This is a genomic window from Amycolatopsis jejuensis (assembly GCF_000717335.1).
GTDB lineage: Bacteria > Actinomycetota > Actinomycetes > Mycobacteriales > Pseudonocardiaceae > Amycolatopsis > Amycolatopsis jejuensis.
This window is the reverse complement of record NZ_JNYZ01000002.1, coordinates 285,858-331,393: the sequence shown is the minus strand read 5'-3', so window position 1 is coordinate 331,393 and position 45,536 is coordinate 285,858. Positions and strand designations below refer to the sequence as shown.

At 70.9% G+C, this 45,536-nt stretch carries 28 protein-coding genes; 17 read left to right on the top strand and 11 right to left on the bottom strand.

Features of this window, described 5'->3' with window-relative positions; translation table 11 throughout:
* Positions 1-163: 163 nt before the first annotated feature.
* From OO71_RS02930 to OO71_RS02885, 10 genes are all read left to right on the top strand, one after another.
* The gene (locus tag OO71_RS02930; protein ID WP_033288004.1) at positions 164-1,120 is read left to right on the top strand and encodes an aldo/keto reductase; all 957 of its coding nucleotides are present in this window, start codon (positions 164-166) and stop codon (positions 1,118-1,120) included.
* Between the two features lie 64 nt (positions 1,121-1,184).
* Positions 1,185-2,162: a methyltransferase family protein gene (locus OO71_RS02925; protein ID WP_033288003.1), complete on the top strand. Its 978-nt coding sequence runs from the start codon at positions 1,185-1,187 to the stop codon at positions 2,160-2,162.
* 111 nt (positions 2,163-2,273) lie between these two features.
* Positions 2,274-3,800: an ABC transporter substrate-binding protein gene (locus tag OO71_RS02920; protein WP_033288002.1), complete on the top strand. Its 1,527-nt coding sequence runs from the start codon at positions 2,274-2,276 to the stop codon at positions 3,798-3,800.
* A 4-nt stretch (positions 3,801-3,804) separates the two neighbouring features.
* Entirely contained in the window at positions 3,805-4,746 is a 942-nt protein-coding gene (locus OO71_RS02915) for an ABC transporter permease (RefSeq protein WP_033288001.1), read from the top strand.
* A complete protein-coding gene (locus OO71_RS02910; RefSeq protein WP_033288000.1) occupies positions 4,743-6,554 on the top strand; it encodes a dipeptide/oligopeptide/nickel ABC transporter permease/ATP-binding protein in 1,812 nt (603 codons plus the stop codon). The genes OO71_RS02915 and OO71_RS02910 overlap by 4 nt, the downstream gene beginning before the upstream one ends.
* A complete protein-coding gene (locus OO71_RS02905) occupies positions 6,551-7,375 on the top strand; it encodes an ABC transporter ATP-binding protein (RefSeq protein WP_033287999.1) in 825 nt (274 codons plus the stop codon). Before OO71_RS02910 ends, OO71_RS02905 begins: the two co-directional genes overlap by 4 nt.
* 25 nt (positions 7,376-7,400) lie before the next feature.
* Positions 7,401-7,991: a TetR/AcrR family transcriptional regulator gene (locus tag OO71_RS02900; protein WP_033287998.1), complete on the top strand. Its 591-nt coding sequence runs from the start codon at positions 7,401-7,403 to the stop codon at positions 7,989-7,991.
* Between the two features lie 42 nt (positions 7,992-8,033).
* On the top strand, positions 8,034-8,756 hold the full coding sequence (locus tag OO71_RS02895; RefSeq protein ID WP_033287997.1) for an alpha/beta fold hydrolase: 723 nt from the start codon (positions 8,034-8,036) through the stop codon (positions 8,754-8,756).
* 141 nt (positions 8,757-8,897) lie between these two features.
* Entirely contained in the window at positions 8,898-13,781 is a 4,884-nt protein-coding gene (locus OO71_RS02890; RefSeq protein WP_033287996.1) for an RHS repeat-associated core domain-containing protein, read from the top strand.
* Positions 13,782-15,251 (top strand): serine hydrolase domain-containing protein, encoded by a 1,470-nt coding sequence (locus OO71_RS02885; RefSeq protein ID WP_033287995.1) that lies wholly within the window; start codon positions 13,782-13,784, stop codon positions 15,249-15,251. It abuts the gene before it with no gap.
* Here OO71_RS02885 and OO71_RS02880 read toward each other — a convergent pair.
* The 5 genes from OO71_RS02880 to OO71_RS02860 all read right to left on the bottom strand — a co-directional run bounded on the left by OO71_RS02880 (position 15,248) and on the right by OO71_RS02860 (position 30,357).
* A complete protein-coding gene (locus OO71_RS02880; RefSeq protein ID WP_033287994.1) occupies positions 15,248-16,468 on the bottom strand; it encodes a cytochrome P450 family protein in 1,221 nt (406 codons plus the stop codon). The two genes, OO71_RS02885 and OO71_RS02880, sit on opposite strands and share 4 nt — an antisense overlap.
* Positions 16,469-16,484: 16 nt before the next feature.
* The gene (locus OO71_RS02875) at positions 16,485-17,357 is read right to left on the bottom strand and encodes a TauD/TfdA dioxygenase family protein (protein WP_033287993.1); all 873 of its coding nucleotides are present in this window, start codon (positions 17,355-17,357) and stop codon (positions 16,485-16,487) included.
* Positions 17,358-17,381: 24 nt separating this feature from the next.
* The gene (locus OO71_RS02870) at positions 17,382-25,748 is read right to left on the bottom strand and encodes a non-ribosomal peptide synthetase (RefSeq protein WP_033287992.1); all 8,367 of its coding nucleotides are present in this window, start codon (positions 25,746-25,748) and stop codon (positions 17,382-17,384) included.
* Positions 25,745-29,527, bottom strand: a complete 3,783-nt coding sequence (locus tag OO71_RS02865; protein ID WP_245633548.1) for a non-ribosomal peptide synthetase — start codon at positions 29,525-29,527, stop codon at positions 25,745-25,747. The genes OO71_RS02870 and OO71_RS02865 overlap by 4 nt, the downstream gene beginning before the upstream one ends.
* 164 nt (positions 29,528-29,691) lie before the next feature.
* On the bottom strand, positions 29,692-30,357 hold the full coding sequence (locus OO71_RS02860) for a glycosyltransferase family protein (RefSeq protein WP_033287991.1): 666 nt from the start codon (positions 30,355-30,357) through the stop codon (positions 29,692-29,694).
* Between the two features lie 61 nt (positions 30,358-30,418).
* On the opposite strand from OO71_RS02860, the gene OO71_RS02855 reads away from it, so the two are divergent.
* The gene (locus tag OO71_RS02855) at positions 30,419-31,624 is read left to right on the top strand and encodes a glycosyltransferase (protein ID WP_033287990.1); all 1,206 of its coding nucleotides are present in this window, start codon (positions 30,419-30,421) and stop codon (positions 31,622-31,624) included.
* A 7-nt stretch (positions 31,625-31,631) separates the two neighbouring features.
* Here the strand turns inward: OO71_RS02855 and OO71_RS02850 are convergent, their stop codons facing one another.
* Positions 31,632-33,017, bottom strand: a complete 1,386-nt coding sequence (locus OO71_RS02850; RefSeq protein WP_033287989.1) for a KamA family radical SAM protein — start codon at positions 33,015-33,017, stop codon at positions 31,632-31,634.
* A gap of 119 nt (positions 33,018-33,136) precedes the next feature.
* Between OO71_RS02850 and OO71_RS02845 the strand changes: the two genes are divergently transcribed.
* The 4 genes from OO71_RS02845 (at position 33,137) to OO71_RS02830 (ending at position 37,993) form a co-directional block, all read left to right on the top strand.
* Complete coding sequence (locus OO71_RS02845; protein WP_033287988.1) at positions 33,137-34,738, top strand: amidohydrolase; 1,602 nt, start codon at positions 33,137-33,139, stop codon at positions 34,736-34,738.
* Positions 34,739-34,747: 9 nt separating this feature from the next.
* Complete coding sequence (lnt, locus tag OO71_RS02840; RefSeq protein WP_033287987.1) at positions 34,748-36,322, top strand: apolipoprotein N-acyltransferase; 1,575 nt, start codon at positions 34,748-34,750, stop codon at positions 36,320-36,322.
* A 23-nt stretch (positions 36,323-36,345) separates the two neighbouring features.
* On the top strand, positions 36,346-37,110 hold the full coding sequence (locus OO71_RS02835) for a polyprenol monophosphomannose synthase (protein ID WP_033287986.1): 765 nt from the start codon (positions 36,346-36,348) through the stop codon (positions 37,108-37,110).
* A 199-nt stretch (positions 37,111-37,309) separates the two neighbouring features.
* Positions 37,310-37,993, top strand: a complete 684-nt coding sequence (locus OO71_RS02830; RefSeq protein WP_033287985.1) for an SDR family NAD(P)-dependent oxidoreductase — start codon at positions 37,310-37,312, stop codon at positions 37,991-37,993.
* A gap of 239 nt (positions 37,994-38,232) precedes the next feature.
* Here OO71_RS02830 and OO71_RS02825 read toward each other — a convergent pair whose 3' ends face one another.
* The 3 genes from OO71_RS02825 to OO71_RS02815 form a co-directional block, all read right to left on the bottom strand.
* Complete coding sequence (locus OO71_RS02825) at positions 38,233-38,580, bottom strand: RNA polymerase-binding protein RbpA (protein WP_033287984.1); 348 nt, start codon at positions 38,578-38,580, stop codon at positions 38,233-38,235.
* Between the two features lie 224 nt (positions 38,581-38,804).
* Positions 38,805-39,557: a thymidine kinase gene (locus tag OO71_RS02820; RefSeq protein ID WP_033287983.1), complete on the bottom strand. Its 753-nt coding sequence runs from the start codon at positions 39,555-39,557 to the stop codon at positions 38,805-38,807.
* A 22-nt stretch (positions 39,558-39,579) separates the two neighbouring features.
* Positions 39,580-40,980: an MFS transporter gene (locus tag OO71_RS02815; RefSeq protein ID WP_033288063.1), complete on the bottom strand. Its 1,401-nt coding sequence runs from the start codon at positions 40,978-40,980 to the stop codon at positions 39,580-39,582.
* A gap of 248 nt (positions 40,981-41,228) precedes the next feature.
* Here OO71_RS02815 and OO71_RS02810 point away from each other — a divergent pair, with 248 nt between their 5' ends.
* Complete coding sequence (locus tag OO71_RS02810; RefSeq protein ID WP_033287982.1) at positions 41,229-41,927, top strand: transglycosylase family protein; 699 nt, start codon at positions 41,229-41,231, stop codon at positions 41,925-41,927.
* 454 nt (positions 41,928-42,381) lie between these two features.
* On the opposite strand, the gene OO71_RS02805 is transcribed toward OO71_RS02810, so the two are convergent.
* Positions 42,382-43,347, bottom strand: coding sequence for a helix-turn-helix transcriptional regulator (locus OO71_RS02805; protein WP_033287981.1), 966 nt, complete (start codon positions 43,345-43,347; stop codon positions 42,382-42,384).
* 282 nt (positions 43,348-43,629) lie between these two features.
* Entirely contained in the window at positions 43,630-44,418 is a 789-nt protein-coding gene (locus OO71_RS02800; protein ID WP_033287980.1) for a glycerophosphodiester phosphodiesterase family protein, read from the bottom strand.
* Between the two features lie 66 nt (positions 44,419-44,484).
* Here OO71_RS02800 and OO71_RS02795 point away from each other — a divergent pair, with 66 nt between their 5' ends.
* On the top strand, positions 44,485-44,865 hold the full coding sequence (locus OO71_RS02795) for a hypothetical protein (RefSeq protein ID WP_051790945.1): 381 nt from the start codon (positions 44,485-44,487) through the stop codon (positions 44,863-44,865).
* The last annotated feature ends 671 nt before the right edge of the window (positions 44,866-45,536 follow it).

Below are 45,536 nucleotides of genomic sequence, written 5' to 3'. Positions count from 1 at the left end.
CGACGTCCTGTGGGCCCTCCTGCGCGACGGCCGGAAGTTCACACCGACCGCGCCGCAACCCACTACCGCTGCGGCTTGACACGATCATTCAGATTCCTTTCGCGAGCGGGAGTTTATAGTATACACGTGTAGACAATAAATCCGTTGACCTGCAGGAGGAATCGTGGCTTCGGATCGACGTGGGCTGGGACCCGCATTTCCGCGGGTACCGGCGTTGGCGCTCGGCTCGTGGAACACGTGGGACCGGATGGACTTCGGTGACGCGGTGGCACTCATCGCCCGCGCGGCCGAGGTGGGGTGTGCGTTCTTCGACGTGGCGCATTACGACATGGGGCCGCATGCCGAGGGGTCCGAGACTGATCGGATTTTCGGGCGCGCGGTGCGGGAGGCCGGGCTTGCCCGTGAGGAATGGCTGTATTGCGGGAAACTGTGGCTCTGGGACTATCCGGATACCGGGTTCGCCCGGCAGATGACGACGTCGTTGGAGCGGGTCGGGGTCGAGTCCGCCGATCTGGTCGTGGTGGGGGACTACTTCGGTGAGCTGGACCTTGAGCGCGTCGTTGCGGATGTTGCCAAGCAGATCGACGCTGGCCGGTTTCGTGCCTGGGGGGTGAACAACTGGCGGATTCGTGACCTGCGGGCGGTGCTGGACATCGCGCGGCGACGGGGGCTGCCACCGCCGAGTTTCGCGCAGCTCAAGTATGGGCTGGTGCGACGGTCGATGGCCGAGGGGGAGTATTACGCGCCGCTTTTCGCGTCCGGGGAGCTTGCGCTGCAGGCGTCTGACGTGTTCGAAGGGGGTCTGCTGGTGGGAAATCTGAAGCCGGGACGCAAGATCGGGGCCGACGTCGGCGGGATCCGGGAGCGGATCGCTGCTGCCTGGCCGGAGGTGGCGCGGATTGCGCGTGCACTCGACGCCTCTCCTGCGCAGCTCGGGATCGCCTTCTGCCTGGCCAATTCCGCGACGGCCAACGTGCTGGTCGGCGTTTCGAAGCGGGCGCAGCTGGAGGACAACGTCGGTGCGCTGGCTCTGCTGGAGCGGGTCGGCGCCGGGCGGATTCGGGAGCTGACCCGCGCGCTCTGGCTGGATCAGGACGTCGCTGCCGACGGAACGTGGTGAAGGGGCTGGTGTTTTTTGTCGACGTGCGTAGACTAAAGCTCCGACCGAACCCGAAGGAGCCGCCATGACCACACCTGCGCCGGACCGGATCGTCGACCTCGCCATCGGGTACATGGGTGCGAAGCAGCTGTTCGCCGCGTCGCGGATCGGGTTGTTCCGGGCGCTGGCCGAGGGTCCGCGCAGTGCGGCGGAGCTCGCTGCTGCCACCGGGGCGGGGGAGCAGCTGGTCCGGATTCTGGCCGACGCGATGAACTCCCGCGGGCTGCTCGACCGTGCCGATGGCCGGTACGCGCTCGCCGGCGACGCGCGGGAGTATCTCAGCGGGAACGGGGCTACTGATCTCGCACCGTTTCTGACGTTCCTCAACGAAATCAGCTACGGCCATTGGCTTCAGTTCGACACCACTGTGGACACCGGCAAACCGGGCGACCTCCGGATGGACGACACCCGGTGGGCGACGTTCATGGCGGGCGTGATGCGGTACAACGCCCTGCACGCCGCGATGCTGGCGCGCGAGTTCGACTTTTCGCCGTACCGGTCGATGCTCGATCTGGGCGGATTGTCGCCGGAGTTCGCGCTGCGCGCACTGCGGGCGAACCCGGGGCTGTCGGGGCGCTTCGTGTTCGCACCGGAAGCGACCCAAGGTATTACCGACGCGGTGAAAGCAGCCGGATGCGCCGACCGCGTCCGCATCGAGCCGGCGCCGACCGAAACCGCCGACCCCAGGGGTGAGCATGACCTGGTGATGGTCAACCACGTGGTGCACCGGTTCACGCCGGAGCAGAACCGGGTGATCCTGGCGAATGCCCGGGCGGCCGCGTCCGACGGCGCGACCTTGCTGCTGCTCGACTTCTTCCTCGACGGCACCGCGCGGCAGCGGCCGATCGACGCACTGCACGCGGGAGAGTACTTCGTGATCGACGGGACGGTGGTCTACCCCGAGGCCGACGTCCGCGAGTGGCTGGCCGGGGCCGGATGGCGGGTCTGCGACGTGCTCGCGCTGCCCGGCAGCCCGCGCGTCCTGGTCGCCGACGCCGTCTGAAAACGACCGCGGGCCACGAGGTAACGAACGCATCCGGCCCGTTGATTTATTTGCCGACAATCGTAGACTAACCCGCACGATGGCGGTCCAGCACCCCGAGAGAGGGACTCAATGACGAGGACACGGACAGCGGCGTGGCTCGCGATCGCCGCCGCGGCGGCCACCGCGCTCGCCGGATGCACCAGCTCGAGCGGCAGCTCCGGGGCCGCCGCGAGCACCGACGAGCTCAAGGCAGGCGTCTTCCTCGACGTGACGTCGTGGGACCCGGCCAATGCCGACATCGGGTTCGACGGCCCGTACCTGTCCGCGGTGTACGACCCGCTCGTGGCACTGGACAAGGACGCCAAGCCGGTACCCGCGCTCGCCACGTCGTGGGACTGGTCGCCGGACCGGCTCACCCTGACCCTGCATCTGCGCGACGGCGTCACGTTCGACGACGGGCAGAAGTTCGACGCGGCCGCCGCGGTGGAGAACCTCAACCACCTCAAGGCAGGCGTGCGATCCGGACAGGCTTACACCGACGTCAAGAGCGTGGAGGCGAAGGACCCGTCGACGGTGGTCCTGCGGCTGTCCGAACGGGACGATGCGTTGCTGTACTTCATGGGTCTCGGGCGCAGCTGGATGGCTTCGCCCAAGGCGATCCGCTCCGGTGCGCTGACCAACGGCCCCGACGGATCGGGCCCGTACACCTACGACAAGGCGAACTCGGCCCCGCAGTCGCAGTACGTTTTCACCAAGCGCCCCCAGCATTGGGACAGCGCGACGTACCCGTTCTCCACCGTGCGGCTCTTCCCGATCACCGACCAGACGGCCAGTTTCAACGCGATGCTCTCCGGACAGCTGAACGTCCAGTTCGCCAATGCCGCGAACCTGGCGCAGGCGCAGCAGAACGGCTGGAATGTCGCGCGGAAGGCGGCGTCGTGGGTCGGGGTGCAGTTCGCCGACCGCACCGGCAGCCAGGTCAAGGCGCTCGGTGACCAGCGGGTGCGGCAGGCGATCGCGTACGCGTTCGACGCGGCCGGGATCCTCAAGGCGGTCGGCAACGACGCCGGTACGGTGACCGATCAGCTGTGGCCGGTCGGCAGCCCGGTGTACGACCAGGCGGGCACTGCGCGGTACCAGACGGACCTTGGCAAGGCCAAGCAGCTGCTCGCCGAGGCCGGGTACGCGGGCGGGTTCAGCCTGAAGATGCCGATGTCCACGATCTTCGCGGCGTGGCAGCCTGCCGCGAACCAGACGTTCGGGCAGCTGGGGATCAAGGTGGACTGGCAGAACATGTCCATGCCGGACTACCAGAAGAACGCGCCGACGTACCCGATGTTCCTCGCGGTGATCGCGATGGACGGCAACGACATGGCCACGCTCACCGACCAGGTCACGTCCTCGCAGTGGTACAACCCGCATCCGTCGGTGGACGCCTTCCCCGAGGTGAAGGCGCTCGTGCAGCAGGTGCAGCAGGCCGAGCCCGGACCGGCGCAGACCCAGCTGCTCAAGCAGCTCAACGCGAAACTGGTCGACCTCGCCTGGTGGGATGTGTGGTACCAGGCCGACAATCTGTACTTCAGCGTCAAGGGCATCACCGTCACGCCGGTGACCGGCATGATGTTCCCGACGCTGCGGTTCATCCAGCGCGGCTGACGCGATGCTGACCTTCATCGGCAAACGCCTGGTGTCCGGGATCCTGCTGCTCGTGCTCGTCACGAGCGGCACGTTCTTCCTGGCGCACCTCGCGGTGGGGGACCCGACCGCCGGGCTGCTCGGCAACAGCGCGACCCCCGCCCAGCAGGAGGCCCTGCGCGAGCGGATCGGGTACGACCGGCCGCTGCTCAGCCAGTTCGGCGACTGGTTCTCGCACGCGATCACCGGCGATTTCGGGAGTTCGTGGCGGAATTTCCAGCCGGTCGGGGACCAGATCGCGCTGCGCGTGCCGGTGACGCTGTCGGTGGTGATCGCCGCGACGGTCCTGGCCGCGATCCTGGGCCTGGCCGTCGGTGTGGTCTGCGGGCTGCATCCGGGCGGGCTGCTCGACCGGGTGCTCAAGCTCGCGTCGGTGGTGCTGTTCGCGCTGCCCGGGTTCTGGGTCAGCCTCGTGCTGGTGACCTGGTTCGCGATCCGGCTGCAGTGGTTCCCGGCCGTCGGGTACGTGTCGCCGGACCAGTCGGTGGGCGGCTGGCTGCGGTCGATCTCGCTGCCGTCGGTGTCACTGGCGCTGGGCGCGATCGTGATGATCGCCGAGCAGCTGCGCAACGGCTTCCTGGAGGTTGCCAACCAGGATTTCGTGCGCACGCTGAGGGCGCGTGGGCTGTCGTCGAGGCGGGTCACCGTGCACGTGCTGCGCAATGCGTCGCCGTCCGCGCTGACCGTGCTGGCGCTGATGTTCGTCGGCCTGCTCGGCGGGGCGATCGTGGTGGAGATCGTGTTCAACCTGCCCGGGATCGGCAGCCTCACGCTGTCCGCGTCGCAGATCGGGGACATTCCGGTGCTGCTCGGGCTGACCGCCGTGACCGTGGCGTTCGTCGTGGTCGTCAACTTCCTGCTCGACCTCGTGCTCGGGTGGGTCAACCCGAAGGTGCGCGAGCGATGACCGCTGCCCCGTTTCCCGCCACGCTGGCGCCCGTGAAGCGGATCTCGCTCACCCGCCGGTATCTGCGCCGCCCGGTCGGCATGGTCGCGCTGGCGGTGTTCGCGCTCATCGTGGTGGCCGCGGTGTTCGCGCCGTGGCTCGCGCCGTACGACCCGAACCTCGTCGAGTTCACCCTCGCGCACGCCGTGCCCGGCAACGGGCATCTGCTCGGCGGCGACTCCGCCGGCCGCGACATCCTCAGCCGCCTGCTCTACGGCGCGCGGACCACGTTGTACGGCGCGGTGATCACCTGCGGCACCGGCGTGCTGTTGGGGGTGCCGGCCGGGATCGTCGCCGGGTACTTCGGCGGCGTGACCGACCGGGTGTGCTCGTGGATCAGCGACGCGCTGCAATCGGTGCCGGGGATGGTGGTGCTGCTGGTGGTTGCGGCGGGGACCGGGCAGGACTTCACCGTGCTCATGGTTGCGCTGGGCGTGTTCCTCGCGCCTGGTTACTACCGGATCACCCGCGCCCGCGCGCTGGCGGTGCGGAAGGAGCCCTACATCGACGCGGCGCGCGTGGCCGGGGTCGGCACCCCGCGGATCCTGCGCACGCACCTGCTGCGCGCGGTGTACGCGCCGATCATCGTGCAGACCGCGCTCACCGCCGGGGTCGCCATCGGGATGCAGGCCGGGCTGCAGTTCCTCGGTATCGGTTCGGCGTCCACGCCGAGCTGGGGCCAGACGATGAACGACGGCTTCCAGACCATGCTGACCTACCCGCTCATTCTGCTGTGGCCCTCCATCGCACTGGGCATCACCATTGCCGCGCTCGCCTTCATCGGCTCGACGCTCGCCGACCTGGTCAGCGTCCGGGCGGAGCTGCCGACCCGGCGAGCGCGGGTGGAGGTCCGGGCGGCCTTGGCTGCGGGCGACCTGCCCGGCGGGGTGGCTTCGGGAACTGCGGTGCATGCGACCGCGGAGTGCGCGCTGCGGATCGAGAACCTGCGGGTCGGGTATGCGACGGGCAACGGGGTCAAGGAGGTCGTGCGCGGGGTGTCGCTGGACGCGGCGCCCGGCGAGGTGCTCGGGATCGTCGGGGAATCCGGGTCGGGCAAGACGCAGACGGTGTTTTCCGTGCTCGACCTCCTGCCGCCGGGCGGGACCGCGGTCGCGGACGGAATCTGGGTCGGCGGGCGCGAGGTCGGGAAACCGGGGGAACGGGCGAAGCTGCTCGGCCGGGAAATCGGGTACGTGCCCCAGGAACCGATGACCAACCTCGACCCGTGCTACCCGATCGGGCACCAGCTCGTCGAGCCGCTGCGGCACGTGCACGGCCTGGACAGGACGGCGGCGCGGGAGCGGGCCCGCGAGGTGCTGGTGCGGGTCGGCATCACCGATCCGGACCGGGTGCTCGCGAGCTACCCGCACCAGATTTCCGGTGGGATGGCCCAGCGCGTGCTCATCGCCGGTGCGGTGGCCGGGCGGCCGTCGCTGCTGGTGGCGGACGAGCCGACGACCGCGCTGGACGTCACCGTGCAGGCCGAGGTACTGGAGCTGCTGCGGGAACTGCAGGCGGAGTACGGGATGGCGCTGGTGATCGTGACCCACAACTTCGGCGTGGTCGCGGACATCTGCGACCGCGTCGTGGTGATGAAGGACGGCCGGATCGTGGAAACCGGGCCGGTGGACCGGATATTCCGGGCGCCCGAGCACCCGTACACCGCCGAGCTGATCAGCGCTTCGCTGGACGACAGCGAAGGGCGCGACGCACTGGACGAAGCCTGGCATCGGCAGCTGGCGGTCAGCGGAAAGGAAGGGGCCCGATGACCGCGCCACTGCTTACGATCGACGACCTCGTGGTGGACTACCGGATCAGCCGCCGGGTGGGATTCCGTGCGCTGAAAGGGGTTTCGCTGCAGGTCGGGCCTGGTGAATGTGTCGGGCTGGTCGGCGAAAGCGGGTCGGGCAAGTCGACGCTCGGCAAGGCCGTACTCGGGCTTGCCACTCCGACGTCGGGTCGGATTACCTTCGACGGCGAGGACATCACGCACGCCCGGGGAGCCAGACGGCGGCGGCTGGCCAGTGACATCCAGGTCGTGTTCCAGGATCCCTACGGCTCGCTCGACCCGACCATGACCGTCGGCGAGGTGCTGGCCGAACCGCTGGTGGTCGCGGGTACGTCGCGGGCAGCGGCCCGGGCGGCGGTGGCGGGCCTGCTCGAGCAGGTCCGGCTGCCCGGCGACTCCGTGCACCGGTACCCGGGCGAGTTCTCCGGTGGGCAGCGGCAGCGGATCGCGATCGCGCGGGCGCTGGTGCGGCGGCCGCGGCTGATCGTGTGCGACGAACCGGTGAGCGCGCTCGACCTGACCACGCAGGCCACGATCCTGGACCTGTTCCTCGAACTGCAGCGGGAGACCGGCGTGTCGTACCTGTTCGTGTCGCACGACCTCGGCGTCGTGCACCGCATCTGCCACCGGGTTTCCGTGCTCTACCGGGGAGAGATCGTGGAATCCGGCCCGACCGCGGCGGTCACCCGCTCGCCGGAACACCCGTACACGCAGCGGCTGCTCCTGGCCGCCCCGGTCGCCGACCCGGCCCGTCAGGCGGAGCGGCGCGCCGCGCGGCTCGGTCTCGCCGATCCCGCGTGACGCGCGGGCATTAGAGTCGGTAACCATGCCGAAGGTCATCGATCACGATCAGCGACGACGGGAGATCGTCGAGGTCGCCAAGAAGCTGATCATCGAAGGCGGGTTCGAGGCGGCCACGATGCGCAGCATCGTCACCGCGGCGGGGTTCGCGAACGGTGCCCTCAAGCACTACTTCCCGAGCAAGGACAGCATCATCGCGGCGACGTTCGAGAGCGTCCTGCAGGAAACCGCGCAACGGATGTCGGAGCTCGACCCGGACCTCGGCCCGATGGACGCCCTGCGCGGTTTCGTCGAGGCGGCGATCCCGATGGACGCACACCAGATCGCGTCCGCGCGGGTCCTGCTGGTGCTGTGGGAACATTCGGTGGCGAACCCGGAGCTGGCCCGCCAGTATCGTGACCTGCTCACCCGCTGGCGTGCCGAGCTCACCGTCCGCATCGCCGCGGCCCGCGGTGCCGGGGAGAAACCCGATGCGCCCGCGATCACCGTGCTGGCCGACGAGATCGTCGCGGTCTCGATCGGGGCCAACGTGACCAGCCTGATGCATCCGGTGGGCAAGGTGGCGGCGCGGTACCGGGCGTACGTCGACGGGTTGATGGCGCGGATTGCTCCCTGAGCAAGCCTGGACCGGCCTCCCGGGTTTGTCTACGCTTGGAGAATGACAATCCTGCTTCCGGCGACCCGCACGCCGCCCACTCGCCTTGCCGCCGGGCCGCCGGTTCTGCTGATCCACGGATTCGCGTCGTCGGCGGACGCGGACTGGCCAGCCGAGCGATGGGCCGCACCACTGGCCGCCGCGGGGCGGGAAGCCGTGGAGGTGCACCTGCCCGGACATCCCGGCGGGCCTGCAGCCGCTGAGGTCACTACAACCAAGCTGATCGACGCACTGGCCGCCACCGCCGGTCCGAGCGAGGTGGACGTCGTCGGGTACTCGCTCGGCGCCCGGCTGGCCTGGGATCTCGCCGCGCATCCGAAGATGTCGGTGCGCCGCCTCGTTCTCGGTGGTCTGAGCCCGCAGGAACCCTTCGCGGCCGTCGATCTCGCCGCCGCGCGGGCAGCGGTCCGCGGTGGCCCGGTACCGGCCGACCCGCTCACCGCAGCCATTGCCGGGATGGCCGCCGCCGGGGATGCCACCTCGCTGCTGAACCTGGTCGAGGGACTGGCGGCCGAGCCGTTCGACCCGGCCGAGGCGGTACCTGCCGTGCCGACATTGTTCCTCGCCGGGCAGGAAGACCCGATGGCGCAAGGTATCGAACAGCTCGTCGCGCGGGTCCCGCACGCGAGGTTGCAGCACGTCACCGGGGACCATCAGGGGGCGCTTGCCGGGGACGAGCTGCAGGCGGCGGTGTTCGAATTCCTCGATCTCAACGGCCGGAGCTGAAAGGGCCCGTTCGGGTGGCCGGACGGGCAGCCGCGCAGGCAAGGCCGCCGTCTGCCCGGAGCACCGGGAAAACCGCTGCTACCTTCGGCCGTCAGAGGGGGCGCTGGTGCGTCCGGGTGATCGACGGGCCAGGGGGTTCTCGTGAGCAATCCGCTCATTGCGCCGACGAAAGACTCGACCACGGCGTACTCGGGGATCAGTCTCCTCGAAGGCGCGGCGGACCTGAAGAAGGCGATCGAGGGCGGGTCGTGGGCGTCGGTCGCGATGGGGGCGGTCGGGACGGCGCTGGATGCGCTGTCGATGGCGCTGGACCCGTTCGGCGCGATCCTCGCCGCCGGGGTCGCCTGGCTGATGGAGCACGTGGGTCCGCTCAAGGAGGCGCTCAACGGGCTCACCGGGAACGCGGACCAGATCAAGGCGCAGGCAGAGACCTGGCAGAACGTCGCGAAGGAACTCGAGTCGATCGGCACCGACCTCAAGGACCAGGTCCAGCGGGATCTGCAGTCCTGGAGCGGGGAATCGAGCGACGCGTACCGCAAGCGCACCGAGGACGTCGTCGCGCTGCTGGGTACCACGCAGAAGGGCTGCGAGGGCGCGGCGTCCGGGGTGAAGACCGCGGGCGAGGTCGTCGCGGCGGTGCGGATGCTGGTGCGGGACATCATCGCGCAGCTGGTCGGGCACATGATCAGCTGGGCGTTGCAGGTGCTGCTGACGCTCGGGATCGGCCTGGCGTGGGTGGTGCCGCAGGTGGTCGCCGCGGTGGCGAAGACCGCGGCGCAGATCGCGAAGCTCACGACCCGGCTGGTGCAGGCGCTCAAGGCGCTGATGCCGCTGCTCAAGAAGGCCGGGACGCTGTTCGGCGACGCCGCCAAGGCGTTGAAAGGCATCAAGGGCGGCAAGACGTCCGCCCCGCCGAAGCCCAAGGACCTGCCGCCTGCCCCGAAGGCGCCGCCCGCAGGCAAGGGCGGCAAGGGGGATGACGGCACCACGACGTCGTCCGCGGCTCCGCCCCCGCCGAAGAGCGACCCGCCGCCGGTGCCGAAGAGCGATCCCCCGCCGAGCGGCAGCCACGGCGGGGGCGGTCCGGTCCCGCCGCCCACCCCGCGCGGGATGCAGCCCCCGCCGCCGGTGGCCAAGAAACCTCCGGCACCACAACCGAAATCGCCGCCGCTGAAGGACCAGGGCAGCAACCCGCGCTCGCCGGACAACGTCCGCTGCGAGAAGGACCCGATCGACGTCGCGTCCGGGCAGATGATCCTCGCCGAGGTCGACGCCGAGTTCCTCGGCACGCTGCCGTTGCGGCTGGAACGCACGCACTTCTCCGGGTTCCGCACCGGCGGGCTGTTCGGCACGAGCTGGATGTCCACTGTGGACCAGCGGATCGAGGTGCACGACGCGGGGGTCAGCCTCGCGGTCGCCGACGGCACGGTGCAGCACTACCCGCATCCGCAGGTCGGCACCTGGACCGTCGCCGGACAGGGCCCGCTGCGCCCGATGACCCGGCTGGAGGACGGCAGCTACCTGGTGGAAGACCAGGAAACGAGCGCCGCGATGCGGTTCACCGGGGACACCGGCGCGCTGCTTTCGCTCACCGACCGGCACGGCCACCGCATCGACTACCTGCGCGACGCCGAGGGCACTCCGGTGGAAGTGCAGCACAGCGCCGGGTACCGCGTGCGCGTGACCACATCCGGCGGCCGCGTCACCGCGTACCACTCGATCGGCGCCGGTCCGGACGTCGAGCTCGTGCGCTTCGGATACACCGACGGCCGGCTCACCGAGGTGGTCAACCCGTCCGGCGCGGCCATGCAGTACGCCTACGACGACGCCGGCCGGATCGTGTCGTGGACCGATCGCAACGGCGAGTGGTACCGCTATCACTACGACCCTGCGGGACGCGTGGTGCGCACCGAGGGTTCCGGCGGATTCCTCAGTGGCACCATGGAGTACGACACCGACAACCGCATCACCCGGTCCGTCGACTCCCTCGGCCACACCACGGAGTTCCGGCTCGACGAGACCGGTCAGCTGGTCGCCGAGACCGACCCGCTCGGCAACACGACCCAGTACGCATGGGACGCCTACGACCATCTTCTCCGCGAGACCGATCCGCTGGGCCGCACCACGTCGTACACCTACGACGGCCTCGGTGCGCTGCTGTCGGTCACCGCCCCGGACGGCGCGCGCACGACCTACGAGCGCAACGAGTTCGGCTCGCCGGTGTCGATGACCGCCCCGTCCGGACTGGTCAAGCGCTGGGAGTACGACGAGGACGGCAACCTGCTCCGGGAGATCGAACCGGACGGCGCCACCATCACCCGGACCTACGACGCCCGCGGCGTCCTCACGTCGGTCACCGACGCGACCGGGGCCACCACCCGGATCGAGTCCGACGCGAGCGGGCTACCGCTGGCGGTCACCGACGCCCGCGGCGGCACGACCCGGTACGACCGGGACCGCTTCGGCCGGATCGTCGCGATCACCACCCCGGCCGGGGCGCAGGACCGGTTCGGGTACACAGTGGACGGTCGGCTCGCGTGGCACCGGGACGCCGACGGCGCGCTCGACCAATGGACGTACGACGGCGAAGGCAACGCCCGTGCGCACACCGATGCCGGGGCTGCGGTGAGCGTCGGCGAGTACACCCACTTCGACCTTCTCGCCGCGGAGAACCGCGCGGACGGCACCCGTGTTTCGTTCGGCTACGACACCGAGCGGCGGCTCACCACGGTCACGAACGAGCAGGGCCTGGTCTGGCACCACGAGTACGACGCCGCCGGAAACCTGGTGCGGGAGACCGACTTCGGCGGTGTCACCGCGCAGTACCGCTACGACGCGGCCGGTCAGCTGGCCGAACGGACCGACCCGGCCGGCACCTCGACCTTCCGTTACGACCTGGCCGGGAACGTCGTCGAGCACACGGCCGGCGCCGTCACCACGCAGTACAGCTACGACCCCGACGGCCGTCTCACCGGCGCGGACGACGGACGCACCCGGGTCACCCTGGAACGTGACGCGGCCGGCCGGATCACCGTCGAGACGGTCAACGGCCGCACGATCCGGTCGGCCTACGACGCGGCCGGACGCCGGATCCGGCGGCAGACGCCGTCCGGCGCGGAAAGCACCTGGGACTACGCCGGTGGCGAGCCGGTCGCGCTGCATGCGGGTGGCCGCACGCTGCGGTTCGACCGCGACGCGGCGGGCCGGGAGATCCGCCGGACGCTCGACACCGGCGTCACGGTCGGGCACGCGTGGTCGCCCGCCGCCCAGCTGCTCGCGCAGACGATCAGCACCGGCACCGGGCAGCCGGTGCAGAAACGGGCGTACCACTACCGCCCGGACGGGCACCTCGGCGCGGTCCGCGACCAGCTCACCGGCCCGCGCGAGTTCACCCTCGACGGCGCCGGCCGTGTCACGGGGGTCCAGTCGCCGTGGTGGACCGAGCGCTACACCTATGACCCGGCGGGGAACCTCACCGACGCGAACTGGCCGACCGAAACCGACCAGCACCTGCTCGGTGCACGGATGTTCCACGGCAACGTCGTCGCCGCCGCGGGCACCGGCCGGTACGTCCACGACGAACGCGGCCGGATGGTCCGGCGCGAGCTGCCGGGCGCGGTCTGGCAGTTCTCGTGGGGCCCGGACGACCGGCTCACCGACGTGCTCGTGCCGGATGGCACCCGCTGGCACTACACGTACGACCCGTTCGGCCGCCGCATCGCGAAGGAACACTTCGCCGCGGACGGCGTCTCGGTGCTGGAGCGGGTCGATTTCACCTGGGACAACCAGGTCCTGGTCGAGCAGGCCACCGGCGGCCGGGTCACCGCGTGGGACTACGAGCCGGACAGCTTCCGCCCGCTGCTGCAGCGGGAACTGGCGCTCCGCGGCCCGCAGGAGTGGGTCGACGAGCGGTTCAGCCTGATCGTGCCCGACCTCGCCGGTGCGCCCGCGGAACTGGTCGGCCCGGACGGCCGCGTGACCTGGTACGCGCGCACCGGCCTGTGGGGCACCGCCGGTCCGGAGACTGCGGCCGGGGGCGGCATCCCGCTGCGGTTCCAGGGTCAGTACCACGACGCCGAAACCGGGCTGCACTACAACCTGGAGCGCTACTACGACCCGGCGTTGGCCCGGTACCTCAGCCCGGACCCGATCCGCCTCGACGGCGGTCCCCATCAGTACGCCTTCGCGGGCAACCCGCATGCTTACGCCGACCCGCTCGGGCTCGCCCCGCAGTCGTGCAGCGCGACGAAGCCGTCGGGCAGCACACCGCGGGGACGGCCGGATCTCAAGATCAACACGGACGTGCCCGGGCACGGGCCTTCCTGGTACGACAAGGTGTCACCCGCGGGCAAGTACAAAGACAAGCCGAACCGGGTCGCAGCCGGATACGGCAACCCGGGCCACATGCACGGGAACATGATCCCGTTGTGGGCGAAGGCGGCGAAATCACCGCTGCCGCCCGGGCTGTCGCACCTGGACAAGAACAACCTCGGCAAGCTGAGCCGTCCCGAGCAGACGAAGCTGAAGAACTGGCTCAGCCAGCCGAACCGGCGCTTCGACACGAAAGAGCCCGGCCAGTCGTACGCGGGCAAGCCCGGCGACGAGATCGTCGGCCACAGCAAGGACCCGAAGAGCAAGGACCCGAAGAAACAGGGCGGTGTCCTCGGCCACGACACCGCGGCGGGCACCGACTGGAACAAGAACGGCATGAAGCGCCCGCGGGCGGAGAACGTAGAGCACAACAAGCAGACCGGCACCTACCACGGCATCGAGTCCAACGGCCGCTCGTCGTCCAGCGGGTCCAAAGAGGACCGGTACCAGGCGCCCGGCCCGCACAACGGCGCCCGGCCCGAGTACTGGAACCGCGACGATCCGGGGTTCAAGAACCAGGGCGGCCCGTGGCCGTCCTACAAGCCCCAAGGGCCGACCCCCAACGCGCCGACCACGCCCACCGCGCCGAAGCTGCCGGACGTTCCCGACGGACGCCCGCCCAAGCGCCCGCGGCTCGACCCGGGCGCGAGCTAGATGCTCGACGCTGTGATGACGGCACTGGACACCGTCCTGCCGCGGCTGGCGGCGGTCACCGGCACGCCCGGGGTCGCCGTCGCGGTGGCGACCAGCGCCGAACTGCGGACCGCGGCCACCGGGTTCGCCGACCTGGCGGCGAACACCCCGATGACCGGCGACACCGTCGCACCGGGCGGTTCGCTCACGAAACCCGTGACGGGGCTGGTTTTCCAGCAGCTGGTCGAGGCGGGCGCAGCCGCCCTGGACACGCCGATCGATCAGCTGCTGCCCGCCGGGCTGCGGGGCCGCGACCCGGAACCGGTCACGGCGGCCATGCTGGCGACCCATCAGGGCGGCTACTACAGCGACATCGTCACGGCCACCGCGCAGGCGGCTCCGGCCGAACCGGTCCTCGACTACCTCCGGCGCAGGCACGAGGCCGGGCGGGCCGTCGAGTACGGCGGAGCGTTGCCGCTGCTGACGGTCCCCGGCCGGTATTCGTACTCCAGCTTCGGGGTCGGGGTGCTGGGCGGGGCCGTCGAGCATCTGACCGGTGAGCCTTACGGTGCGCGCGTGCGGCGGGAGGTGTTCGACGCGGCCGGAATGAAGGACACGAGCATCGACGACGGCACCCGGAATCCGTGGGCCACCGCGGACCGGGCGCGCGCGACCGGGTACACGGCATTCGGTGACTGGTGCCTGCCGAGCCCGCCGGTGCGCACGGCGGCGTACCCCGGGGTCGGGATGTACACGAGCGCCGCGGATGCCGGGCGGTTGCTGCAATCCTTGCTCCGCACCGCGCGGGGAGACCGCGGTCTCGTCGGGCCGGAGTCGCTCGCGACCATGGTGACGCCGCATTTCCCGCGACCGGGCCGCGGCGCCCGGTCGTTCTCCGGGCTGACGTTCGAGCTCGCCGACCCGGACCTCGGCGACGACTGGTGGTGGGGCCACACCGCGGCGTTCCCGTGGGGATTCTGGTGGGAGGCACGGGTGTGGCCGCACCGGGACCTCGCCGCCGTCGCGGTCGGCAACCGCTGGGACATGGCCCGGTTCCACAACCCGGCCACCCGCAGCGCGCCGGGACTGGCGGTCGAGTGGGCGGGCCGGTGGGCGGTGTCCGGGGTCCCGGCCGGGCTTCCGGCGCCGGACCCGAGCCCCCACCGGACCGGGCCCCGGCCGACGGAGGAAAGCTCGTACTGGATGGGCGTGCTGCTCGGGGAACGCACGCACGGTCTGCTCGGCATCCCCGACCCGCTGCCGATCGGGGACCTGACCGCCGGGGCCCGCTGCCTCAGCGCAGCCGACGTGAGCGGCTGGAACCCGGACGCGTTCGCGCGCGGCGTGGAACACGCGCGGGCGGTCGCGCCTGATCCGGACGCACTCGGTGCGCTGGGCCGGGATCTCGGTCCGGCGGCAGCGTTGTGGATGCTCGACTGTGGAGCGGCGAGCGCGGACGTGATGATGCCGGTCGGGGCCTTCGCGCGTTAGCGCAGGTGCACGTCCAGCGCGACCCGGTGCCGTCCTCGTGGCAACGGCACCCATTCCGGTTCGGACACCGGGTGCACGGCGGGAAAGCGCTCGAACAGGCTCCGCAGCGCGACCTCGGCCTCCACTTTCGCCAGTGCGACCCCGAGGCAGAAATGCGGTCCCCAGCCGAATCCGACACTGCCTTCGCTGCCGCCGTGCTCGGCCTGCCACCGCACGTCGGCGTGGTGCGGATGGGCGAACTGCGCGGGATCCCGGTTGGCTGCGCCGAGAACGACCTGCACCGCGTCCCCGGCCCGGATCTGCACACCGCCGACCACAAGGTCGGTTGCGGCATAGCGGAGGCGGGCCAGCTGCACCGGACCGTCGGTGCGCACCAGTTCGCGGACCGCCGCCGGCCACAGTGCGGGCTCGGTGCGCAGCAGCTCTCGCTGGGCGGGATCGCGCATGAGCGCGAGCGCTCCGTTGGACAGCATGTGCGCCATGGTTTCGTGCCCGGCCAGCACGAGGAACACCACGACGGCCACGATGTCGACGTCGATGAGGTCGTCCTGGGCGACCACCTCGCTGAGCAGATCGCGGCGCGGCTCGGCGCGGCGCTGGTCGACGAGGGCGTGGCAGTAGGAGAACATCTCGCCGAGCGTGGGCGTGATCTGCGCCGGATCGCCGCCGACCAGCACCTTGCCCCAGTGCCACCAGTCCGCCCAGTCCTTTTCGGGGACGCCGACCAGTTCGCAGACCACGGCCATGGCCAGCGGATAGGCGTAGTCGTCGATGAGGTTCACCGAGGCGGCCGGGTCGAGGCCGTCGAGGAGCCCGTCGACGATCTCCTGCACCCGCGGGCGCAGGCTCGCGACCCGCGCGGCGCCGAACGCGTGGCTGATGCTGCGGCGCAGGCGGGTGTGTTCGGCGCCGTCGAGGCTGAGCAGGCTCGCGCGCAGGTATGGCAGATGCTCCGGCGGAGTGCCCAGCGCGAGGAAGGCCTGCTCCTGGGTTTGTGCGCCTGGTCCGGGCAGGCCGGTGGGATCGTTGCGCACGGCCGGATCGGACAGGACGGCGCGGACGTCCTCGCTCCGGGTGATCAGCCAGCCTTCCTCGCCGCTGGGCAGGCGGGCCCAGCAGACCGGCGACTCGGCGAGGATGCGGTCGTAGCCGCCCATCGGGTCGCCGAGGACGGCCGGGTCGCGCACGTCCACGACGGGGCACCGGTTGTGCTGCACGGAAATCCTTCCCTGGTCAGCCCTTGAGCGGGCCGCCGTTGATCGCGACGCGGGTGCCGTAGCGGGTGTGCGGGTAGTAGTCGTAGGTCGCGTGGTGCTGGACGCAGCGGTTGTCCCAGAACACCAGCGTGTTCGGCGCCCACCGCACGCGGCACGCGAGCATCGGCCGGTTCGGCACCAGGGAGAACAACAGGTCGAGGACCGCGCGGCTCTCGTCGGCCGAGAGCTGGGGGATGTGCGAGGTGTAGGCGGGGTTGACGTACAGCAGCTGCCGGTCGGTTTCCGGGTGCCGCACGACCAGCGGGTGCTCGCTCACCGGGACCTGGTAGCCCGCCGGGATCTGGTGACCGCGGAACGCGAGCGCGCCGTCGTGCACCGCCGTGAGGTCCGCGAGAAACTCCTTCATCTTCGGCGACAGCATGTCGTAGGCGAGGTGCATGTTGGCGAACAGGGTGTCGCCGCCGCTGCCCGGGTCGGGCATGCGCGTGATATGGAGCATCGAGCCGAGGGATGGCTCGGCGTCGGCGGTGCCGTCGGCGTGCCAGCCGTTGCCGAAGACGTTGGCCGCTTCGGGCGCGGTCGCGACCTCCAGAATGTACGGGTCGCCGTGTTCGGGCGGCGGGTTGACCGGGCGCAGCTCACCGAAGCTCGCGGCCAGCCGTTTGTGGTCCTCGCCGGTGATGTCCTGGTCGCGGAACACGAGGACGTGATAGTCGAGGAAGGCGGTCTTCAGCTCGGTGAGCTGTTCGCCGGTGAGTTCGCGGGTCAGGTCGAGGCCGGAGACCTCGGCGCCGATCACCGGGGTGAGGCCGTGGACGGTGAACGTCCGGTAGCCGGGCGCGGGCCGCGTCGTGATCCGGCTGACGGCGTCGAGTTCGTACTGCTCCATGGTTTCCTTTCCCTCCCAGGGGTTTCAGGGGGCGGACAGTGCGTCGGCGATGGCGGTGGCCGCCACGATGCGGTAGTGCGTCGCGGGCAGTTCGTGCCAGCGGCTCGGGTCGGGGAGCAGGGCCTGCCAGCCGGTGCGGTCGGCGACCGGCAGGCCGGGTTCGGGTTCGGTGGCCAGCCAGACGTGGCTGGCGGTCGCGGTGAGCCGGGGCAGCTCGTGTCCGGCCATGCTGTCGAGGTTGGCGCGGCAGGCCCGGGCGAGCCGCCGGGCGTGGTCGTCGGCGGCGCCGCCGAGCTCCCGCCGGAACACGGCCTCCAGCTGGGTGTCGTCGTAGTCCGCGGTACTGGCGCCGGGCGGCGGGGGGTCGATGAGGTGCAGTGCCCGCACCGGTTGCCCGGCCGCCTCGGCCTCGGCGGCCATCCCGGCCACCACCCAGGCACCGAACGACCATCCGGCCAGTTGCCAGCGGTAGCCGGGGAATTGAGTGTGCAGGGCGGCGTGGTACCGGCGGGCCCGTTCTGCGACGGACCAGCCCGGTGGTTCCGGCCGGTTCAAGGCAGGGTCGGCGATCACGCAGACACCGAGGCTCGGGTCCAGGGCCTCGACGAGCGGACGGTACGCATGCACGTCACCGCCGACCGGATGCACGAGACACACCGCGTCCCGTCCTTCACGCCATTGCTGCACCACGACGTCGCTGGTGTCCTCGGCGGTGGACAACTTCGCGAGCAGCGCGGTCATCGTCACCTCGGGGCCGAGCCAGGCAAGGTCGAGGTCGACACCGAAGAGGCGTTTCACCGAGTCGACGACGTCCAGCAGCATCAGGGAATCGGCGCCGAGGTCGTACAGCGGCACGTCCGGGTCGAGTTCGGCGGCGCCGAGAAGCGCGCGGACTTCCTCGGTGAGTTCCGCTTCGGGATCGGTGGCCGGGGCCGGGGCTTGGGTGTCGCGCTCGTGGAACGTGCGGGCGGCGTCGAGACCGGTGGTTGCGACGAGCAGGTGCGGCAGTCCGGACCCGAGCGCGCGAGAGAAGGTGCGGCGACCTTCTTCGGAGCTGAGGCCGACCTTCAGGTGCGCCTGGTGCCGGGTGTCGGATTCCAAGGCGGTGACGGCCATGCCGGTGTCGCGCCATACGTCCCAGCCGATCGACAGCCGCTCGGTCGGGCCGTCGAGGTGGGCGAGTGCGTCGAGGAATCCGTTGGCAGCGGCGTAATCCAGCTGTCCGGTGCCGCCGAACTGGGCGGACAGCGAGGAACAGTAAACGGCGACCGCGGGCCGGTGCTGTTCGATCAGCCGCTCGGTGAGCAAGGCACCGGCGAGTTTGGCGGCCTGCGGGTCCGGGCTGCGGGTGGCGATGAGACCGCTGTCGGGTACCCCGGCGGCGTGGACGATTCCGGCGAGCGGTCCGTCGACGTCGATCCGGTCGGTGGTCAGATCAGCGGCGAGCAGGTCGACGCGGTCCGCCCACGGTTCGAGCGCCGCCGGGAGCCGGGGTTCGCGGGCCAGCAGAATGACGCGGCCGGTGGTCCGGGTCAGGATTACCTCGCCAATGGCGGTCCCGATGCCGCCGGTGCCGCCGAGGATGAGGTACGTCCCGTCGGCGAGAATGCGCTCGCTCGCGGACACCGGTACCGCTTCCTGCGTCCACCAGAACCCGCCTCGTAACGCGACCCGCTGCGGCGGAGGTGGCCCGGTCAGCAGTCCGGCGAGAGCGTCCAGGCCGGGATCGGGGAGATCGACCCAATGCCCGCGTACGCCGCTTTCCTGCGGCCCCACGGCAGTCACCCCGGCGAGCAGCCCGGCTTCGGGCCGCGTGACGGCGCCATTCGCGGGTACCGCCCCGGCGGAAACCCACCATGTCCGCACCGGGCGGCCGTCGATGGCCCGCAGGAGCGCGGCCGGAGTGTCGAGGCAGGCCCAGCGCGCTTGGGCAAGGGAGCCTTCGGCGACGGGTCCGGTGATGCCGAGCGGCAGCGTGTGGACCCAGTCGATCTCCGCGCCGGGCAAGGCATCGAGCACCCGGCGCAGGTCCGCGGGGTCGGCGGGGTCGGCTTCGAAGGTGTCCGGCCCCGACCTCGTGAAGTGATCGGCCGCGTGGACGCGCACGACTCGCCGGTACCCCGCGTCCAAGGCCGGTGCGGGTAGCGGGCCGCTGAGGACCAGGATCCGTTCGGTGCGCTCGGCGGTTCCGGTGGCCCGGCGGAGGCGGACCCAGGTGGGCTGGTGCAGCCAGTCGCCCTCGGGCAGCCGCGAGACGGTGGCCCGCCGCGGGAAGTCGAAGTCCCGTTCGGCAAAGGCCGGGGGAGGGAAGTCCCACGGCGCCGGAGCCGACGTACGACCCCCCTCCGCTTCGACCTCCTGTGGTTCCGCCGTGCGCAACCACGCCACGGCCGCCGCTGCATCGGCACACGCCGCGGTCACGCGCCAACGGCCCTCCGCGCGGCCGGACTGCAGGTGCCGAAGAACGTCCACATAGGACTCAGAGTGGGCGGCCAGGTAGTCCGCCACCCGTTGGGCGTCGAGGCGCAAGGCAGTCGCGCTGCGCGCGGAAAGCACCACGCGGCGGGCCGGATCGGCAGGCGCACGTGGCACCGGCCGGGATGATTCCACCACCACGTGCGCGTTGGTCCCGCCGATCCCGAAGCTGCTCACCCCCGCCACGCGCGGGCCCGCGGGCCACGGCTCGGCCTCGGTCGGGATCCGGAACGGGCCCAGGTCCAGCGCGGGGTTCGAGGCGCGGAAATCGACGGTCGGCGGGAGGACGCCGTGGTGGACGGCCAGCGTCGCGCGGATCAGGCCGACCACTCCCGCTGCCGCGCCGAGGTGGCCGATCTGGCTCTTCACCGACGACAGCGCACATCCGGCCGAGTCCGGCATCGCTTCGCGCAGCGCGGCGACCTCGATCGGGTCGCCCAGACGTGTCCCGGTTCCATGGGTTTCCACGTACCCGACATCCGCACCGGACCGTCCGGCTCGCTGCAGCGCGGCCCGGATCGCTTCTCGTTGCCCGGCCGGGGAAGGCGCGCTGTAACCCTGTTTCACGGCGCCGTCGTTGGTCAGCGCGGAGCCCGTGATCACCGCGTACACCGTGTCGCCGTCGTGGCGTGCCTTGCTGAGCGGCTTCAGCACCACCACGCCGACACCGCTGCCGCCGACCGTCCCGTCCGCGTCGTCGCTGAACGGGCGGCAATGCCCGTCCGCGGAGAAGATGTGCTGCGGCCGGTATCGGTACCCCTCGGCCAGCGTGACATCGACGAGGACCCCGCCCGCCAGCATCACGTCCGCTTCGCCGCCTCGCAGCATCCCGGCGGCCTGGTGCACGGCGACGAGCGAACTCGAGCAGGCGGTCTGGGTCGTGAGCACGGGGCCGGTCAGATCGAGATGGTAGGCGACCTTCGTGGCGAGGAAATCCTTCTCGTGGTGGAGGGCGAGCTGGAAGCCGTCCGGCAGCGCGGCCGGGTCGGCCTCGCGCAGCATCTGCTGGAAGTACGTGTTCTCGCCGCAGCCCGCGATCAGCCCGACCCGCCCCGCCGCACGGGCGATCCCGGCGTGCGCCAGCGCTTCGACCGAGCACATCAGCAGCTGCCGTTGCTGCGGGTCCATCAGCGCCGCGTCCCGGTGGCTGATCCCGAAATGTTCGGGGTCGAACCCCAGCGGCCGGTCCAGCAGACTGCGCGCACCGACCAGCCCCTCGGTCGCCGCGAATTCCTCGATACCGCGGCGGCCTTCCCTTGTCAGGTTCCAAAACGCGGCCAGATCCGGCGCGCCCGGCAGCCGTACCGCCATCCCGATGATGGCCACCGGCTCGTCGGTGCCTGCCGAATCCGCGACCGGCGCGGGGGCGGCACCGCTCTCCAGATGCCGGGTCAAGTCCCGGAGGGTGACGTGCTCGAAAAGATCGGCCACGGTGAACCGGTACCCCGCCTCGGCGCAGCGCAGGTGAAACCGCATCAGCGACAGGCTCGTGGCACCGGCGGCGAAGAACGTCTCGTCGGGGCCGATCGGCACCCCGGTCACTTCCTCGAACAGCACCGCAAGCTCGCTCGGGTGCCCGGCGGCCCGCTGGAGGTCTTCGCCGGGGGTCCGCGGTGCCGCGTCGCGATCGAGCTTCCCGCTGGGCGTGCGCGGCAGCGCGGCGACGACCCGGAACCGGTCGACGCGCGCGTGCGGCGGCAACAGCGGCGTGAGGTGCGCGACGAGCTCGGCAGTGGTGGTCGCGCGCCGGGATTCCAGGTACGCGGTCAGCCGGTCCCCGTCCGCCGCGACGACGACGTTCACGACGTCCGGATGCCGCAGCAGCGCGGCCTCCACCTGCCCGAGCTCCACCCGGTGCCCGCTGAGCTTGACCTGCCGGTCGGCGCGGCCGTCGAAGTGCAGCAGCCCGGAGTGGTCGAAATGCGCGAGGTCGCCGCTGCGGTAGTACAGCTCGGGTAGTTCGGCGAACTTCTCCTCGGCCGCTTCGCCCAGGTAGCACCGGTTCGCCGGGAGACCACCGATCAGCAGCTCGCCGATCTGCCCCGGCGGCAAGGGCGCGCCCGTGGCGTCGGCAACCCGCAGTGCGGTGTTCGCCACCGGACGTCCGATCGCGGGCCGCTCGGGCCACTGCTCCGGGTTGCCGTCGAGGGTCAGCGCGCTCACCACGTGCGTTTCGGTGGGACCGTAGTGGTTGTGCAGCCGCACGCCGGGCAGGCCGGCGAACCAGCGGCGGATCGCCGGGGTGCACACCAGCTGCTCGCCCGCGGTGACCACGTCCCGCAGCCGCGACGGGTAACGCCGGGCCCGCGCGCCGTGCTCGGCCAGCAGCTGGAGCGCGACATACGGCAGGAAGAGGCGTTCGATCCCGGCGGTTTCGAGCTGGTCGAGCAGGGCCGGGACGTCGTGCCGCCACTCCGGGCGGACCAGGTGCAGCCGGCCGCCGCCACAGAGGGTCGTGAAGATCTCCTGGAACGACACGTCGAACGACAGCATCGAGAACTGCTGCGTGGCCGCGGGCGGCGCGTCCTGCCATTGGATGAGGTTGGCCAGTGTGCGATCCGGGACCCGGACGCCCTTGGGTGCGCCCGTCGAGCCGGAGGTGAACAGCGTGTAGAGCGGCCGCCCGGCGCGGCGGGCCGGAACGTCCGGCACCGGCCCGTCGGTCAGCGTGACGAAGTGCCGTTCGATGTCGGTGTCGAAGGCGTCGCCCGGGGCGAGCAGCACACACCGCGGCTGGACCCGCTCGAGTACTTCGCGCAGCAACGCGGGCGGATACCCGGGGTCGAGCGGCACCGCGGTGATGTTCAGCCGCGCCAGCGCAAGCAGCGCGACGACGTGTTCCGCCGACGGCCGGAAGTACAGCGCGACATCAGTGGCGTCGTCGGGGAGGACAGCGGCGAGGCGGGCCGCGTGCGCGTCCAGCTCGGCGTAGGACAGCGTCGTGTCGCCGACCAAAGCCGGAGCGTCGGGAGTCCGTGCGACCTGCCGCGCGAACCCTTCCGCGACGGTGTCCCAGGCCAGCTCTGCCGGTTCGCCGCGGCCGTGGTCGGGCAACCCGCGGCGGTACGGCTCCGCCAGCTCGGCCGGGGTCCCGCCTTCGGTGAGGGCGCGGGCGAACACCTCGCCGAGCGCCTCGGCTTCGGCCGCGGTGAAGTGGCCGTCGCCGTACTCCCAGAGACAGTCGAAGCCGTCCGGCCGTTCCACGACCGACAGCGTGAGCGCGCACTTGGCCTCGGCCGCTTCGATCCATTGTGGACTGATCGGGCACCCGGGTACCTTCAGCGCGGCGAAGTCGGTGTTCTCCAGGACGAACAGGTAGTCGAACGCCGCCTGCGCCGGTTCGAGGTCGGCGAACGCGACGTCCTGGTGGTCCAATACCGTGCCCGCCGCCGCGCCGAGCCGCCGGAGCTGGGGGTCGAGGTCTTCGTCCGGGTCCACCGCCATCGGCAGCCGCACGGTATTGGCGAACATCCCGACGCTGTCCTCGAACTCCCGCATCGGCCGGTTCGCCACCGGCGACGCGATCCGCGGCCGGGTCCGCCCGGTCACCGCGTACAGGCTGGAGGCGAACACGCCCAGCAGGAGCTGGAACCGGGTCAGGCCCAGCTCACCGGCCCATTCGTCGACCCGCGTGCGCTCGATCGTGGTGATCCGCAGCCGCCCGGCGAGTGACGCGTCGCCGGCGGACCCGGGGTCGTCGGGGAGCCGAGCGGCCAGCGATGCCCGCTGGGCGTGGTAGGCAGGGGAGGCGAACCACCGCGACTGCCACCCGGCGAAGTCGAACGGCGTGTGCGCGCCAGGATTCGGAGCGCCGCCGGACAGCTCACGGAAGAGCACGTTCAGCGACCAGCCGTCGACCGCGATGTGGTGCAGGCACAGCAGAAACGTGCTCGAACCGTCGGTCTCCGGCCGCCACGCCGCCCGCAGCAGCCGGCCCGACGCGAGGTCGAACGGTGCGGTGAAGAAGTCGTCGTCCGGTTCGATCCACGGGTCATACGGCGCTTTCGCCACCTGCCGCAGACCCTCGGGTCTGGCTTCGAACGCCGTCCGCAGCGCCGGGTGCCGTTCGACGACCGCGCGGACGTTCTGGTGCAGGTCGGCCTCGCCGGTGATCCGGAAGGCAAGCGGCACATGGTACGCCGTCGACCCCGGATTTCGTTGCTGCAGCAGCCAAAGCCGCTGTTGTTCGCTGGTCGCGGGCGCTGTGGTGGCGATGGTCGGCGCGGCAAGCTCCGGGTAGGGCGGACGACGTGCGGCCGTGACCGCGGACGCGAGGTCGGCGAACGTGCCACGCTGGACCACCGACGGCGCCAGGTCCGCACCCCAGCGCTCGCGGATCGCGAACCGCAGCCGCAACGCCTTGAGCGAATCACCGCCGGACCGCAGCCAGGTGTCCTCGGGCCGGGCGTCCGGAAGGCCGAGCACTTCCTCGACGACGTCCAGGATCTCGCGCTGCCACGACGTCGCTTCGCCGCTGCTGCCCGGCCGCCACGGCGGGAATCCACTGGCCAGGAGCGCGGGTTCGTCGACCTTCCCGTTCGCGTTCCGGGGCAGCTCCTCGACCCGGAAGACGAGGTGCGGCCGCATGTACGACGGCACGGTATCGCTCAAGTGCGCTTCGAATGCGTCGTAGGAAAGACCGCCGGTGACGACGAAGGCGAGCAGCTCCGCCGTGGCCGCGCGGCGGACGGCGACGTGGGCTTGCCGGATCTCCGGATGCGCGAGGAGCCGCTGCTCCAGCTCGCCCGGCTCGATCCGGAACCCGCGGACCTTCACCTGCCGGTCGGTCCGCCCGGCGTAGGCGAACAGCCCGCCGGGCAGCACGCGCACCAGGTCACCGGTGCGATAGAACCGTGCGCGGCCGTCGTCGAACCACGGCAGCCGCACGAACCGCTCCCCGGTTTCCGCGGGCAGGCCGCGGTAGCCGGGCGCGACCCCTGCTCCCGACAGATACAGCTCGGCGACCTCGCCCTCGGCGGCCACGCGCTGGTCCGGCGTCACCGCCACCGCACCGGTGCCCGGAAGTGGACGGCCGATCGGCACCACGTCGCCGTCGAAGTCCCGCGGAATGGGGTAGCTGAGCGCGAACGTCGTGGTCTCGGTGGGGCCGTACCCGTTCTGCAGCCGGGTCGGCGCATCCGGATTGGCCTGGTACCAGCGGCGGATCACCGCCGCGTTGAGCTGCTCGCCGCCGACCAGGACCCGGCGCACGGTCGAGAAGCTGTCCGGCACGGTTTCGGCGACGGCGTTGAACAGCGTGGCGGTGACGAACATCGTGTCGATGCGTTCGCGGACCAGCGCGTCGGCGAACGCCCGCGGGTCCCGGACGGTGTCGTCGTCGAGGATCACGCACGTGCCGCCGGCGAGCAGCGGGACCCAGACCTCGAAGCTGATCGCGTCGAATGCCGGATTGGCCAGTGACGCGAAGCGCGTGCCGGGGTCGAGCCAGCCCGGCTCGGCCAGCCGGACGATGCCCGCGTCCCGCACCTCGACCCCTTTGGGCCGCCCGGTCGTGCCGGAGGTGTAGAAGAGGAACGACGCCGGAGCGGGGTCGGCCGGGACGGCGGATTCGGCAAGTAGTTCAGCAGGCGGCAGCTCGTCGTCGACGACCACCGCCGCCCCCGAGTCGGCAAGGATCACGTCCCGGCGGGCGGGCGGGCTCTGCCGGTCCAGCGGCACGACTTGCCCACCCAGCCGCAGCACCCCGAGCATGACCTGCACCAGCTCTGCCGACCGCGGCAGCGCGACCGCGACGGCATCCCCCGGGCGAACCCCCTTGCGGGACAACGCTTCCGCGACCGCGGCGGCTCCGGCGTCGAGCTGGGCGTAGGTGAGGCGGCGGGAACCATCGGACACGGCGAGTGCGTCCGGGTGCAGCCGGGCCCGGTCGTGGATGCGGCGGGCGATCGAGGTCATCGGTCCGCCAGTTCGGCGGTGATCAGCTCCGCGACCCGTGGCAGCGCGGCGCTTTCGAGCAGGTCCCAGTGCCCGCAGCCGACCGGGACCACCTCGAACTCGCCGAGCACGCGGCGGCGCCAGAACTCGTCGCCACCCGGGATCGTGTCCTCGCCGGTGGCCTGCACGAACACCACCCGCGCGGCCGATTCGCCGGGGTCGTGCTCGCGGGCGGTGTGCCGGTTGTGGTTGTACGTGCGGTGGTAGCGCTCGATCTGTGCGTCCTCGATGCCCGGGTACATTCCGTTGAACCGCACCAGTTTCTCGCGGAACTCGGCCGCCGGGACCGGCCCGATCGCGGCCCGCGCGGCGGGGTCGTCGGTGCCCGCGGTGTCGAGCAGGACGACGCTGACCCGCGGATGCCGCTTCGCGAGCCGCCGGCCCATCTCGTAGGCGACCAGGCCGCCGTAGGACAGTCCACACAGGACCAGGACCTCACCGGGCTGCGGCGCGACGAGCCGCAGGTACTCCTCGGCCATCGCCTCGACACTCGGCAGCGGCTCCTCACCGGGGCCGAGCCCGGGCGACTGGATCCCGACGACCCCGGCGTCCTCGGGCAGCGCCGCGCTGAGCGGCAGGTAGCAGAATGCCGTCCCACCCGCCGGATGCACGCACACGACGCGCGCCCGGCCGGTGCCGCGGCGGAACTCGATCAGGCTGCCACCGGCGCTTGCCGGTTCGTCCGCCCGGAGCAGCGCGGCCTGCGCCTCGATGGTCGGGTGCAGGATCACGTCCCGGATCGGCAGCTCACGGCCGAACTCCGTGCCGATGGTGTGGGCGAGCTTGATCGCCGAGATCGAGGTGCCGCCGACGTCGAAGAAGTCGTCCGACACGCCGATCGACGGGTGCAGCAGCAGGTTCCGCCAGATCCGGTGCAGCGCGAGTTCGACGTGGTCGCGCGGCGCGGCGGTGTTGACGGTGTTGACGGCGGTGCTCGCCCGCGCCTGCGCCAGCACGGCGTCGCGGTCGAGTTTGCCGCTGGGGTTGAGCGGCAGCCGGTCGAACTCGGCGAACACGGACGGGATCATGTAGTCCGGGAGCCGGTCGGCCAGCGCCGCGCGCCATTCGTGCAGCGTCCGGCCACCGCCCGCCACTCCGGCTACGAGCTTTGGCTCACCGGCGCGGTCCACCAGCACGGCCGCCTCGCGGACCCCAGGCACCGCGAGCAGCGCGGCCGTCACCTCTCCGGGTTCGATGCGGAACCCGCGCAGCTTGATCTGGTCGTCGCGGCGGCCGGCGTACTCGGCTTCCCCGCTCGGCAGCCAGCGGGCCAGGTCACCGGTGCGGTACATCCGCTCGCCCGGCGCGAACGGGTCCGGCACGAACCGTTCCGCGGTGAGCCCCGGCCGGTGCAGATACCCGCGCGCCAGGCAGTCCCCGGCCAGGAACACCTCACCGGCGATCCCCGGCGGGACCGGCCGCAGCCGTTCGTCCAGCAGGTACATCCGCGACCCGGGCAGCGGCCGTCCGATCGGCGCCGGGCGGTCGACCGGCTGCGGGTCGAAGTGGGCGGTGGCGTACAGCGTGGCCTCGGTCGGCCCGTAGCCGAAACAGATCCGGAGGCCGGGCACGGCCGCGGCGAACCGGGCGAGCGCGGCCTCCGGCAGGGGTTCGACCCCGGTGAGCACATGCCGCAGCGCCAGCCCGGCCGCGCGGGCCGGGTCCTCGTCGATCCACCGGACATAGGAGGGCGGCAGAAAGGCCTGCACCACCTGGTGTTCCCGCAACCACGCCAGCAGTGCCGCCGGATCGGCCCGGACGTCCTCGGGCACCACGTGCAGCACGGCGCCGGTGGTGAGGGGAAGCAGCAGTTCGTGCACCGAGGCGTCGAAGCCGATGCCGGACCACGCCGACGTCGCCTCACCCGGGGTCGCGCCGAAGCGGTCAAGCCACTGGTCGAACAGGGCGAGAACGCTGTGGTGGGTGACGGCGACCCCCTTGGGACGCCCGGTCGAGCCTGAGGTGTAGATGACGTACGCGGTTTCGCCGGGCCCGGCCGGCACCAGTCGCCGCTTCGGGTCTCCTTCGGCGGCGAGAGCCGCAATTGAATCCGGGTCGTCACGCAGCACGAGGGCCGGACGTGCGTCCTCGATCATCGCCTCGCGCCGGGCGGGCGGCTGGGCCGGGTCGAGGGGGAGGTACGCCGCGCCCGCCTTCAGCACGCCCAGCACGGCGACCACCAGTTCCGTCGACCGTTCACTGTGGATTGCCACCACCTCGCCCGGCCCGACGCCGCGGGCGCGCAAGGCATTGGCCAGCCGGGTGGTGCGCTGGTCGAGTTCGCCGTACGTGCTGGTCCGGCCGTCGCAGACGAGGGCGGGGGCGTCCGGGGCAGCATCGGCATGGGCCGTGAACCGCTCCACGAGCCCGCCCGGCCGGCGATTCGGGCGCGGCCCGGCGCTCCAGGCGAGAATTTCGCGCCGTTCGGCCTCGTCCAGGAGTTCGTAGCTCGTGGCTTCAGCGTCCGGACGTGCGACGAGCTGTTCGAGCAGCCGGACGAAATACCGCGCGTACCGCTGCGCCGTGGCATGGTCGAAGAGGGCGACGGCGTAGTCGAGATGCCCGGTGATGTCGCCGTCCTCGTCGGCCATGCCGAGTGCCAGGTCGAACTTCGCGGGCGCGTGCTCCACTTCGAGCGGTTCGGCGGCCACTCCCGGCAGCTCCAGGAGGTCGTGCACCGTCGGCACCCACGCGACCATGGTCTGGAACAACGGCGTGTGCGCCGGGCTGCGTGGCGGGTTCACCAGCTCGACGACCCGCTCGAACGGCAGGCCGACGTGGTCGATCGCGCCCCGGAGCGCCGCCCGGACCTGCTTGAGCAGCACCGCGCCGGTCACACCGCCGCCCAGATCCGCCCGCACGGCAAGGGTGTTGACGAAAAATCCGATCGTGGCCGGGTACTCGCCGCCCCCGCCGCGGTTGGCCGTCGGCACACCGACAACGATGTCATCCTGCCCGGAAAGCCGGGACAGCAGCATCGACCAGCAGGTCAGGACCGCGGAATAGGGCGTGACACCGTGCTCGCGTGCCAGCTTCTTCACCGCAGCGGTGAGGTGTGGCCCGAGGGAGACGCGGACCCGGGCTCCGCGATAGTCCTGCCGGGCCGGACGCGGGCGGTCGGCAGGGAGATCCAGCACTGCCGGGACGCCATCGAGCCGGTCGCCCCAGTACGTCTCGTGCGGCTGCGGAGCCGGACCGGCGAGCCAATCCTGTTGTGCCCGTGCGTATTCCCGGTACGGACGAGTCTCCGGCAGGTCCGCCAGGTCGCCACGCAGCTCGGCGGTGTAGAGGACGCCGAGCTCGCGCAGGAGCACCGTGCGGGACCAGCCGTCGAAGACGATGTGGTGCACGGTGATCAGCAGAATGTGGTGCTCGGGGCCGTCGATGAGCAGCCGGGCCCGGGCCGGTGGAGCGCTTGCGAGGTCGAACGGCTCGAACGGTTCGGTACGGCGCAGCGCTGCCTTGTCCTCCGGCTGTCCGGTCACATCGGTGACAGTGCACGGGAAACCAGTCTCGTCGAGGACGATCTGCACCGGTTGCCCGTCCTCGACGGCGAAGCGGGTCCGCAAGGTTTCGTGCCGTTCGGCGAGGGCGTCGAGGGCCCGGCGCAACGCTGCACGGTCGAGTGGACCGCGAAGGGTGAACGCCATGGTTTCGTTGTAGGCCGAGCCTGCCTCGGTGAGCTGGGACACCGTCCACAAACGCTGCTGACCGGACGACAGCGGTGCGGACACCTGCATCGAGGACGGCCTTTCGGGGACGGTCAGGGAAAATTTGCTTGCCTTTCCGAAAAGTTAACACCGAACGTTCGCAGCGGTAACGAGTTGTCGTGCAAGTCTGCCCGGAAGTCCCGATCCGCTGGCACGTAAGGGAGAACGGCACCCTCGTGAGCGGGGGCTCCCGCTCAGCCCGCCGCGGTGTTGTAGTTGACGATCCGCTCCACCATCACCGCGGACGCACCGGCCAGCGGGCTCTCTGCGGCCTTGCATACCACGTCGGGCAGCCGGGGTGCTTCGTCCTCGCCTGCGACCACGATGCCCCAGAATGCGTTGAAATCAGCCGGATCGTCAGGTTTTTCGGCGGCCGCCTTCACCGTCGCGCCGCCGATCACGGCCAGTGCGCCCATCTGCCGCAGCACCCGGGGATCGGGCTCGTCCGCGGCGACGACACTCCACCCGGCCACCTCGGCTTTTTCCACTGCCGCACGGAGACTCCCGGGCCCGGACACCACGATGTCCGGCAGGACAAGGGCAACCGGTCCGCAGGTCAGCGGAAGTGCGGTCCTGATCGCCCCGGCGAGCCCCGGTTCGTCCTGGTAGACGAAGACGATCTGGAAGGTGGTGGCGTAGCGCGCAAGATAGCCGACGGTGTCGAGCTTGTGCGGACCGATGACGACCACCAGCCGCACGGCGAGCCCGCTTTCGGCCAATTCGGCAACCGGCGCCAGGCTGCGGTCCAGTACCGTGACGCCGGGCGCGAGGCAGTGCAGCTCCTTGGCGTAGGGCGCGCCGAAGCGCGTCGCGAATCCGGCGCACGGCAGGATGACCGAGACATCAGGGGAATGCTGCATCACTGATCACCGTACCCCGCTACGGTCGAATGTGGTGCTGCCGACGGAATGAGGACACGGAATGCGGGTGCTGCTGGCGACCTACGGGTCACGCGGTGACGTCGAACCCCTGGTGGCACTCGCAGGTCGGCTGCGCGCGCTCGGCGTGCAGGTGCGGATGTGCACGCCGCCGGACGAGGAGTTCACGGCACGGCTGGGCGGTCTCGGGATCGAGGTGGTCCCGATCGGCCCGCCGATGGGGGAGTTGATGCGCCGGAAGACCCCGCCGTCGGCGGAGGAGTTTTCCCGCTACCGCACCGAACTCGTCGACGCCCAGTTCGCCCTGCTCCCCGCCGCGGCGGAGGGCTGTGCCGTACTGGTCGCCGCCGGGCTCGCGCAGGTAGCCGCGCGATCGGTCGCCGAGGCAGCGGGAATCGGCTACGTGTACGTCAGTTATGCGGCAGTCAACCTGCCCTCGCCGCACCATGCGCCGCCCCCGCGGTCAGGCTGGCCCGCGCCGGCCGAGGCGGACAACGAGACACTGTGGGACCTGGACGCCCGGAACGTCGACGCGGAGTACCGCGAGACCCTCAACCGCCACCGGTCCACGCTCGGCCTGCCGCCGGTGACCAACGTCCGCGACCACGTCTACAGCGATCGCCCGTGGCTGGCAGCAGACCCGGCACTGGGACCATGGCCGGAGACCCCCGGCCTCGACGTGGTCCAGACCGGCGCGTTCACCACCCCGGACGACCGCCCGCTCCCGGCGGACCTGGTGACCTTCCTCGACGCGGGCACTCCGCCGGTGTACGTGGGTTTCGGCAGCATCCGCCCGTCCGCGGACATCGGCCACCGGACCGTCGAGGCGATCCGCGCACAGGGCCGCCGCGTACTCGTGTCACGTGGCTGGGCAGACCTGGACGTCCTCGACGGCCACGACGACAGCTTCGCCATCGGCGAGGTCAACCACCAGCGCTTGTTTGCCCACGTCGCCGCAGTCGTCCACCACGGCGGCGCAGGCACCACCCTGGCCGCAGCCCGGGCAGGCGCACCGCAGGTCGTGGTGGCGCTGCAACTGGCGGACAACCCGTACTGGGCGAGCCGCGTCGCGGAGACGGGCATCGGCGCCTCGTTCGACGGCCCACCGCCGAGTGCGGAGTTGCTGAGCCTCGCCTTCAAGAGGGTGCTGTCGCCCGAAACCCGCACGCGGGCAACGGCTTTGGCCGTGCAGGTCCGCACCGATGGGGCGAAGGCGGCGGCGGAACGGTTACTCGCCCTGCGTTGGTGAGCCGCTGTCAGCCCTGCGTAGCCCACCACTTCTGCCCCGCCTCGGGCAGCGTCTGGATCGGGTCGTAGTAGGGGTAGCGACGCTGCAACGCCTCCGGGTCTTCGTGCTCGATTCCCGTGCGGTAGTTCTTCGTCCAGTACGAAATCCCCAGGTCCCGGTCGTAGTCGGCCAGCTGGTGCACCCACCGCTTCCCCACGTACGGCACGTCGCAGACGATGCGTGGCGTCGCGTAGCCCGGCAGGTACCCCATGATCGCGTGCTGCAGTTCCTGCGCCTCCCACACCGCCACGCGCCAATGCTCCGCGTTCGGGATCATGTCGCACATGTAGAAGTAGTACGGCAAAATGTTCGCCTCGCCCTGCAGTGCGAAGCAGAGGTCCAGCAGCGCCGCCGGTGTCGCGTTCACCCCGCGCATCAGCACGCCCTGGTTCCGCACATCGCGCACGCCCACCTGCAGCGCCGTCCGCGCCGCTTCCGCGACCAGCGGGGTCACCGACTGCGCGTGGTTGACGTGCGTGTGGATCGCCAGGTTCACCCCGCGCGCCTGCGCCGTGAGCGCGACCCGCTGCAAGCCCTCGGTGACCTTCGGCTGGAGCCAGTGCTGCGGCAGCGCGGCGAGGGCCTTCGTGGCAAGGCGGATGTCGCGGACCGTCTCGATGTCCATCAACCGCATCAGGAACGACTCCAGCTGCGGCCACGGCACGTTCGCCACGTCGCCGCCGGACACCACCACGTCCCGCACCCCCGGCGTGCGCTGCAGGTATCCGATCATGGCGTCCTGGCGGTCGACCGGTTTCAGCGCGAGCTTGTGCTTCTCGACCTGTTCGGTGGAGTTCCCGACGAGGTCCATCCGGGTGCAGTGCCCGCAGTACTGCGGGCAGGTGGAGATCATCTCCGCGAGCACCTTGGTCGGGTACCGGTGGGTGAGCCCCTCGACCACCCACATCTCGGCCTCGTGCAGGGAGTCGCGCTCGGAGTGCGGGTGGCTCGGCCACTTCAGGTCCCGGTCGCTGCGCACCGGGAGCATGTACCGGCGGATCGGGTCGGCGTAGAACGCTTCGGTGACCTTCGCCGGGTCGGTACCCGCGTGCGGGGCCATCGTGTTGATCATCTGCGGCGGAAGCAGCATCGACATCGTGGCCATCTCGCGCTGGTCGGCGAGCAGGTCCTCGTAGAACCGGTCCTCCAGCAGGTCGCCCATCAGCGCGCGCAGCTGCTTCACGTTGCGGACGCAGTGCACGCGCTGCCACTGGGCGTCCCGCCATTCGGCGGCGGTGACGTCGTGCCAGCCGGGGAAGCGGCGCCAATCGGGTTCCACCAGCTCGGCGCGGGCGTATTCATACGGCTGGTCGAAGGCGGCGGCAGTCGGCACAGGTTCCTGGATCGCAGTCACTTGTACTCCTCGTCGTCGAAAATGCGCGAAAATCTCCTGCCTCAACGTTAGTACACCGTAAATCTTTTTGCACCCCGACCCGCTCGGGCCAGCCCCGGCGGCCAGGGGAGACTCGACCCGTGAACGACAGCACCACGCTCCTGCTCGGCGGCCGCATCTACACCCCGGCCTCCTCCGACGCCACGGCGATGGCGGTGTCCGGCGGCACCGTCGTGTGGGTCGGCCAGGACGCCCCGGCCCGTGCGCTGCACCCGGACGCCGAGGTGGTCGACCTGGGCGGGGCGTTCGTCGCACCGGCGTTCGTCGACGCCCACGTGCACGCCACCGCGACCGGCCTGCACCTGACCGGCCTCGACCTCACCGCCGCCCGCAGCGCCGCCGACCTGCTCGCCACCGTGCGCACCGCGGTGGTACCCGGGCAGGTGCTGCTCGCGCACGGCTGGGACGAATCCACCTGGGCCGACCCGCGCCTGCCCAGCCGGGCCGAACTGGACGCCGCAGCGGACGACACGCCGGTGTACCTGAGCCGGGTCGACGTCCACTCCGCGCTCGTGTCGAGTGCCCTCACCGCGCTGGCGCCGGGTGCCGACGCGGAACCGGGCTGGTCCGCCGACGGCCCGCTCACCCGCGGTGCGCACCACCGCGTCCGTGCCGCCGCCCGAGCCGCGGTCACCCGCCCGCAGCGCCAGGCCGCCCAGCGCGCGTTCCTCGCCGCCGCTGCCGCGCGCGGGATCGTGTCGGTGCACGAATGCGGCGGTCCGGACATCGCCGGCCAAGACGACTTCGCCGACCTTCTCGCGCTCGCCGGCCCGCACACGCCGGAGGTCGTCGGCTACTGGGGCGAGTTCGGCGGTCTCGACACCGCACGCCGTCTCGGTGCCCACGGCGTCGGCGGAGACCTGTTCGCCGACGGCGCGCTCGGCTCCCGCACCGCCGCCCTGACCAGCCCGTACACCGATGAACCCGGCACCTCAGGCTCGCTCTACGCCGACGCGGCCACGATCGCCGACCACCTCGTCGCCTGCACCGAAGCCGGTCTGCAGGCGGGCTTCCACGTGATCGGTGACGCCGCGGTCACCGAGGTCGTCGAGGGTTTCCGGCTCGCGGAGAAACAGGTCGGACAGCGGGCGCTCGCCGCCCGGCATCACCGGCTGGAGCACCTGGAGATGGTCACCGTCGAGCAGGCGCGCGAACTCGCCGGTTGGGGCGTTGTCGCGTCAGTGCAGCCGCTGTTCGACGAAGCCTGGGGCGGCCCCTCCGGGATGTACGCCGAACGCCTCGGAACCCGTGCGGCAGCGCTGAATCCGTTCGCCCAGCTCGCCGCAGAAGGGGTGCTGCTCGCCTTCGGCAGCGACGCCCCAGTCACCGCCCTCGACCCGTGGGCCGCTGTCCGCGCAGCCGTCCACCACCACACGCCAGAAGCGCGGCTCTCAGCTCGCGCAGCCTTCACCGCACACACCCGGGCCGGACATCGCGCGGCGGGCGTTAACGACGGTGTCACCGGCAGCCTCGTCCCGGGTGCGTCCGCGCACTACGCGATCTGGGATGCGACGGACCTCGTGGTCGCCACCGCCGACAGCCGTGTGCAGCGCTGGTCCACCGATCCGCGCTCGGGCGTACCGCCGCTGCCGCGCCTGGACCCGGACACGCCACTGCCGCGCTGCCTGCGCACTGTCCGCGGTGGGAAGGTTGTCTACGACGAGTTCACACCCGCCTCCTAGAGTTCAGGGGTGGCAGTGACCGTGGCGGATCCCGAAACGCCCAAGATGAAACCGAAACGCGCCTGGCTCGTGCGCCTTGTCGTTACCGGGGTCGCGGGCTACGGGTACTACCTCAGCTTCGCGCCGCGTCCACTGTGGTGGCTCGCGCCGATCGCCTTCGCTGTTTTCGCGCTCGTCCTTCGTGGACGGTCGTTCCGCGGCGCATTCGGGTACGGGTTCATCTTCGGCATGGCGTTCTTCCTGCCGCTGCTGACCTGGCTGCAGGACTTCCTCGGCCGCGACTTCGGGCCGTGGCCGTGGATCGGCCTGTCGTTCGCCCTGTCGCTCTACTTCGGTCTCGCCGGATGGCTGATCCGGGTCGTCGCGCGGCTGCCGCTGGCGCCGCTGTGGGGTGCGCTGGTGTTCGTCGCGCTGGAAACGCCGCGCACCTGGTTCCCGCTCGGCGGGTTCCCGTGGGGGCGCGTCGCGTTCAGCCAGCCCGAGGGCGCGTTCCTGCCGCTGGCGTCGATCGGCGGTGCCCCGCTGGTCGGATTTGCCGTGGTACTCACCGGTTTCGGCCTCGCCGCCCTGATCGCGAAGCTGCGCGAACCACGGGCGCTGGCCTGGCCGGTGGTCTTCACGATCGTCCCGGCGGTGGCCGGGCTGGCGCTGTGGCCCACGATCGGCACCGAAGCGCAGGACGGCTCGCTCACCGTCGCCACGGTGCAGGGCAATGCGCCGGACATCGGCCTTGCCCTGCAAGGACAACGCGGCGTCCTGCGGCAGAACCACCTCGCCGAAAGCGCCCGGCTGCTGCAGCAGATCCAGTCCGGCCAGGTCCCGAAGCCGGACCTGCTGCTGTGGCCCGAAACCGCCACGCCGCTGGCGGGCGCCGACCCGGGCATCGACCAGATGGTGTCGGCTTACGGCATCCCGGCGATCATCGGCGCCCTCGTGCGGACCCCGGACGGCGCGGCGGAAAACTCCGCCGTCGTGTGGGACCCGAGGACCGGGCCCGGACAGCGTTACGTGAAACAGGACCTCGTCCCCTTCGGTGAATACGTGCCCGCCCGCGCCGTCGCGCGCCTGGTCACCCCGTTCATCGACGATACCCTCGACATGCGCGCCGGCGACGGCTCGAACGCGGCGTTGTCGGTGGCGGGTACCAAGATCGGCGTGTTCATCTGCTACGAAGCCGCGTTCGACGGACCGGCCCGCGACGCGACCGCCGAAGGCGGCGAACTGCTGGTGGTCCCCACGAACAACGCCTGGTACGGGCCGGGGGAGATGAGCTACCAGCAGCTGGCGATGTCGCGGCTGCGGGCGGTGGAACACGGCCGGGCAGTGGTGGTGTCGGCCACGTCCGGGGTGAGCGCGCTGGTGGCCCCGGACGGGACGATCACCAGCTCCACCGGGCTTTTCACGGCGGATGCCCTGGTCGGGCGCGTGCCGCTGCGCACGCAGACTACGCTGTCGGATCGACTCGGTGCGTGGACGGAGTACGGACTGCTGGCGGTGGCGATCGCGGGTGTCGCCGGCGGGTTCGTGCTCCGTTTTCGCACCCGGAGCAGTACCGGCACGACAGCAGGGGAAGCGGCGGGCTGATCCCGCGGATTCGGAGGAGACGGATGGCGCAGGCGCCGCGGGGGGCCGAAACGATCGAGCCGGTGCTGGTGGTGGTCCCGACCTACAACGAGCGGGACAACCTCGGCCCGGTGCTGGACCGGCTCCACAAGGCACTCCCGGACGTCGACGTGCTCGTGGTCGACGACGGCAGCCCGGACGGCACCGGCGAGCTGGCCGACGAGCGCGCGGCCGCCGACAAGCGCGTCCACGTGCTGCACCGCACCGCGAAGGAGGGCCTCGGCAAGGCCTACATCGCAGGCTTCCGCTGGGGCCTGGAACGCGGGTACGCGACGTTCGTGGAGATGGACGCCGACGGCTCGCACGCGCCCGAAGACCTGCCGCGCCTGCTCGACGCGGTCGGCGACGCGGACCTGTCCATCGGCTCGCGCTACGTTCCCGGCGGCAGCACGGTGAACTGGCCGCTGCGCCGCACACTGCTGTCCCGCGGCGCGAACCTGTACTCGCGGATCGCGCTGGGGCTGAAGGTCGCGGACATGACCGCCGGGTTCCGCGCGTACCGCCGCCGGGTGCTGGAGAAGCTGGCGCTGGACGAGGTCGCCTCGCACGGCTACTGCTTCCAGATCGACCTCACCCGCCGCACCGCCGACGCCGGGTTCGACATCGTCGAGGTCCCGATCACGTTCACCGACCGGGAAATCGGCCAGTCGAAGATGAGCGGCGGGATCATGTCCGAGGCGTTCTTCCGCGTCGCGGAGTGGGGTGCGCAACGCCGCCTCGCGCAGGTCAAGCGGTTGCTGCGGCGCTGATCCGGCGGCTCCGGCCGTTTGGTCCCGGTCGGACCCGCACTGTCCTGCATGGCGCGCGTTCCTGTCCGTCACGCACACCGAGGTGCCTTTTGCAAGACCTTCCGTACTGGCCCATACTGGCGTTACGCACAAACAGTAAGAATTGGAGGCCAGGCGGTAAAGCCGACGGCCTCCACCCAGATACGGAAGTGAGCTCACCGTGCCCGCAATCGCCATCGTCGGCGCCGGACCGGGGATGGGCCTTGCCATCGCCCGCACCTTCGGCCGCCGCGGCTTCGACGTCGCCCTGATCGCCCGTACCAAGGAGAAGCTGGAAACGCTCGTCACCGAGCTCGGCCGGGAAGGCATCACCGCCGGCGCGTTCCCCGCCGACATCCTCGACCGCGCCTCACTCACCGACGCGCTGGACGCGGCCAAGTCCCGCTTCGGCAGCATCGAGGTCCTGGAGTACTCGCCCGCCCCGCATTCGCCGGTACCCGGCCTCACCGTGGTCACTCCCTCGGAGGTCACGGTCGACAACCTGCAGCCGATGATCGAGTACGGCTTCTACGGCGCCGTCGCGGCAGCCCAGGCGGTACTGCCCGCGATGCGCGCCGCGGGCGCCGGAACCCTGCTCTTCACCACCGGCGGCGGCTCGGTCGACCCGGTGCCGATGTTCGGCAACGCCAACGCCGCCCAGGCAGCTCTGCGGAACTGGGCGATCAACCTGAACAAGGAACTCGCCGGGAGCGGCGTGCACGCGGCCCACGTGGCGATCAACGTCTGGATCGGCGAGGGAGGCCCGGAAGGCGGCCCGAGGGCCACGCCCGAGGAGATCGCCGCCCTGTACTGGGACCTGCACGAAAGCCGCGACCGCGCCGAAGCCGTCTTCGACGCCGCCTGACCACCCGGCTCGCCCGGGTCGCGCACTGCCGAGGCCGTCTTCAGCGCCGCCCGACCGCCTGGCTAGCCCGGCAGTCCGGCCGCGATGACGTGGATCCCCAGGCCCATCGTCATCGCCCGCCGCGCGTTCTGAGCCCGCCCGCGCGGGCCCGGGCGGCACAGGACGCGAAACGGCCCCCGTGGGGGGAGGTCACGGGGGCCGTTCCTGTTCAGTGGTGGGAGCCAGCTACTGGCCGAGATTCAGGCGGACCGGGTGGTCCGCCGTCCTTTGAGCTCGGCGAGACGTTCGTTCAGCAGGTCCTCGAGCTCGGGGATGGAGCGGCGCTCCAGCAGCATGTCCCAGTGTGTCCTGGGGGGCTTGACCTTCTTCTGCTCGGGCTGCCCGCCGTCGACGATCTCGGACTCGCTGCCGTGCAGGCGGCACTCCCACACCGTCGGGATCTCGGCGTCGTCGGAGAACGGCACCTCGAACTCGTGGTTCTTGGGGCAGGCGTAGCGCACGGTACGGCGCGGGGCGAGGTCGTGATTGCGGTCGGTCTCGTAGCTGACCGCTCCCAGCCGGCTTCCACGAAGAACACGGTCGGCCATGATGGGTCCTTTCAGTCAGCTCCGGGTGGAGCCAGGGTGATGCTCACCCTATGCAACGAACACGGTCTCCGGGGGATTCCCGGTTCACCATGTCGCTGCTCACGATGAGCTGTGTCACCCCTGGTCTTCAGCTTCCTCCAGTGGGAGTCGCTTCGCGCTCCGGCGTGACGCGGATACCGCCTTCTTAGTGCGGATATCCCCCAGTTGGGCTACTCAGGTTAGCGTTAGGACAACCGTAACTGACCGTGCTGCGCGGCAGCAGGCCCCAGGTCCCCCGAGCGGAAGTGCCGACGGCACAGTACCTGATAACGGACCGTGACCAAATTGCCATCGGAACGTGCTGAAGCTGAAGTTTCAACTACGGAGTGTTCGGTATCTGCGACGACAACGGTGTCACCCTCACGGAGGATCACGTCGTCTTGCACCCGCGCGTTGAACCGGCCCGCCGTGCCACACCAGCAGAGCACCTCGACCTGCACCGGCTGCAGGTCGTCGGCCAGTTCGAACAGGCGTGCGGCACCGGGGAAGAGGCGGCTGCGGAAGTCGGTCGCGATGCCGAAGCAGTAGACGTCGATGCCGGCCTCGTCGGCGAGCTCGGCCAGCTGGTCGACCTGCGCGGGGGAGAGGAACTGCGCCTCGTCGACGATCACGTAGTCCACGTGCTGCCCGCGGGCCCACTGCTCGCGGACCAGGTCCCGCAGGTCGGTGCCGGTGCCGACCTCGGTCGCCCGCCGCGAGATCCCGATCCGGCTGGTGATCTGCGGCGCGCCGGACCGGTCGTGCCGCACCAGTACCAGCCCGCGCCTGCCCTGCCGGGCGTGGTTGTGGTCGATCTGCAGCGCGAGCGTCGACTTCCCGCAGTCCATCGGGCCGTAGCAGAACTTCAGCCTGCCCCGCGGGGCCCCGTTGCGCCGGACCCCCGCGGGCGGGGCCGCGGAAAGCGCGTCGGTGGGGTCGGTGTCGTCGGCAGCAGTCACGACGCCCGACCTTATCGGGGCCTCACAGCACCGCAGGCGGACGGTTCCCCGCGGCCACGATCGCCCGCCGCACCGGCACGAACGCCACGAGGACGAACCCGAGCACGAAAAACACCACCAGCGCGACGATCGCGAACCGGAACGACCCGGTCGCCTGCCCGACCCCGGCGAACACCAGCGGCCCGAGCCACGACGTCCCCTTCTCACCCACGACGTACAGCGAGTAGTACTGCGCCTCCCGGCCCGCCGGGATCATCTGGCTGAACAGCGACCGGGCGAGTGCGTTCGTCCCGCCCAGCACCAGCCCGATCCCGACCGCCACGGCGAAGAACTGCACCGGCTGCTGCGGCTGCACGAAATACGCGCCGCCGAGCACCACGACCCACAGCACGAGGCTGACCAGGATCGTCCGCTTCGCGCCGAGGCGGCGCGCGACGAGCCCGTGCAGGACCCCGCCGGCGTAGGCGAGGAACTGGATCACCAGCACGGTGACGATGAGGACCTCGTCGGCGAACCGCAGCTCGTCCTTGCCGTACTGCGCCGAAACCGTCACGACGGTGTTGATCCCGTCCGCGAAAAGCAGGTAACTGCCGAGGAAGGCGAGCGTGAGCGGGTACGCCTTCGCTTCGCCGAGGGTGTGCCGCAGCTCGCGGAAACCGGCTCGCAGCACGGAAACCCGACGTTCGGCCGTCGCCGGCACGTGGCTGCGGGGGAGCCGGCGCAGGGTCGGGATCGTGAACAACGCCCACCAGATTCCCGAGGTCAGGAAGCAGATCCGCACCGCAAGCCCGGTGTCGACGCCCAGCGCGTCACGGCTGAGGTAGAACGCCAGCTGCAGGGCCAGCGCGAGCCCGCCGCCGAGGTACCCGAACGCCCAGCCCTTCGCCGACACGTCGTCGCGCTCGTCGGGCGTCGCGATGTCCACCAGGAACGAGTAGTAGACGACCAGCGAACCGCCGTACCCGATGTTCGCCAGCACGAACAGCACCGCACCGAGCTGCCAGTCCGAACCGGCCATGAAGAACATCAGTGCCGACGCCACCGCCCCCAGCACCGCGAACCCGCCGAGAATCCGCCGCTTGTTGCGGCTGCGGTCGGCGATCGCCCCGGCAATCGGCAGCACCAGCACCTGCACGACAGTCGCCACCGACAGCAGGTACCCCCACAGCGAACCGGCCGGGAAATGCAAGCCGAACAGTGCGACGTCGCAGTGGTTCAGCTTGTTGTCCACACCGGACGCGTCGAGACAAGCCCGGTCCCCGTTAAGGGTGATGTTCTGCTTCGCATCGGCCGCCGCGACAGAGCTCATGTACAGCGCGCCGAACACGGTCGTCACCGACGAATAGAACGGCGAGTTGGCCCAGTCGTAGAAGTACCAGCCCCACCGTTCCCGCTTGCTGTCCCGGGTCTCGGCCAGCGTCATCCACGGCTCCTCGTCGGTTCCGAACCTCCAGGTCAGGCCGCACATTACTGGCGCGCGCCGACCCGGTACCGCCGAAGGGGGCAAACCGTGTCCGGTTCGTCGCTTCCGTTCACTCCGGGGTGTCGCGCGCGATGGACGACACGCCGCGCCGGGCGTGTCGCTACCGGCAATCCCGGGCGTGTCATGTGAGACTGCTGTGCGTGGTGTGACTCTTGTGGTCAAAGGGTCACGTGCTTAGTGTGCATGTCATGACCAACCGTGTTCGCACTGCCGGACGGGCGCTCCTCCTCGTGGTCGCCGTCCTGAGCATGGAGCTCGCCGTCACCGGCGCCGCCTCCGCGGACCCCACCTCGAGCTCGTGGGCCAAGCTGAGGATGTGCGAGTCGAGCGGCCGCTACTCGATCAACACCGGCAACGGCTACTACGGCGCCTACCAGTTCGACCTGCCGACCTGGCGCAGCGTCGGCGGCCAAGGCAGGCCGGACCAGGCCAACCCCCGCGAACAGGACTACCGCGCCCTGTACCTGTACCGGATGCGCGGCTGGCAACCCTGGGAATGCGGCGGCATGCTGGGCCTCTCCAACGACCGCGACGCACGCAGCAAACGCGTGCCGTCCTACGACGAGTCCGCGTACATGGGCGGTGGCGGCCTGCCTGCCCCACCCGCCCCGAAGCCCCGCCCGACGCCCCCGGCACCCCCCGCACCCCCCGGCGCAATGCCCGACTGGCCCGGCCTGGTGTACGCCTACGGCGACTGCGCACCCGCGCTGCGGACCTTCCAGCTGCGGATGAACGCATACGGCTACGGTTTCCAGGGCACCGGCTGCTACTACGACAAGACCCGCACGGCAGTGCTGGACCTGCAGCGAGCCAACGGGATCAACGACTCGGGACGGCTGGGACCGAAGACGTGGACGGCCGCTTGGCAAGGGAAAGCGCCCCGGTGAGCTAGTTACGCGGGGGAGTCGGTCGCGGCGGTGTGCCGGCTGCGCCACCGCGAGGGCCGCGGCTGGTGAGGTGGCTGCGGCCGGTTGCCGGGGTGGCTGGTTCCAGGGTTTGGCCAGGCTTCACCTGCCAGGCTTCACCTGGCTGTCTCGGGCGGTTGCTTCGGCTGGCTGCCGCGGGTGGCTGCGTCGGGCGGCTGCTTCGGGCGGCTGGCTGCCTCACCTGGCTGCCGCGGGCGGCTGGCTAAGCTTCGGTGACTAGGTCGGGCGCCTGCCACCTGCCGGGCAAGGACGCTGGCAACGTCGTCTTCTCCTTCAAGCCCGCTTGCCAGGCCTGGCAAGTCCGACGGCAGCGCACCGCAGCGGATGATCTTGCTGCGCCCGGGTCCCACACAACTGTGTTTCGCCTCGACGTCGCTTCCGATGCCCTCCTGGCCCGGTCAGCCCCGCCGCTCCTTCAGCTGCTCACGTGAGCTCCACCCGGATCCCTCCCAGCCTCGGCGTACCGCTGCGCAAGCTCCCGGAAGGCTTGCCGCAGCTCGGCCGGGCCGACGACCTCGATGTCGGCATCCACCCGGCCGATGGTCGCCGCCAGGCCACGCCACGACCACGCCCCGAGGGTCACCCGGGAGCGGTCCGGGGCGACCTCCTCGATCACGCCGTCCCGGAGGTAACTTGCCACCTCGCCTGCCGCCAGATGCACGATCACCTCACCGCGGCAGGGAAATTCCCCGGACAAATCCGTGCCACGGAACCGCGAGACGACGAACGCCGACGCATCCGGCATCTCCCGCGGTGTGAACCGCGGCCCGGTGGGCGTGCGCGGAGTGATCCGATCGGCCCGGAAGGTACGCCAGTCGCCGCGATCGAGGTCCCATGCGACCAGGTACCAGCGCCGCCCCCACGTAACGAGGTGATGCGGCTCCACGCGGCGCGGCGGACCGTCCACAGAGGAGTAATCGAACCGCAGCACTTCCTTGACGTGCACCGCCGCGCTCAGTGCAAGCAGCACCTGCGGGTCCACCGTGGGTGCGGACGGCTCGACGGCGGTGAAGCGAAAGCCATCCACCCGATGCCGCAACCGCGACGGCATCACCTGCCGCACGGTCTGCAACGCCCGGAGCGCGCCTTCCTCGATCCCAGCGCCGGTCACGGCAGCCGCCCGAAGCGCAACAGCGACCGCAACGGCCTGCTCATCATCGAACAGCAACGGCGGCAACCGAGACCCCGCCCCGAGCCGGTACCCACCTTCAGGACCTTTCGTCGTGACGATCGGATACCCCAGCTCCCGCAACCGATCGACATCGCGACGCACCGTCCGCGGGCTAACGTCGAGCCGCTCGGCCAGCAGCGCACCCGGCCAGTCCCGCCGCGCCTGCAGCAACGAGAGCAGCGACAACAACCGCGCAGAAGTCTTCGGCACCGCTCCATGATGGCGGGGGTAGCGGACAGTTTCTGACCTCAACCCCCGGCAGCAGAAGCGGGGACAGGCTTCTCGACCACGCCTCGCGGAGGTCGTCGGATCCTTGCCTTCATCGGAGCCCGCACGCCCTCACGACGCGGGATCTCACTGTTCAACCCGCGGATCGCCCTCCAGCGTCGCCAGTGCGTCAGCCGGCGTGAGCCCGCCGACGCCACTTGCCCACGGCCGACCCCTATATGCCCCGTTCGAACCAGTACTACCGCAGACCGTAGCCACCGCCCGCTATCCGGCCTGCCGTTCCCAAGCGCCCCGTTCCCGCAGGACGTCGCGCAGCAGGTCGGGCCGGTCCGTGACGATGCCGTGCACCCCGAGGTCCAGCAGGGTCCGCATCTGGTCCGGGTCGTCGATCGTCCACGTGTGGACCTCGAACCCGCGCCGGACGGCCGCCTTCACGAACGCCTGGTCCACCACCGTCAGCGGCCCTTGCCGGACCGGGACCTGCGCGAGCCAGCCGGTCGCGAACCGGCTCACCGGCAGCAGCGGGACCCAGCCGTCGGCCCACAGCAGGAACGCCGACCGCGGCCCCATCGCCGTGAGCAGCTTCGGACCCGCCAGCCGGCGCAGGCGGGCGAGCCGGGAGTCCGAAAAGGACGCCGCCGCGACGCGGTCGAATGCGCCAGTGCGCTCCAGCGTCCGCACGAAGGGGACCACCGCGCCGGTGGCCTTGACGTCGACGTTGAAAAACGCGTCCGGCAGCTCCTCGAGCACGTCCTCCAGCCGCGACAGCACCGCGCGGCCGCCGATCTTCGCGTGTTTGACCTGGTCCCAGGTCTGGGTCGCGATCGCGCCGCCGCCGTCGGTGGTGCGGTCGAGGGTGGCGTCGTGGTGGACGACGACCACGCCGTCGGAGGTGGCGTGGACGTCCGTTTCCAGGTAGCGGTAGCCCTCTTCGACCGCCCGCCGGAACGCGGGCAGCGAGTTCTCGAGCCCGTCCAGGTCGCCGATGTGCCACCCGCGGTGGGCGAACGCACGGGGGAGCGGGTCGGCGAGGTACGGAAACGGTGGGCGCATCACTCCAGTCTCCTCCTTCGGAGTGGCCCCGTCGTGATAACGCGGTGGACGGCTAAAGTCCGGCTGGTGAGGGAACTGGCCGAACACGCCCCGACCGGCGACGAACGCGTCGTACCGCGCCGCAGCAACGCCCCGAAACACTGCGGCTGGTGCGGCCGCCGCCTGCCGGAATCCGGCAACGTCGGACGGCGCCGCCGGTACTGCGGTCAGTCCTGCCGCCAACGCGCGTACGAGCGTCGCACGGCCCTCCAGCGAAGCGGCCTGCCCGAAGACGCGGTCGTGCTGTCGGACACGGAAATCGCCACCCTGCAGGACCGCCTGTTCCAGCTCCGCTGCGCAGCGGAAGACATCGTGACGGCCACCGAGGACGGCGCCAACGCAGCCGAGCTGCGGCAGCTGGCAGAGGAGGTAGCCAGCGCGGCCCGGGATCTGGAACAGCTGCGCTGAACGCCCACTGGGGACCGTCGGGGACTGGTTACCGACGAGTCGCCAACGGCTACCGCCGCCGCCCAACCTCAACCGTCGTGAAGCAACGGCAACCGTCGTGAAGCAACGGCAACCGTCGTCAAGCAACGGCAACCGTCGTCAAGCAACGGCAGCCGTCGTCAAGCGACCGCTATCGCAGCCAACAGCGGGCCGTCGCTGCGAGCAGCGTTGCGTGCCCAACGCAACCTTGGCTTCCGCCGGCCAGCTGGAACCTGTCGCTCAGTGATCGACGCCCAGCGCTCATCGTCTGTCGTCGGCCCGACAGTTGAGCGCGCGGTTCAGCAACCGAGGCCGCCGCTCAGCGACGGCAACTCAGGTCAGCGAACCGGCTCACCGCCCAGCAGAAGCCGCTCGGCCCAGCGAGTGGACCAGCCGCCCGGCCCCAGCCAAGCGGTTCACCGAAGCGGACCAGGCCAACGTCAGACACTGGTCGACGAGTGGCAGAACCCCGCGTCAACTGCCGTCTCCTGGCGGCCGACAACGGCGTCGGCAACCGCTTGACCTTGTCGGTCGTCTGCGAGCGCCGTCATCGGTCGACGGCAGTCAGCGGCCGCCGCGGTTAGGTCTGGTGCGTGCGGAGACCGTGTGTCGAATGCCTTGGTCTCTTCCCAGGCCTTCCCATCTCAGGGGTG

Coding starts and splice junctions, on each gene's coding strand:
- OO71_RS02925 (WP_033288003.1), top strand. CDS start 1,185: ATGACCACACCTGCGCCGGACCGGATCGTCGACCTCGCCATCGGGTAC.
- OO71_RS02920 (WP_033288002.1), top strand. CDS start 2,274: ATGACGAGGACACGGACAGCGGCGTGGCTCGCGATCGCCGCCGCGGCG.
- OO71_RS02915 (WP_033288001.1), top strand. CDS start 3,805: ATGCTGACCTTCATCGGCAAACGCCTGGTGTCCGGGATCCTGCTGCTC.
- OO71_RS02910 (WP_033288000.1), top strand. CDS start 4,743: ATGACCGCTGCCCCGTTTCCCGCCACGCTGGCGCCCGTGAAGCGGATC.
- OO71_RS02905 (WP_033287999.1), top strand. CDS start 6,551: ATGACCGCGCCACTGCTTACGATCGACGACCTCGTGGTGGACTACCGG.
- OO71_RS02900 (WP_033287998.1), top strand. CDS start 7,401: ATGCCGAAGGTCATCGATCACGATCAGCGACGACGGGAGATCGTCGAG.
- OO71_RS02895 (WP_033287997.1), top strand. CDS start 8,034: ATGACAATCCTGCTTCCGGCGACCCGCACGCCGCCCACTCGCCTTGCC.
- OO71_RS02885 (WP_033287995.1), top strand. CDS start 13,782: ATGCTCGACGCTGTGATGACGGCACTGGACACCGTCCTGCCGCGGCTG.
- OO71_RS02875 (WP_033287993.1), bottom strand. CDS start 17,357: ATGGAGCAGTACGAACTCGACGCCGTCAGCCGGATCACGACGCGGCCC.
- OO71_RS02870 (WP_033287992.1), bottom strand. CDS start 25,748: ATGACCTCGATCGCCCGCCGCATCCACGACCGGGCCCGGCTGCACCCG.
- OO71_RS02865 (WP_245633548.1), bottom strand. CDS start 29,527: ATGCAGGTGTCCGCACCGCTGTCGTCCGGTCAGCAGCGTTTGTGGACG.
- OO71_RS02860 (WP_033287991.1), bottom strand. CDS start 30,357: ATGCAGCATTCCCCTGATGTCTCGGTCATCCTGCCGTGCGCCGGATTC.
- OO71_RS02855 (WP_033287990.1), top strand. CDS start 30,419: ATGCGGGTGCTGCTGGCGACCTACGGGTCACGCGGTGACGTCGAACCC.
- OO71_RS02835 (WP_033287986.1), top strand. CDS start 36,346: ATGGCGCAGGCGCCGCGGGGGGCCGAAACGATCGAGCCGGTGCTGGTG.
- OO71_RS02825 (WP_033287984.1), bottom strand. CDS start 38,580: ATGGCCGACCGTGTTCTTCGTGGAAGCCGGCTGGGAGCGGTCAGCTAC.
- OO71_RS02815 (WP_033288063.1), bottom strand. CDS start 40,980: ATGACGCTGGCCGAGACCCGGGACAGCAAGCGGGAACGGTGGGGCTGG.
- OO71_RS02810 (WP_033287982.1), top strand. CDS start 41,229: ATGACCAACCGTGTTCGCACTGCCGGACGGGCGCTCCTCCTCGTGGTC.
- OO71_RS02800 (WP_033287980.1), bottom strand. CDS start 44,418: ATGCGCCCACCGTTTCCGTACCTCGCCGACCCGCTCCCCCGTGCGTTC.